Annotated in this window: 51 protein-coding genes (2 of these 51 running past the window's edge); 37 read left to right on the top strand and 14 right to left on the bottom strand. The window is 70.8% G+C overall.

Features of this window, described 5'->3' with window-relative positions:
- Positions 1 to 894 carry the 3' end of a glycoside hydrolase family 27 protein gene (locus ACIA47_RS07525; RefSeq protein ID WP_396706259.1) on the top strand. It extends 1,350 nt beyond the left edge of the window, so only the last 894 of its 2,244 coding nucleotides appear in the window; its start codon lies off the left edge, out of view; the stop codon is at positions 892 to 894.
- A gap of 55 nt (positions 895 to 949) precedes the next feature.
- Here ACIA47_RS07525 and ACIA47_RS07520 read toward each other — a convergent pair whose 3' ends face one another.
- The 4 genes from ACIA47_RS07520 to ACIA47_RS07505 form a co-directional block, all read right to left on the bottom strand.
- A complete protein-coding gene (locus tag ACIA47_RS07520; protein ID WP_396706257.1) occupies positions 950 to 3,388 on the bottom strand; it encodes an ATP-binding protein in 2,439 nt (812 codons plus the stop codon).
- A 97-nt stretch (positions 3,389 to 3,485) separates the two neighbouring features.
- Positions 3,486 to 6,512, bottom strand: coding sequence for a S8 family serine peptidase (locus ACIA47_RS07515; protein WP_396706255.1), 3,027 nt, complete (start codon positions 6,510 to 6,512; stop codon positions 3,486 to 3,488).
- 889 nt (positions 6,513 to 7,401) lie between these two features.
- Positions 7,402 to 7,833, bottom strand: a complete 432-nt coding sequence (locus tag ACIA47_RS07510) for a hypothetical protein (protein WP_396706253.1) — start codon at positions 7,831 to 7,833, stop codon at positions 7,402 to 7,404.
- Positions 7,834 to 7,977: 144 nt separating this feature from the next.
- On the bottom strand, positions 7,978 to 8,457 hold the full coding sequence (locus ACIA47_RS07505; protein WP_396706251.1) for a winged helix-turn-helix transcriptional regulator: 480 nt from the start codon (positions 8,455 to 8,457) through the stop codon (positions 7,978 to 7,980).
- Positions 8,458 to 8,560: 103 nt separating this feature from the next.
- Between ACIA47_RS07505 and ACIA47_RS07500 the strand changes: the two genes are divergently transcribed.
- Complete coding sequence (locus ACIA47_RS07500) at positions 8,561 to 10,123, top strand: MFS transporter (protein WP_396706249.1); 1,563 nt, start codon at positions 8,561 to 8,563, stop codon at positions 10,121 to 10,123.
- Here the strand turns inward: ACIA47_RS07500 and ACIA47_RS07495 are convergent, their stop codons facing one another.
- Positions 10,124 to 10,990, bottom strand: coding sequence for an oxidoreductase (locus tag ACIA47_RS07495; RefSeq protein WP_396706247.1), 867 nt, complete (start codon positions 10,988 to 10,990; stop codon positions 10,124 to 10,126). It lies immediately after the preceding gene.
- 154 nt (positions 10,991 to 11,144) lie between these two features.
- Here ACIA47_RS07495 and ACIA47_RS07490 point away from each other — a divergent pair, with 154 nt between their 5' ends.
- On the top strand, positions 11,145 to 12,026 hold the full coding sequence (locus tag ACIA47_RS07490; RefSeq protein WP_396706245.1) for a helix-turn-helix domain-containing protein: 882 nt from the start codon (positions 11,145 to 11,147) through the stop codon (positions 12,024 to 12,026).
- Positions 12,027 to 12,031: 5 nt separating this feature from the next.
- Here ACIA47_RS07490 and ACIA47_RS07485 read toward each other — a convergent pair whose 3' ends face one another.
- Positions 12,032 to 12,523 carry a helix-turn-helix domain-containing protein gene (locus tag ACIA47_RS07485; RefSeq protein WP_238671282.1) on the bottom strand — a complete coding sequence of 164 codons (492 nt, stop codon included), beginning with the start codon at positions 12,521 to 12,523 and terminating at the stop codon, positions 12,032 to 12,034.
- Positions 12,524 to 12,667: 144 nt separating this feature from the next.
- Between ACIA47_RS07485 and ACIA47_RS07480 the strand changes: the two genes are divergently transcribed.
- The 5 genes from ACIA47_RS07480 (at position 12,668) to ACIA47_RS07460 (ending at position 16,653) form a co-directional block, all read left to right on the top strand.
- On the top strand, positions 12,668 to 13,000 hold the full coding sequence (locus ACIA47_RS07480; RefSeq protein ID WP_203122769.1) for a nuclear transport factor 2 family protein: 333 nt from the start codon (positions 12,668 to 12,670) through the stop codon (positions 12,998 to 13,000).
- Positions 13,001 to 13,092: 92 nt separating this feature from the next.
- Positions 13,093 to 13,545, top strand: coding sequence for a zinc-binding dehydrogenase (locus tag ACIA47_RS07475; protein ID WP_396706242.1), 453 nt, complete (start codon positions 13,093 to 13,095; stop codon positions 13,543 to 13,545).
- 395 nt (positions 13,546 to 13,940) lie between these two features.
- On the top strand, positions 13,941 to 14,114 hold the full coding sequence (locus ACIA47_RS07470; RefSeq protein ID WP_203122767.1) for a hypothetical protein: 174 nt from the start codon (positions 13,941 to 13,943) through the stop codon (positions 14,112 to 14,114).
- A gap of 158 nt (positions 14,115 to 14,272) precedes the next feature.
- On the top strand, positions 14,273 to 15,487 hold the full coding sequence (locus ACIA47_RS07465) for a PP2C family protein-serine/threonine phosphatase (RefSeq protein WP_203122765.1): 1,215 nt from the start codon (positions 14,273 to 14,275) through the stop codon (positions 15,485 to 15,487).
- A gap of 98 nt (positions 15,488 to 15,585) precedes the next feature.
- Positions 15,586 to 16,653 carry a DUF2855 family protein gene (locus ACIA47_RS07460; RefSeq protein ID WP_396706240.1) on the top strand — a complete coding sequence of 356 codons (1,068 nt, stop codon included), beginning with the start codon at positions 15,586 to 15,588 and terminating at the stop codon, positions 16,651 to 16,653.
- A 6-nt stretch (positions 16,654 to 16,659) separates the two neighbouring features.
- Here ACIA47_RS07460 and ACIA47_RS07455 read toward each other — a convergent pair whose 3' ends face one another.
- Positions 16,660 to 17,466: an RNA polymerase sigma factor SigF gene (locus ACIA47_RS07455; RefSeq protein WP_396706238.1), complete on the bottom strand. Its 807-nt coding sequence runs from the start codon at positions 17,464 to 17,466 to the stop codon at positions 16,660 to 16,662.
- 229 nt (positions 17,467 to 17,695) lie between these two features.
- The gene (locus ACIA47_RS07450) at positions 17,696 to 17,881 is read right to left on the bottom strand and encodes a hypothetical protein (RefSeq protein WP_203122759.1); all 186 of its coding nucleotides are present in this window, start codon (positions 17,879 to 17,881) and stop codon (positions 17,696 to 17,698) included.
- Positions 17,882 to 18,204: 323 nt separating this feature from the next.
- On the opposite strand from ACIA47_RS07450, the gene ACIA47_RS07445 reads away from it, so the two are divergent.
- Positions 18,205 to 20,088 carry a sigma-70 family RNA polymerase sigma factor gene (locus ACIA47_RS07445; RefSeq protein WP_396706235.1) on the top strand — a complete coding sequence of 628 codons (1,884 nt, stop codon included), beginning with the start codon at positions 18,205 to 18,207 and terminating at the stop codon, positions 20,086 to 20,088.
- 14 nt (positions 20,089 to 20,102) lie between these two features.
- Entirely contained in the window at positions 20,103 to 20,765 is a 663-nt protein-coding gene (locus ACIA47_RS07440; RefSeq protein ID WP_396706233.1) for a DUF305 domain-containing protein, read from the top strand.
- A 46-nt stretch (positions 20,766 to 20,811) separates the two neighbouring features.
- Here the strand turns inward: ACIA47_RS07440 and ACIA47_RS07435 are convergent, their stop codons facing one another.
- Positions 20,812 to 21,372: a GNAT family N-acetyltransferase gene (locus ACIA47_RS07435; protein ID WP_203126282.1), complete on the bottom strand. Its 561-nt coding sequence runs from the start codon at positions 21,370 to 21,372 to the stop codon at positions 20,812 to 20,814.
- Between the two features lie 81 nt (positions 21,373 to 21,453).
- On the opposite strand from ACIA47_RS07435, the gene ACIA47_RS07430 reads away from it, so the two are divergent.
- From ACIA47_RS07430 to ACIA47_RS07395, 8 genes are all read left to right on the top strand, one after another.
- Complete coding sequence (locus ACIA47_RS07430) at positions 21,454 to 22,164, top strand: siderophore-interacting protein (RefSeq protein WP_396706231.1); 711 nt, start codon at positions 21,454 to 21,456, stop codon at positions 22,162 to 22,164.
- Positions 22,161 to 23,474: an MFS transporter gene (locus tag ACIA47_RS07425; RefSeq protein WP_396706229.1), complete on the top strand. Its 1,314-nt coding sequence runs from the start codon at positions 22,161 to 22,163 to the stop codon at positions 23,472 to 23,474. Before ACIA47_RS07430 ends, ACIA47_RS07425 begins: the two co-directional genes overlap by 4 nt.
- Positions 23,471 to 24,973, top strand: a complete 1,503-nt coding sequence (locus ACIA47_RS07420) for an MFS transporter (RefSeq protein ID WP_396706227.1) — start codon at positions 23,471 to 23,473, stop codon at positions 24,971 to 24,973. Before ACIA47_RS07425 ends, ACIA47_RS07420 begins: the two co-directional genes overlap by 4 nt.
- 47 nt (positions 24,974 to 25,020) lie before the next feature.
- Positions 25,021 to 26,190, top strand: coding sequence for a siderophore biosynthesis protein (locus ACIA47_RS07415; RefSeq protein WP_203126285.1), 1,170 nt, complete (start codon positions 25,021 to 25,023; stop codon positions 26,188 to 26,190).
- Complete coding sequence (locus ACIA47_RS07410) at positions 26,187 to 27,815, top strand: IucA/IucC family protein (RefSeq protein ID WP_396706224.1); 1,629 nt, start codon at positions 26,187 to 26,189, stop codon at positions 27,813 to 27,815. The genes ACIA47_RS07415 and ACIA47_RS07410 overlap by 4 nt, the downstream gene beginning before the upstream one ends.
- On the top strand, positions 27,812 to 29,410 hold the full coding sequence (locus ACIA47_RS07405) for an IucA/IucC family protein (RefSeq protein ID WP_396706222.1): 1,599 nt from the start codon (positions 27,812 to 27,814) through the stop codon (positions 29,408 to 29,410). Before ACIA47_RS07410 ends, ACIA47_RS07405 begins: the two co-directional genes overlap by 4 nt.
- Complete coding sequence (locus ACIA47_RS07400) at positions 29,407 to 30,552, top strand: alanine racemase (RefSeq protein WP_203125538.1); 1,146 nt, start codon at positions 29,407 to 29,409, stop codon at positions 30,550 to 30,552. Before ACIA47_RS07405 ends, ACIA47_RS07400 begins: the two co-directional genes overlap by 4 nt.
- A gap of 211 nt (positions 30,553 to 30,763) precedes the next feature.
- Complete coding sequence (locus ACIA47_RS07395; RefSeq protein WP_203125536.1) at positions 30,764 to 32,053, top strand: cellulose binding domain-containing protein; 1,290 nt, start codon at positions 30,764 to 30,766, stop codon at positions 32,051 to 32,053.
- A 100-nt stretch (positions 32,054 to 32,153) separates the two neighbouring features.
- Here ACIA47_RS07395 and ACIA47_RS07390 read toward each other — a convergent pair whose 3' ends face one another.
- Positions 32,154 to 32,588 carry an SRPBCC family protein gene (locus ACIA47_RS07390; RefSeq protein ID WP_396706220.1) on the bottom strand — a complete coding sequence of 145 codons (435 nt, stop codon included), beginning with the start codon at positions 32,586 to 32,588 and terminating at the stop codon, positions 32,154 to 32,156.
- 19 nt (positions 32,589 to 32,607) lie between these two features.
- Positions 32,608 to 34,071, bottom strand: coding sequence for a multicopper oxidase family protein (locus ACIA47_RS07385; RefSeq protein ID WP_396706217.1), 1,464 nt, complete (start codon positions 34,069 to 34,071; stop codon positions 32,608 to 32,610).
- Between the two features lie 332 nt (positions 34,072 to 34,403).
- On the opposite strand from ACIA47_RS07385, the gene ACIA47_RS07380 reads away from it, so the two are divergent.
- The 3 genes from ACIA47_RS07380 to ACIA47_RS07370 all read left to right on the top strand — a co-directional run bounded on the left by ACIA47_RS07380 (position 34,404) and on the right by ACIA47_RS07370 (position 36,786).
- Entirely contained in the window at positions 34,404 to 35,480 is a 1,077-nt protein-coding gene (locus ACIA47_RS07380; protein ID WP_396706215.1) for a sensor histidine kinase, read from the top strand.
- Positions 35,477 to 36,154 carry a response regulator gene (locus ACIA47_RS07375; RefSeq protein WP_396706213.1) on the top strand — a complete coding sequence of 226 codons (678 nt, stop codon included), beginning with the start codon at positions 35,477 to 35,479 and terminating at the stop codon, positions 36,152 to 36,154. The genes ACIA47_RS07380 and ACIA47_RS07375 overlap by 4 nt, the downstream gene beginning before the upstream one ends.
- A gap of 65 nt (positions 36,155 to 36,219) precedes the next feature.
- Positions 36,220 to 36,786, top strand: coding sequence for a PadR family transcriptional regulator (locus tag ACIA47_RS07370; RefSeq protein WP_112581719.1), 567 nt, complete (start codon positions 36,220 to 36,222; stop codon positions 36,784 to 36,786).
- 52 nt (positions 36,787 to 36,838) lie between these two features.
- Here the strand turns inward: ACIA47_RS07370 and ACIA47_RS07365 are convergent, their stop codons facing one another.
- The gene (locus ACIA47_RS07365) at positions 36,839 to 38,536 is read right to left on the bottom strand and encodes an MFS transporter (protein ID WP_203125517.1); all 1,698 of its coding nucleotides are present in this window, start codon (positions 38,534 to 38,536) and stop codon (positions 36,839 to 36,841) included.
- A gap of 162 nt (positions 38,537 to 38,698) precedes the next feature.
- The gene (locus ACIA47_RS07360) at positions 38,699 to 40,243 is read right to left on the bottom strand and encodes an aminotransferase class III-fold pyridoxal phosphate-dependent enzyme (protein ID WP_396706210.1); all 1,545 of its coding nucleotides are present in this window, start codon (positions 40,241 to 40,243) and stop codon (positions 38,699 to 38,701) included.
- 127 nt (positions 40,244 to 40,370) lie between these two features.
- Between ACIA47_RS07360 and ACIA47_RS07355 the strand changes: the two genes are divergently transcribed.
- The 6 genes from ACIA47_RS07355 (at position 40,371) to ACIA47_RS07330 (ending at position 47,472) form a co-directional block, all read left to right on the top strand.
- Positions 40,371 to 41,396: a methyltransferase gene (locus tag ACIA47_RS07355; RefSeq protein WP_112603705.1), complete on the top strand. Its 1,026-nt coding sequence runs from the start codon at positions 40,371 to 40,373 to the stop codon at positions 41,394 to 41,396.
- A gap of 82 nt (positions 41,397 to 41,478) precedes the next feature.
- Positions 41,479 to 42,597, top strand: coding sequence for a sensor histidine kinase (locus ACIA47_RS07350; protein ID WP_396706207.1), 1,119 nt, complete (start codon positions 41,479 to 41,481; stop codon positions 42,595 to 42,597).
- Complete coding sequence (locus tag ACIA47_RS07345) at positions 42,594 to 43,253, top strand: response regulator transcription factor (protein WP_112581714.1); 660 nt, start codon at positions 42,594 to 42,596, stop codon at positions 43,251 to 43,253. Before ACIA47_RS07350 ends, ACIA47_RS07345 begins: the two co-directional genes overlap by 4 nt.
- 69 nt (positions 43,254 to 43,322) lie before the next feature.
- The gene (locus ACIA47_RS07340; protein ID WP_396706205.1) at positions 43,323 to 45,434 is read left to right on the top strand and encodes a multicopper oxidase family protein; all 2,112 of its coding nucleotides are present in this window, start codon (positions 43,323 to 43,325) and stop codon (positions 45,432 to 45,434) included.
- Positions 45,435 to 45,522: 88 nt separating this feature from the next.
- The gene (locus ACIA47_RS07335; protein ID WP_396706203.1) at positions 45,523 to 46,644 is read left to right on the top strand and encodes a ScyD/ScyE family protein; all 1,122 of its coding nucleotides are present in this window, start codon (positions 45,523 to 45,525) and stop codon (positions 46,642 to 46,644) included.
- A 129-nt stretch (positions 46,645 to 46,773) separates the two neighbouring features.
- Positions 46,774 to 47,472, top strand: a complete 699-nt coding sequence (locus ACIA47_RS07330) for a response regulator (RefSeq protein ID WP_396706201.1) — start codon at positions 46,774 to 46,776, stop codon at positions 47,470 to 47,472.
- A gap of 16 nt (positions 47,473 to 47,488) precedes the next feature.
- Here ACIA47_RS07330 and metK read toward each other — a convergent pair whose 3' ends face one another.
- Positions 47,489 to 48,676 (bottom strand): methionine adenosyltransferase, encoded by a 1,188-nt coding sequence (metK, locus tag ACIA47_RS07325; RefSeq protein WP_396706199.1) that lies wholly within the window; start codon positions 48,674 to 48,676, stop codon positions 47,489 to 47,491.
- A gap of 211 nt (positions 48,677 to 48,887) precedes the next feature.
- Between metK and ACIA47_RS07320 the strand changes: the two genes are divergently transcribed.
- The 10 genes from ACIA47_RS07320 to ACIA47_RS07275 form a co-directional block, all read left to right on the top strand.
- Positions 48,888 to 49,697, top strand: coding sequence for an AfsR/SARP family transcriptional regulator (locus tag ACIA47_RS07320; protein WP_196920881.1), 810 nt, complete (start codon positions 48,888 to 48,890; stop codon positions 49,695 to 49,697).
- A gap of 81 nt (positions 49,698 to 49,778) precedes the next feature.
- Entirely contained in the window at positions 49,779 to 51,041 is a 1,263-nt protein-coding gene (locus ACIA47_RS07315; RefSeq protein ID WP_124861448.1) for a beta-ketoacyl synthase, read from the top strand.
- Positions 51,038 to 52,258: a ketosynthase chain-length factor gene (locus ACIA47_RS07310; RefSeq protein WP_396706196.1), complete on the top strand. Its 1,221-nt coding sequence runs from the start codon at positions 51,038 to 51,040 to the stop codon at positions 52,256 to 52,258. Before ACIA47_RS07315 ends, ACIA47_RS07310 begins: the two co-directional genes overlap by 4 nt.
- Positions 52,255 to 53,313 (top strand): methyltransferase, encoded by a 1,059-nt coding sequence (locus ACIA47_RS07305; RefSeq protein ID WP_396706194.1) that lies wholly within the window; start codon positions 52,255 to 52,257, stop codon positions 53,311 to 53,313. The genes ACIA47_RS07310 and ACIA47_RS07305 overlap by 4 nt, the downstream gene beginning before the upstream one ends.
- 15 nt (positions 53,314 to 53,328) lie before the next feature.
- Positions 53,329 to 53,655 (top strand): antibiotic biosynthesis monooxygenase, encoded by a 327-nt coding sequence (locus tag ACIA47_RS07300; RefSeq protein ID WP_091394929.1) that lies wholly within the window; start codon positions 53,329 to 53,331, stop codon positions 53,653 to 53,655.
- A complete protein-coding gene (locus tag ACIA47_RS07295; RefSeq protein WP_396706192.1) occupies positions 53,648 to 55,270 on the top strand; it encodes an FAD-dependent oxidoreductase in 1,623 nt (540 codons plus the stop codon). Before ACIA47_RS07300 ends, ACIA47_RS07295 begins: the two co-directional genes overlap by 8 nt.
- Positions 55,271 to 55,274: 4 nt before the next feature.
- Positions 55,275 to 55,616, top strand: coding sequence for a TcmI family type II polyketide cyclase (locus ACIA47_RS07290; protein WP_396706190.1), 342 nt, complete (start codon positions 55,275 to 55,277; stop codon positions 55,614 to 55,616).
- Positions 55,613 to 56,620, top strand: coding sequence for a methyltransferase (locus ACIA47_RS07285; protein ID WP_396706188.1), 1,008 nt, complete (start codon positions 55,613 to 55,615; stop codon positions 56,618 to 56,620). Before ACIA47_RS07290 ends, ACIA47_RS07285 begins: the two co-directional genes overlap by 4 nt.
- A 2-nt stretch (positions 56,621 to 56,622) precedes the next feature.
- A complete protein-coding gene (locus ACIA47_RS07280; RefSeq protein ID WP_203121591.1) occupies positions 56,623 to 57,084 on the top strand; it encodes a cupin domain-containing protein in 462 nt (153 codons plus the stop codon).
- On the top strand, positions 57,081 to 57,154 hold the 5' end (the start) of the coding sequence (locus ACIA47_RS07275; RefSeq protein WP_130406896.1) for an acyl carrier protein. 184 nt of this gene lie beyond the right edge of the window; only the first 74 of its 258 coding nucleotides appear in the window; its start codon is at positions 57,081 to 57,083; the stop codon falls past the right edge of the window. Before ACIA47_RS07280 ends, ACIA47_RS07275 begins: the two co-directional genes overlap by 4 nt.

Below are 57,154 nucleotides of genomic sequence, written 5' to 3'. Positions count from 1 at the left end.
TTCACCGGCTCGTACACCGTCCAGGTGCCGGCGCACGGGGTGGCCATGCTCGGCCTGACCGGCACCGACCAGGTCGCCGGCGCCGACCTCGGTGGCACCGCCAGCGCCAGCCCGACCCTGGTCCGGGTGGACGACACGCACGCCACCGCGTTCGTCCGCGACGCTTCCGGTGCGCTGGCCGTCAACACCCGCACCGGTACGACGTGGGGCACGCACTGGACCTCGCTCGGCGGCCCGGTCGGCGGCCGGATCCTCGGCCAGCCGGCGGCGTACGGCTCCGCCGACGGGCGGCTCGACGTCTTCGTCCGCGGCACCGACAACGCCGCCTGGCAGCGCAGCTACGTCGCCGGCAGGTGGGGACCGTGGCGCAGCCTCGGTGGCACGCTGACCGACGCGCCGACGGTGGCCTGGACCAACCCGACGCAGTGGACGCTTGTCGCCCGCGGTGCCGACGGCAAGCTCTGGTCGCGTACGCCGAACGCCGGCTGGACCGGCGTCGGGGCTCCTGAGAACCGGCCGTTCTACGGTCGGCCGAGCGCTGTCGTCGACGACGCCGGCGTGCTGCACGTGGCGGTCCGTAGCCGCACCGACGAGGTGTGGTGGAGCAGCCGGACCGGCACCACCTGGTCGGCTTGGACCAACCTGGGCGGCACCACCAGCGGCAGCCCGACCCTGCTCGCCACCTCCGGCCGGGTCTACCTGTTCGCGCTGGCCGCCGACAACAGGCTCTGGCAGCGCAACCTGGCCGACGGCGCCTGGGGTGGCTGGTTCCGGCGCGGTGAGTTCGCGACCGACGCGTTCCGGGGTGCGCCCGGAGCCGCCGCCGGTGCCAACGGCAGCGCCTGGCTGGCGGTACGCGGCGTCGATGACCGGGTGCACCAGGTCACCCTCTGATCCACTGTGGCGGGCCGTCGACCTGACGGCCCGCCACCCCGCCAGCGAGCCTGGCTCAGGCCGCGACGAGCTCCCGGCATCGGCGCAGGGTGGCCTGGGCCAGCGGCGCGTCCCGGCCCGCGAGCCCGGCCTCCAGCTCGGCCACCGCTCCTGCGGCCCGACCCGGATCACCGGCTGCGGATGCCGCCTCGGCCAGCACCAACACGGCCTCGGCGGCCCATGCCAGGATGCCCTTTCCGCGTACCAGCGACAGCGCCTCCGCCGCGTGCCGGACGGCCTCGTCCGGACGCCCGGCCACTGTGAGCCGGGCCAGCGCCGAGAGCGCCTGCACCAGTGGCCAGATCGCACCGACCCGCCGGGCGTCGGCCACCACCTCCCGCAGCGCCCGTTCGGCCGATTCCACCTGGTCGTGCCTGGCGCCTGCGGTGCCGGCGGTACGGGCCAGCACGGTCGCCAGTTCGACCCGCGCGTCCAGCAGGGTGACCGGCATCCGCTCGGCGTTGGCGACCAGCCGGCCGAGCCGCTCGGCGAGCCCGTCCAGTCGGCCGGCGGCCCGGTCCAGCGACAGTTCGGTCGCCTCCACCAGGGACGTCAGCCGCTCGTACCCGGTCTCGTCGACCAGGGCCCGACCGGCCGCCAGCAACGCTTCGGCCTGCTCCGGGTGACCGGCGTGCAGCGCGCCCTGCGCCCAGTTCAGGCAGGCTCGCGCGTGTTCGCGGGGCCGGTCGGCCAGTTCGGCGGACGCGCGCAGCTCGGAGATGATCGCCCAGGCCGCGGGGTCGCCCAGCTCCAGCAGCAGCGAGGCTCGGGCGATGCGGACCGCGAGGTGCGCCGCCGGATCCCCGCTGGCCGCGGCGGCGGTCTCCGCCTCCGCGCAGCGGGCGAGGTGGTCGTCGACGTGCCGGCCGACGACGGTGTCTGGGGCCGCCAGCACCGCGAGCGCCGGGGCCTTGCGGCGCGGCGCGCGCAGGTACGGCACGGCACGCTCGATCTCGGTGTACCCGCGCAGCGCCTCGCCCTGCTGGCGCAGCATCCGCCCGAGCACCAGACCCAGCTCACCTCGGGCGCCCGGCGGCAACCGTCGGTCGGCGAGCAGCCGTTCCAGCACCGGGATCGCCTCGGCCTGGCTGAGTCCGTCGATGGCCGACCGGCCCAACTTGGCGGCGAGCCGAACCCGTACCGGCCGGGGCAGCTCGGCGATGTCCATCGTCTGGAGCAGGAAACTGGCGGCGGTCGCGTCGTCGCCGCGCTCGGTGGCCAGGTCGGCGGCCGCCTCGGCGTTACGGACGAAGTCGGCCCCGCTGCCGGCCCGACGGTAGTGGTGCGCCAGTTGGGCCACCGGCCTCGGCAGCTCCTGCTCCAACACCCGTGCCACCCGCAGGTGCAGCCACTCCCGGCTCTCCCGGGGCACCAGGTCGTACACCACCTGTCGGGCCAGGTCGTGCCGGAACCGCAGGCCGTCCCCGGCGTCGTGCAGCAGGCCCGCCCGGTGCGCGGCGGTCAACGCCGCGCCGATCGCCACCCGGTCCAGGCTGAGCACCGAGGCGAGGATGCGCTGATCGGGTGTCATCCCCAGTACGGCCGCCGCGCCGAGCACCTCCCGGATGGCCTCATCGAGCGGGCGCAGCCGCCAGAGCAGCACGTCACGCAGGACGAACGGGACACTGTCGTCGGCCAACGGGTCGCCGCCCCGCTCGGCGAGCGTCCGCAGCACCTCCTCGACCACGAACGGGATGCCGGCGGTGCGGTCGAGCAGGGTGGCGGTCAGCTGCTGCGGCGGATCATCGAGGCGCAGGGTGCGGGCCGCCAGCCGGCGTACGTCGTCGGCGTCCAGCGGGCTGAGCGCAACGCGCGTGACGCTCCACGGGGGAGTCCGCGCCAGGGCGTCGTGGATCGGCGTACTGCTCCCCGGCGTCGCCGTACGCGCGGTCAGCACCACGGCCAGCCCTTCCACCGGGTGGGTGCTCAGGTAGGCGAGGAGTTCGCAGGTCGCCGGGTCCGCCCAGTGCAGATCCTCCAGCAGCAGCGTGGCCGGACTCAGCGCGGCGAGCACCGCCGCGACGGCGCGGAGCAGGCGATGTCGCTCGGCCGCCGGGTCGGTCAACGGGGGCGGCGCGTCCGGCAGTACGTCGGCCAGTTCGGGCAGCAGTGGCGCGAGGGCGCCCGCCACCGGGTTGAGCGGACCGAGTCGGTCGGCTCCGCCCCGGATCGCGTCCAGCAGCACGCCGAGTGGGAAGGGCTCGGGCACGTCGTCGCACTCGCCGATGAGGTGCTGCCCGGGGAGTTCGGCGAGCAGTTCGGCGACGAGTCGGCTCTTGCCGATCCCGGGCTCACCCTCCAGCAGGATCAGGCAGGGCGGGGTTGCGACGAGCTGGCGTAACTGGGCCAGCTCCGTCGCCCGGCCGACGAACTCGACGGGCCCGCGCAGACGTTCGGGGCGGACGGGAGTTGGGCTCCCGCCGCCCCGTGTCTTGTCCTCGCCGCCGTCGATCACCGTGGGCCGAGCAGATCACCTCTGCCCGGCGCGACGGCGGGCCGGCGGACCGGCGGTGACCTGGGTCACATGCCGGCCTGCCGGCCCGTCGCCACGGTCAGGACTGGACGGTGACCGGCACGGTCTTCAGCGAGCCGTCACCGTTGCGGAACTCCAGCACCCCGAGGTAGCGCTGGCCGGGGGCGAGACCGAACCAGCGCACCGTCAGGTTCGCCGTCGCGCCCGGCCGCACGCTGCGCTGCTTCGGGTCGATGGTGAACCGGCCGGTGGAGGTACCCGCCGCGCCCGGCAGGTAGCTGGTCACTGTGTACGCGTTCGCGCCGTCCTTGATGTTCTCGGTGAACTCCTGCTCGACGACCACGATGTAGTCACCGGCACCCTCCGGCAGAGTCACCTTGGCGCCGTCCCGGCCGCTGGCCGTGGCGGTGACGAACTTGCCGAACTTGTCATAGACGTTGAGGCTGAACTCGGTGCACTCCATCACCCCCTCTTCGTCGTCCCAGTCGATGTGGGAGCAGGTGGGCCGCTCCGACGTCACCTGGACGAGCGGGCTGCGGGTCCCGGCCGGCACGTGCAGGGTGGTCCTGCTGATCGACGCCGGCAGTGGCACCGGCAGGTTGTTCGACGTGCTCCAGTCCCAGCTCGGCCCGTCGCCCTTGAGGGTGACCACGTTGCTGGTGCCCGAGGTGAGGCCGGAGAGCTGGGAGATCAGCTGACCCTGGTAGCCGACCTCGGCGGCGATCCGCACGCTGCCGAAGGTGCCCTTGCCGGTGATGGTGTCGGGGGCGACCAACCCGGAGTTGCGCACGACCAGCGGGCTGCGTACCGCGTGCTTGTGCTGGTCGCGCCAGGTCAACGAGCCGTCGGCCCAGGTGTCGAACGCACCACCGGTGTTGGTGATCTCAACGGTGAAGCGGGCGCTCCTGCCCGGACGGATCTGCAGCTTCTTCGGGGTGACTTTGACCTGGTAGCCCGGCGGGGCCTGCACCGACGAGGAGTAGGTGCTGGTCTTGTCGCTGACGTTGGTGACCGTGCGGGTCACGCTCTGCTTGCCCACCATCCGGCCCAGCGAGATGGACGGGTAGTTGAGCTGTGCCGTCTCGATCGCGCCGATCGTGGCGCAGCCGTCCAGGTCGCCGAGCCCGTAGTCGCCGCCACGGTCGGCGGAAACCCCGCACAGGTACTGGATCCAGTCCTGCTGGTTGGAGTCGTAGACCAGGCCCGGGTCGAAGGCGCTGCCCGGCTCGACCTGGCCGGCGCCGTAGTTCAGCGGAGTCGCGTCGTACGTGCCGATCTTGATCGGGTTGCCCTTGTCGGTCTTGTCCACCGCGCTGGTCATCAGCGCCGAGCGGACCGCCGCCGGCGACCAGCCGGGGTGCTTGGCCAGCAGCAGGGCGGCGATACCGGCGATGTGCGGCGCCGCCATTGAGGTGCCCGACTCCAGTGCGAAGTCGTTGCCGCCGATGGACGGGGAGAACGCGGCGACGATGTCCTGGCCGGGCGCGCTGATGTCCGGCTTGAGCAGCTCACCGGCGTTCAGGTTCGACGGGCCCGCCGAGGAGAACGCGGCGACCGTCGGCGCCTCGACCGTCTCCAGCTTGCTCGGCGAGATGGTCGCCGTGGCGTTGCCAGTGGCGACGTACGCGGTGACCGTGGCCAGGTCGACCTCGTTGATGTGCACGGTCGGCACAGCCTGCACGTCGGCGTTCAGGGAGTTCAGCTCGTCGTTGTACAGCACCATGCCGACGCCGCCGGCCCGCGCCACCTCGATGCTCTTGTCGGTACGCGGGATCTCGCCCCGCAGGCACAGCACGATAGCGCCCTTGACCTTGGCCGGATTCAACGTGTCGTCGGCGCAGAGGCCGGCGCCATACGCGCCGTCCGGGTCGATCGCGCTGTCCTTCGCGAAGACCAGTCGGGCCGGCCCGACACCGGTCTCGCCCATGCCCACGCCGGCGATGGTGGTGCCGTTGCCGAGGCTGAGCTTCCGGGTGTTCTGCCGGTCGGTAGTGCTCGCGGCCACAGTGGTCAGCCAGGGCGTCGAGTTGTCGACGGTGTTGGCGAACGGGCCGGAGTTGCCGGCGGCGGCGGCGACGAACACCCCGGCGGCGGCAGCGTTGAAGAACGTCGCGTCGACCGCCCCGAACCGCTCGGTGTCGTCACCGATCGAGTAGTTGATCACGTCGACGCCGTCCGCGACCGCGTCGTCGATGGCGTGCACGATGTCGATGTCGGTACCGGTCGCGCCGCCCGCACCGTTGTCGTACAGCGCCTTGTAGATCGCCAACCGCGCGGCCGGCGCCATGCCGGAGATCATGCCCAGATCCTGGGTGCCCGACGTGGCCCGCACGCCGTGGATGCCGGCCGCGGTGCTGGCCGTGTGGGTGCCGTGGCCGTTGCGGTCGCGCGGCGAGGAGTAGTCGTCCGGGAACGCGTCGGCGATCCCGCTGTCGTTGTACCAGCGCGCCCCGATCACCTTGTTGTTGCAGGTGACCGGCGCCTCGACGCCGACGTCGCAGGTGCCCTTCCACTTGGCGTCGATGATGGCCTGGTCGGGGCGCGGACTGGGCAGCGGCGCGAAGCTCGCGCTCTCCGGCCAGTAACCGCTGTCGATGACCCCGATGATCACGCCCTCACCCGCGTGGGAGTCTCCGCCGAACTCCTTGTCCCACACCCCGCCCTTGCCGGTCAGGCCCAGGTAGTCGGGGGTGTGTGAGGTGGCGGCGTGCACCTTCTGGCTCTCGTACACCGCTCGGACACCCTTGGTGGCGCGCAGCCGGGCGGCCTGCGGCCCGGTCAGGTCGGCGGCGAAGCCGTTGAACGCGGTCTCCATGGTCACGCGGGTGCGGTCGGCTGACACGCCGACGTGGTCCAGCACCGACTTGCGCTGCTGGCGCAGGTGATCCCGGTACGCGTTGGCGTTCCCGGACGTGCGGTTCAGCTTGGCCCCGTCGGCCGGCTTGGTCGCCGCGATCCCGGGAACGCCGCCGGTGTAGGTGGCCAGCGGCTCCTCGGCGAGCTGGACGAGGTAGCGGGCGGTTGGCCCACTACCGGCCGGCGCGGCGGTGGCGCTGGCGGGCAGGCTGGTCAGGCCGGCCGCGGTCAGCGCCACGGCGGCCAGCATGCTGACCCCGTACCTGGCCCGTCCGGTCCGATGTGTGTTCGGTTGTGGCACGTCGTTGCCTCCACGTTCGGTGCCGGCCGCCACGACTGATGACGGTGGCCGAAACCTAGGATCGGTACGGATCATCGAGAAGCACCCGTAACCCGGCTGTCATCTTGGAAACAAGCTCGTAACACAACGGGTACTTTGCGCGTCATTTAGGAGCGCCGACTTGGGGGATCCATGCCATTTGGTCGGTTGCCCGTGCCATCGGTCGAGTCGGCCTTCGTGGTCATCGACGCCCAGGGCTCCGGCTGCCTGTCCTATGCGGTCGGAGAGGCGGGCCACCGCTGGCTCGTCAAGACCGCTACCACCGTCGAGGGCCGAGCATCCCTCGACCGGGCCTGCGCGGTGCACGCGGCAGTCCGCCATCCGGCCATCGTCCGTCCGACCTGGACGATCCACAGCGCGGCTGGTCCAACCCTCGTCTACCCCTGGTACGACGGCACCGTCTTGAACCACGCCACTGTGCACGGCGCGGACCGCGGCGCGCTGACCAGATTCCAGCGCCTGCCGGTCCCGCAGGTCGAGGTGGCGCTCGACGCGATCCTCGACGCCCACCTGGCTGTCCGCGCCGCCGGCCTGGTCGCGGTCGACCTCTACGACGGCTGCTTCCTGTACGACTTTGCCGCCAGCCGGATGCGGCTGATCGATCTCGACGAGTACCGACGCAGTCCGTTCGTGCTTGCGACAGATCGGCTGCCAGGTTCACGCCGCTACATGGCCCCGGAGGAGTTCGCCCGCGGTGCCGTCATCGACGAGCGGGCCACCGTGCAATCTCGGCCGCACCCTGCACCACCTACTCGACTCGCCAGCGAGCCGGCGGGGTCCTCCGGACGACCGGCGGAACTCACCACAGGCTTGGCGGCGAAACGGCGACCAGCGCCGGGTCCTGGAACGAGCGACGAGGCAGCCGCCGGCCGCCCGGTACCCCAACGTGCCAGCACTGGTCCGCGCCTGGCGGCTGGCGACACCCTGAACCGGGCAGTGGCGCGTCCTCGCAGACATGGGCCAGGCAAGCAGTCACGTCGGGGTTTGCGGGCATACGACCGGCGCCTCCCGGCGTCGCCGAGCAGCGCTGCGTGCCGTCGGCGCCTTGCGCGCGGGCTGTGCCGCGGCCGTCGATCTCGCGGACCAGGGTCAGCTTCACGGCGGCGAGGCGTTGCTCGAGGCGGTGCGCGGCGTCGAGCGCGGCGATCAGGTCGTGCTCCGAAAGGGCCCAGGCGGCGGCGTCGACGCAGGCGGCGATCGCGTCGTCTGCCTGCGTCAACTCCTCGACCACGACCCGAGACTAGAACACGTGTACGACATCTTCAGTCGTCATGATCGATTGACTAGGCGCGGTCGACGGTGAGCTGGAATGCCGCGCTGCGGCCGGAGGGGCTGCTGGCGGTGTCGCCCCGAAGCGTGGTCGTGATCCGGGGTGTCAGTCGCGGCGGATGAGGCCCGGGCCGGCGGTGATGTCGATGTCGCCGTCCGCGATTTCGTGGCCGGCGGCGCAGCGGAGCACCGCGCGGATGGGCTCGCCGCAGTCGTGGTGGGTGGCGACGACGGAGGGGCCGGTGTCGGTGGCGGCCCAGGTGTCGCCCCAGTTGCGTAGTGCGGTGATGACGGGCAGGAGTTCGCGGCCCTTGCGGGTGAGTTGGTACTCGTGGCGGGTGCGCTGCCCGGGCTCCCGGTAGGGGATTCGTTCGAGCAGCCCGGCGGCGACCATCTCCTTGAGGCGGGCGGCCATGGCGGGCTCGCCGACGCCTACCCGGCGGACGAAGTCGTCGAAGCGGCGCGTGCCGAGCAGGGCCTCGCGCATGATCAGGACCGTCGACCTGCTGCCCACGATGTCCATCGCCCGGGCCACCGAGCAGTTTTCGCTCGTCCAGGAATCGCGGTCGTCTCGTAGGTCCTCCATGCCGTCCAGCGTACCTGACTTGCGTGAAGGCTAGCCAGGTGCTTCACTGGGTCGAGCTGACTTCAGCATACGCAAGTCAGACCACCAGCCTGAAGGATCTTCAGTGACCACCAGCGCCGCAACACCGACCCCACCCGAGGCAGCAGCACCCGGACCGGCCGCCGCCGGCCGCTCGTCCTTGCGCGGCTCCCGCCCGGTGACCCTGATCGCCATGTGCCTGGGCGCGATGATCACGTTCCTGCAGATCACCGCGACGGTCTCCGCGTTGACCACGATCCAGCAGGACCTGCGGGTCGACCCCACCACTCTGGTCTGGATCCCCAGCGCCTACACCCTGATGGTGGCCAGCGTCGTGCTCTCTGCGGCCACCCTGGGCACCCGTTACGGGCGCAAGCGCATGTTCGCCGCCGGGGTCATCGCGATGATCGTCGGCGCAGCCGTCGTGGCCAGCGCTCCGACGGTCGGCTGGGTGATCGTCGGGCAGTTGGTCGCCGGCCTCGGCGGGGCCCTGATCCTGCCGAACAGCCTGGCGATCCTCGGCGCGACCTTCACCGATCCGCACCGCCGGACCGAGGTCATCACAGCGTGGTCGGCGGCCTCCGGCATCGGCCTCGCGATCGGCCCGCTCATCGCCGGCACCCTGCTGCGGCACCACCAGTGGCACAGCGTCTACCTGTCGACGATCGCGCTGGGTCTGGTCACCCTCGTCGTCGCCACCGTCGGGGTGGCCGAGTCCCGGCCGAGCGCCGCCCGACTCGACGTGCCCGGCCTGCTACTGGGCACCGTCGCCATCGCGGCGGCCGTCTACGCGCTGATCCAGGGTGGCAAGGTCGGCTACACCAACCCGGTGGTGTCGACGGCCTGGGTCGTCGCGGTCGTCGCACTTGTCGCGTTCGTGCTGGTCGAGCTGCGGGCCAGCGCGCCAATGCTCGACGTGCGGCTGTTCCGGTCCGCGTCGTTCAGCGCCGTCATGGTCGTCGGCGCGGTGTCGCTGTTCGGTTTCACCGGCGTGGCGATCCTGCTGGTCCTCTTCCACGAACGTGCCCAGGCGCTCAGCCCGCTGGACACCGGCTGGCGCATGCTGGTGCTCTTCGGCGCGTACGTACTGGTCGCCTTCGGTGCCGGGCGCGCGATTCGTCGTACCGGATTCAAGGCGCCGCTGACCCTCGGCCTGGTCCTCGGTGCGATGGCCAGCTTCGCGCTGGCGAACCAGGGGCCGACCACGTCGTTCGGTCACCGCTGGGCGCTGTTCGCGCTGTTCGGCGCGGCCAGCGGTTTGGTGGTGGCCCCGGCGACGGCCGCCGCGTTGGCCAGCGTCGTGCCCGCCCAGGCCGGGATGGCCTCCGGGGCGGTCAACGCCGCCCGCCAGGTCGGCTCGGTGCTCGGCTCGTCAGTGCTCGGCACGCTCCTCACCACCACGATGGTCGCCGACCTGCCGGGCCGGCTCGCCGCGCACCAGATCGGCGAACCCACCCGTACCGCCGTGCAGGCGGCGGTGGCCTCCGGCGCCAACGGCGGCCAACCGCTGCCCGACCCGGTCCGGGCGGCGATCGCGGAGGCACTGACCTCCGGTGTCCAGGCCGGGTTGCGGGTCAACGGCGTCGTCTTCCTCGTCACCGCCGTGCTGGCGCTCACCCTGATCCGCAACCGGCCGCACCAGCACTAGCTACGAAGCCAGCGCGTCCAGTTCCTCGATGGCGTCGGTCGGCAGTTTCAGGTCGGCCGCCGCCGTGTTCTCCCGCAGGTGCGCCACGCTGGAGGTGCCGGGGATCAGCACGGTGGTGGGGGAGCGCTGGAGCAGCCAGGCGAGGGCGACCTGCTGCGGTGAGGCACCCAGTCGGGCGGCCACGCCGTCGAGCGTGTCGGACTGCAACGGCGTGAACCCGCCGAGCGGGAAGAACGCCGCGAACGCGATGTTCTCCTCCGCGCACCGGTCGACCAGGGCGTCGTCCTGCCGGTTGGCGACGTTGTAGAGGTTCTGCACGGTGACCACCGGTGCAATGGCCTGGGCCTCGGTGAGCTGGTCGAGTGTGACGTTGCTGAGCCCGAGGTGCCGGATCAGACCCTCCTGGCGCAGCTCCGCCAGGGCGGCGAACTGTGCACCGAGCGGCTCGCCGCTGGTGCCCTCCGCGACGCCTACCCGCAGGTTGACCACGTCGAGCACGTCCAGGCCGAGGTGTTCCAGGTTCTCCCGGACCTGGGCCTTGAGGTCGTCCGGCTCCTGAGCCGGGATCCAGGAGCGGTCGGCGCCGCGGCGCGCGCCGACCTTGGTGACCAGGTGCAAACCCTGGGGGTACGGGTGGAGCGCCTCGCGGATCAGTTCGTTGACCACGACGGGCCCGTAGAAGTCGCTGGTGTCGATGTGCCGGACGCCCAGGTCGACGGCCTCGCGGAGTACGGCGAGCGCCTGCTCGCGGTCGCGGGGCGGGCCGAAGACACCCGGGCCGGCCAACTGCATCGCCCCGTAGCCCATTCGGCTCAGGGTGAGGCCGTCGGCGGGGGTGAAGGCGCCGCCGGGAAGGTTCTCGCTCATCTCATCCTCTGCTCGTTGTCGTCGTGACATCTGGGCCGCTTGGAACCGGCCCTTCGACGACTGTCCGCCGACATTCGCCGGGGCGGCAGGGCGAGCTGTTCCTGGTAGTGACACAGCCAGTCACCGGGCCGCCCGGCGATCTACCGTCGGTGGCATGGACGCAACGAACCCGCTCGGCGAATTCCTGCGCGCCCGCCGGGAGCAGACCCGGCCCGAGGACGTCGGGCTCGGCCCGGGCGTTGGCCTGCGCCGGGTGCCGGGGCTGCGGCGTGAGGAGGTGGCGATGCTGGCCGGTATCAGCGCCGACTACTACCTCCGATTGGAGCAGGGGCGCGAGCGGCACCCTTCGGTGCAGGTTCTCGATGCCCTCGCCGGGGTGCTGCGGCTGGACCCGGAGGCGACCGCGTACATGATCGGGTTGAGCCGCGCGCGGTCGCGCCGGGCGGCCCGGCCGGCCGCCGAGCGGGTCCCGGCCAGCATCCTGCACCTGCTGCGGCAGCTCTCCATGCCGGCCTTCGTGCAGAATCGCTACCTCGACATTTTGGCGTCGAACCCGATGGCGAGGACCCTGTCGCCGAATCTCGCCCCGGGCGCCAACCGACTCCGCGCGGTGTTCCTGGACCCGGCCGAGCGGGAGCTGTTCCGCGACTGGCGGCAGGCGATGCAGAGCGTGGTGGGGCAGATGCGTGCCGACTCGGGCGGTGCCACCGACGACCCACGGTTGACGGCACTGGTGGGGGAGTTGTCACTCAAGAGCGACTGCTTTCGGCAACTGTGGGCGCGCCACGAGGTGCGTCGACGGGAGGGCGTGGTCAGCCGGCTGCACTACCCCGAGGTGGGCGACCTGGACCTGTACTGCGACAAGCTCGCGGTGGCGGGCGCCGACGGGCAGCTGCTGGTGATCTACCACGCCGAGCCCGGTACGGAGTCCGCCCGCTCCTTGGCGTTGCTCGGCTCGATCGCCGCCAGCAGTGCCGACGACGTGCCGGACAGCCTCCGACCCGGCGACCCGGCCCGCCTCCATCCGCTGGAGTGACCAGGTCAGGGCCGTTGCGGGGTCGCCTGGGTGGGGATGTGCTCGTAGCGTTTGCGCATGGTCTCGCTGGCGGCCGGGCCGGCGGCGAACACGAAGTCGGCGTCGTCGAGCGGGCGCCCGCTGTTGCGGTCCACGATCACCGGGTCGGCCTCCAGTCCGGTGGTCCGGTCGACGAGGATCATGCTGCGCTCGCTCGGATCGAGGCGTGAGTTACCCCAGGCGGCGAGGGCGACGACGACGGGACGCAGGCTGCGGCCGAGGTCGGTGAGGACGTACTCGTAGCGGTCGGGCCTGGTCTGGTAACGGCGACGTTCGAGCAACCCCTGACCGGTGAGGGTCTTGAGTCGGCTGGTCAGGATGCTGGACGAGACGCCCAGGTTGGCCTGGAACTGGTCGAACCGGGTGTAGCCGTCGAACGCGTCGTGCAGGATCAACAGCGTCCACCACTCGCCCACATGGCCCAGCGCGCTGGACAGCGGGCATTCGCGGTCCTCCAAGCGGATCTTCCCGGCCACAACTGTGCCCTCTCCCGAGTAGGTGCTAGTGTCGAAGTTAGTAGGTGCTATTTCAAAAGTAACTGTACGACGTCCTGGTGGCGTGCGCCTCCTGCTGCCCAGCGACGTCCGGAAGGGGCTCCAGCCGTGACCGTCACCCAGGCCGCACCGGCCATCATCCGCCGCTACTTCGAGCTCGCCGGCCGGCCCGACTCCGAGGACTACTTCGCCCTCTTCGCCGAGGACGCCGTGGTCGAGGACGAGTCGACCGAGCACCGGGGCATCGAGGCCATCCGCGCGTGGCGTCGCGCCGTGCCGCTGGTGTCGTACGAGATCACCGACGTCGAGGACACTCCCGCCGGCACCGTCGTGACCGCGACGATCACGGGCGACTTTCCCGGCAGCCCGTTCGCCGGCCTCCGTTACCGCTTCAGCGACTACGACGACACCGCTATCCGGCAGCTGCGAATCGCGCCCTGACGGCCCGCATCGCCCCCTGACGGCCCGCATCGCCCCCCTGGCGACCGCATAGCCCCCGGCCGACCGCGTCGCGCGCTGGCGGCAGGGCGCGCTTGTCGACATCCACGCCCTGGCCCCGCCTTGGCCTGCGGGTCATCGGCACCGCCGCCGAACGGCACCACGCCGGGCTGCGCGAACTCGGCGTCGAACCGCTCGACCACCGCGACCCGGACATGGCCGCGCGGGTCCGCGAGCTGTCGCCGGGTGGCGTCGACGCCGTCTTCGACCCGGTCGCCGGCCCGGGCGTACGCACCTCGTACGCCCTGCTCGGCTCCGGCGGCAAGCTGGTCGTCTACGGCAACGCCGCCGCCGTGGGCACTGGGCGGTCGGTCGTGTGGGTCTTCGTGAAGCTGCTGACCCGCCTCTACGCCTGGAACGCGCTGCCCAACGCCACCGGGCCGGCTTCTACAACTTCTGGGCCGGCCAGCTCACCCGCCGCGCCGCGTTCCGCCGTCGCCTGCGTACCGACCTCGGCATCGTCCTCGACCTGCTGCGGCAGGGAGTGATCGTGCCGCAGATCGCCGCCCGCTACCCGCTCAGCGGGGTCTCCGCGGCACTGGTGTTCGCCGAGAACCGCAGCCGGGCGGGCAAGGTGGTGCTGGAGCCCTGACCTCCGGCCGGTCCAGGGCGCTGGTGCGGCGGGCCGCCGCGAGGGCGTACGGTGAACATGTCGCCCGGGGGACCCCGGTGGCCGCCAGATGCCGTCGCCACCAGCCCGCCAGGGCGTTACCGCTCATCTTCTGCATCGCCTCGACGTACCGGTCGTGTCGGCTGATCGCGGACCGCGTCCCGACCGACCGGCCGCCGCGTCGCCAACCTCCGGCGATCGGTTGCCCGACGCGCGCACTCGGGTTCACCCTCCGTGCAAATTGTTCCGAACGTTTAATTAGGGGAGTACCAGATGAGGATCGCCAGGGACCGGATCGTCGCCGCACTTCGCGACCGGGGTCAGTTGGCCCGGGCCGCCTGGGTCGAGCGCGAACTGCCCGAGCAGGTGGACCCGGCCAAGCACTCTGGGCTGCTCGCCACCCTGGATCTCAACCCAGCGGATCTCGTCGACGCGCCATCCCAGTGAGGGTGGCGCTGCTCGGGCCGGTCGCCAGCGGCTCGTGATCACGACGCGCCGTTACGGCGCGGAGGCGACTCGGTGGACGCCGGGTGCGCGGCGGGCGAGGTAGCCTCACCGCTCGCACTACGTGCTCCTGCGATTGGGTAGGACAGGGGAGGTGGAGCATGGCCGACATCGGCGAGGTGGTGCGTTGGTTGCAGCTCAACGCACCCCGGGGTGGCCCGGACGAGGTGTCGCAACTGGTCGCCCGTGCGGCGCCCACGATCGATGCCAGCGAGATCGTGATCTATCTGGCCGACTACACGCAGACCCTCCTCGTGCCGCTGCTCGGTGCGGGTCTCGACCGGGACCAGTTGCCGATCGAGACGACGCTCGCCGGCCGGGCCTTCACCACCCTCGACATCCAGCGCGCGCCCGACAACCCGGACCGGGTGTGGGTGCCACTGCTACTCGGGTGTGAGCGGATGGGCGTGCTGGAGATCGTCTCCCCGGCCGCCGCCGACGAGACGATGGACGCTCCGGCCTGGGAGGTGGCGGTCAACGTCGCCCAGATCCTGGTCAACCGCCGGCTCTACGGTGACGTGGTCGAGCGGATGCGGCGGCGGATGCCGATGCAGGTCGCGGCCGAGATCGTTTGGGGCCTGCTTCCGCCGCTGACCTTCGCCACCGACGACCTGGTGGTCACCGCCATCCTCGAACCGTGCTACGACGTCGGCGGCGACATCTTCGACTACGCGTTGAACGACGACGTGCTCAGCGTCGGTCTCTTCGACACCTGCGGTCACGGCATCAAGGCGAGCACCCTGGCCTCGCTGGTGGTCAGCGCGTACCGCAATGCCCGTCGGTGTGGCCTCGACCTGGTCGACACCGCGATCAGCATCGACCGGTGGGTTCGGTCCGAGCACCCGAACTTCTTCGCGACCGGGTTGCTCATCGAGTTGGACCGCCAGACCGGCCGGCTCAGCATGATCAACGCGGGGCATCCAGGTGCGATGTTGCTGCGCGACGGCAAGGCCATCCGAGAGCTCCCCGGGCCGACCGCGTTGCCCCTCGGCCTGGGCCACCTGACTCCCCGTCGACCGCGGGTACACGTCGAGGACCTGCACCCGGGCGACCGAATCCTCGCCTACACCGACGGCATCACCGACGCCCGTAGCGCCGAGGGGGAGCAGTTCGGGCTGGACCGGCTCGTCGACTTCGTCAACCGCGCCCTGAACGACGGGTTGCCCAGCCCGGAGACGATGCGTCGCCTGGTTCGCGCGGTCGTCGGCTACCAGGACGACCAGCTCGACGACGACGCGACGGCCCTCTTCGTGGAGTGGCGGCCTCCGCATCTGCCGCTCGCGCACCTCCGCGACCTCGCCGCGCTCCGACAGTGACCGCGCGCAGCCGCGCCTCGGGCCCCCGAGCGCGCGCAGTGGGATTTTGCACTCACAGTGCACTTGTCTCCGATTGCGAGGCTGTCTAGCGTCACCTCATGGCTGACTCATGGACCTTCGCCGTGGCGCGTGACGACCTCGGGCGGACCACGCTCGTCGATGGCTCCACCCCCGCCCTGGCCGACGGCGAGGCGTTGCTGCGCGTGGACCGCGTCGGCGTCACCGCCAACAACGTGACCTACGCGGTGCTCGGCGACTCGATGCGGTACTGGCAGTTCTTTCCGCCGGCGGCCCAGGGGCTCGGGCCGCAGTGGGGGCTGCCGCCGCTCTGGGGTTTCGCCGAGGTGGTCGCCTCGGCGGCGGCCGGTGTCGAGGTGGGGCAACGAATCTACGGCTACCTCCCGCCCGCCGGTCACCTCGTGGTGCGGCCGGACCGGGTGGACGCGGCCGGGTTCCGCGAGGCGAGCCCGCACCGGGCCGAGCTGCCGTCGCCGTACAACGCGTACCGGTCGACCACCGGCGACCCGGCGTACCAGCGCGACCAGGAGGATCTGCTGATCCTGTTCCGGCCGCTGTTCTTCACCTCGTTCATGCTGGCCGACCAGGTTGTCGACAACGACTTCCACGGTGCCGAGGCGTTGCTGGTGTCGTCGGCGTCGAGCAAGACCGCGTACGCCGCCGCGTTCGAGCTGCACCGGCGCGGGCCGCGCCTGGTCGGTCTCACCTCACCTGGCAACCTGGCGTTCACCCGGTCGCTCGGCTGCTACGACGAGGTCGTGTCGTACGACGACATCGACACCCTCGACGTGGTCCCGACCGTCTACCTCGACCTGTCCGGCGCGCCCACGACCCGTGCCGCCCTGCGTCGGCGTCTCGGCGACCGGCTGGTCCGGGACGTCGCGGTCGGGCTCACCAACCAGACGCCGAACGCCGACGCCGCCGAGGAGGTGTTCTTCGCGCCGGTGCAGATGCGCAAGCGCAGCCACGACTGGGGCCGCGACGGCCTCGACCAGCGGTTCACCGAGGCCTGGCAACGCTTCGCCGCTGTGGTGAGCGGGTGGCTGGACGTTCGGGTGGGTGCCGGGCCGGCGGCGCTGCAACACGCGTGGTTGGACGTTCTCGCCGGTCGTACGCCGCCACGGGTGGGCCACGTCATCCAACTCTGATCGGGCTCAGGCGGCGATGTCTGGGTTGAGCTGGTGACGCAGCGCGGCCAGCGAGCGGGTGATCAGCCGGGAAACGTGCATCTGTGAGACGCCGATCCGGTCGGCGATCTGGGCCTGGGTCAGGTTGCCGTGGAAGCGCAGGCTCAGGATCTGGCGCTCGCGTTCCGGCAGCGTGGCGAGGGCGGGGTCGAGGGCGACGCGGATCTCGACGAGGTCGATCTCATGGTCGTCGTCGCCGAGAGTGTCGCCGAGTTCCCGGTTGCCGTCGGCCCCGATGGGGGTGGACAGTGAGGTGGCCCGGTAGGCGCGGGCGCCCTCCAGTCCTTCCAGCACGGTTTCCTCGGACAGGTCGAGGTGGGAGGCGATGTCGGCCACCGTGGGCAGCCGGCCGAGGGTCTGGGTCAGGACGCTGTTGGCGGCGCTGATCGACAGGCGCAGTTCCTGGAGGCGGCGAGGCACGCGCACCGCCCAGGTGCGATCCCGGAAGTATCGCTTGATCTCGCCGATGATTGTGGGAATGGCGTAGCCGCTGAAGTCGACACCTCGGTCGTGGTCGAAGTTGTCCACGGCCTTGATCAGCCCGACGAAGGCGGTCTGGGCCAGGTCGTCGTCGGGTGCGCCACGTCCGCCGTAGCGGCGCGCCAGGTGCCGAGCGAGCGGCATCCACGCCTCGATGGCGCGGTCCCGTAGTGCTGGACGGCGAGGGTCGTCCACCTGCGTTGCCGCCAGCGCGACCAGGAGGTCATCCGGGCTCTGGCCGCTGCTCTGATGGCCGATGAGGGTGCTGGTTGCTGGTCCGACGACGCTGAACATGGAGGATTCCTCTCGCACGTGCCCGTCGATCGAATCGACCGGAAAGGATCTCCGAACCGGCTGTCGCCGGGGCGCACGAACGGGCGAGAGTGCGCTGTCGCAAGGCCACGATCACGGGCCTCGCCACCGCGTCATGTCGTTCACTTGATGACCCGGACACTACCCGAAAGGCCGACTATTTTCTAGCCGAAAGTATGAGGCTAGAGGTCTAGAGGGGGGCGGGCGGGGATCAGCCGCGCTGGTCCGAGGCGTCGACAGCGGTCGCGGCCGGCTGGGCCGGCTTCACCGCGAACGGGTGGCGCAGTCGCCGCATGGCCTCCTCGCTGCTGTCGAAGGTCACCGCCGGTCCGTCCAGCACGTCACCGTGCGACGTGGCGAGGAACAGGGCGGGTCGACCGTTGTCGTTCGATGTCATGCAGGGATCCTGTCTCTAGGAAAGAGGTGCGTCTGGGGCCTCGGCAACGTCGGCCGTGCGACCTGGTGACGCTTCGGCGCACACGTTGGCGCCCGAATGTTGGTGTCCTGTGCACGGGCGAGCGCCCGGCGACACCGACACCCCGCACCATACCCGGCGCCGCCGCCACATATGCGCCGCCGACGGACCCGCCTCGCTTGTGGCGAACCGGCCGCCCGGGAAATTCTGTAATCCCACCCGCTGCCGCGAGTCTCCGATCTTGAGGGCGGTCAGCACACCCAGCGTGGGGGGCCGCGCGGATGAGCACCCAAGGAGTGAGACCCATGTCGTCAGCCGGTCGAGCACTGCCCGATGTCGGGTTGGTCGTCGCGGCCCGGCAGGGCGATCAGCGCGCTCTCGACGACGTCGTCGCGGCCTCGCTCCCGCTGGTCTACAACATCGTCGGGCGTGCGCTGCGCGGGCACGCCGACGTCGACGACGTGGTCCAGGAGACGTTGGTACGGGTGATCCGGTACCTGCCCGCGCTCAACGACCCGGCGGCATACCGGTCCTGGCTGGTGGCGATCGCGATCCGCCAGGTGCGTGACTGGGAGACGCGCCGCCGCGTCGCGCTCAACCGCGATGCCGGGCTGGACGCGATCCACAACGTGCCCGACCCGGCCTCCGACTTCGCGGGGATGACCATCCTCCGGCTCGGCCTCACCGACCAGCGACGCGAGGTCGCCGAGGCGACCCGCTGGCTCGACCCGGACGACCAGGAACTGCTCTCCCTGTGGTGGCTGGAGGAGACCGGCGAGATCACCCGCAACGAGGTCGCCGACGCGCTCGGGTTGTCACCGGGGCACGTCGCGGTGCGGATCCATCGGATGAAGGAGCAGATCCAGGGCGCCCGTGGCGTCGTACGCGCGCTCCGCGCCCGCCCCGGCTGCCCGGACCTGGGCGCCGTGACCGCCGAGTGGGACGGCACGCCCAGCTCGCTGTGGCGCAAGCGACTGGCTCGACACGTCCGCGACTGCGCGTTCTGTGGACGGCTGGGCACCACCCTCCTGCCGATCGATCGGCTGCTCGCCGGTATGCCGTTGCTGCCGCTGCCGGCGGGTCTCGGCGCCCACCTGCCGAACGCGTCCGCCCCGGCAGCCGCCGCGCAGGCCGTCGCGCCGCCTGGCCCGACGGCCGGACCCACCGCCGGGTCGACCCCACCCGGCGCGGTGCCCACCGATGCGGGCGGCGGCCCGAGCGTCGTCGACCTCGCGGTGAACCGGCCCCGTGGCCTCGTGCCGTCCCTCGTCGCCGGTGTGGCGGCCGCCGTCCTGGCCATCACCATGGCGGTGGTGATCCTGCCGGACGATCCGTCCGCGCCCTCGTGGGCGGCGCCGCCGTCTGCCGCGCCCACCGCTGTCGCCACCCCGAGCGTCGCGCACTCGCCGAGCGCACGCCCCTCGTCGAAAGCTCCGGTCGCGCCGGCGGTCAGCTCCGCCCGCAAGGGCGTCGGGGTGTGGAACTTCGCCGGGGCGAGTCAGGCGTTGGCCAACTCCAAGGCCAGCTGGTACTACACCTGGGGCACCCAGCACCCGGGGATCAGCACGCCGCGCGGTGCGACGTTCGTGCCGATGATCCGCAGCGCGGAGAACGTCACCGCCGCGGAGCTGGCTCGGGCCAAAGCCGCCGGGCCGTACCTGCTCACCTTCAACGAGCCGGACCTGCCCGAGCAGGCGAACATGACCGTCGAGCAGGCGTTGGACCTGTGGCCGCAGCTGATGGCGACGGGCAGCAAACTGGGTAGCCCGGCGGTGGCCTGGGGCGGGCCGGACCCGCAGGGTTGGCTGGACAGGTTCATGACCGGCGCCCAGGCCCGCGGCCACCGGGTGGACTTCATCACGCTGCACTGGTTCGGTGCAGACTTCACGACCGCCACCGCGGTGGCTCAACTCCGGCAGTACCTCCAGGCCGTCCACCAGCGGTACCGCAAGCCGATCTGGCTGACCGAGTTCGCGCTGATCCGCTTCGCCGGGGGCGGCGCGCAGTTTCCCGGTCAGCAGCAGCAGGCGGCCTTCCTCACGGCGGCCACCGCCATGCTCGGCCAACTCCCCTACCTGCAGCGCTACGCCTGGTTCGGGCTACCGGCCACGGACAAGGATCGGTCCGGGTTGTTCAGCGACGGGACCGAGGCGACAGTGGTCGGCCGCGCGTTCCAAGCCGCCCGCTGAGCACTGGCGAACGGATGGACGAGCAGATCATGCTGGAGCGCCGAGGGCTTCGCGTACGGGCCGGGCGGCTGGTCGGCGTCGTCGCGACACTGGTCGCCACGGCGATGGCCGTCGGGCTCAGCCAGGGCTGGGGCCGCACCAACCAGGCACCAGCAGCGTCGTCGGTAGCAGCGTCGTCGGCCGCTGCGGTGCCGACCGCGCCGGTGGTGTTCAACGGCACCGACGACGCCTTCATCCAACTGCTGATCCCGATGAACGAGGGTGCGCTCGCGCTGATCGACCAGCTCGACACCCGCCCGGCGGATCCGTCGCTGCGGGCCCTCCTCGGCGAGGTCCGAAAATCCCATCAGGCGGAGTTGCGGGACCTGCGTGGGCTCCTGGCCGCTGGCAACGTGCCGGAGCTGAACATCCACGAGGGGCATCAGATGCCCGGCATGGTCACCGAGGCCAGCCTCGCCGAGCTACGTGCCGCGTCCGACGCGGAGGTGTCGTACCGGGCGGCTGGCCTGATCCGGGCGCACCTCGCGCAGACCGTGGTGCTGTGCAGGGGCGAGCAGACCGCCGGGGGTAGCCCGGAGCTGAAGGTGCTCGCCGGCCGGATCCAGCAGGCGCGGGCTGCCGAGCTGAACACGCTGGACAACCGGCCCGGCGGGCCCACCGACGCCCCGGGCGGCTGAGTATGCGGCCCAGAGGGCCGGCCGATGTGGCCGGCCGCGTTGGTGGTCAGGCCGGCGTCGGGTGCCTCTCCGCGAACCGGGCGCGGGTCAGGAACGCGAGCTGGGCCCGCTTGTCCGGCATCTCGATCTCGGAGTCGAAGGTGAAGCCCTCGATCTCCAGTCGGCGTAGGGCGAGGTGGTTGCGGACGTCCGGCTCCACCACGATCCGCTGCGCGGTCGGGTCGCGGAACAGGAAGCGGGCGACGGCCGGGCCGGCCGCGTTGGTGAGGCTGCGGGCGAGGCGTCGGTCGGGGCTGAGCAGCAGGTGCATCCCCACGTCGCCGGGCTGGACAGGATAGCGCTCGCCGACCGGGTCCGCCTCGGGCTGATAGCTCTGGAAGAGGCCGACCGGCTCCCCGTCGACCATGATCAGGTACGCGTGGTGCGTGGGCAGACTGTCCACAAAGGCGTAGATCTCACGTACCTCTTCGAGGGTGTGCGAACCCATGCCCCAGAAGGAGTTGCGGGGCAGGGTCACCCAACCGTGCAGGAGTGCGGCGTCCCGGTCCGGGTCCACGGTCACCAACGACAGCTCGCCGAGACCGGCGATCTTCTCCTGGTACGTCATCGGGCGCTGTCCTCTGTTCCATCCGGGGCGCAACTTAGGTTAACCTCCCCTAACCAAGGATGACCTTACCTGGAGGGGTGCGTGAAACGGAACTGGGAGGCCCTGGTCCTCAAGGCCATGGGAGGGCGGGACTTTCGGTTGACCGTCCTGAGCACCGAGTCGATCGACGGGCACTACCAGCGGCTCCTCCTGGACGGGGGCGGCCTGCTGGAGACGTGCGGGGTGCACCCCACGATGTGGATCCGGCTCTGGTTCGACAACGACGGCCGGGCCCACCAGCGCGCGTACACGCTGGTGGACCCCGATCCGACCACCGGCCGATTCACCCTCGAATTCGCCATCCACGACGGGTGTGCGGCCCGCTGGGCCACAACGGCCACTGTCGGCGACACCATCAGCGCGACAGTGCAGGGCAGCGCGTTCGAGCTGCCCGACCCTGCGCCCGAGCACCTCTACCTGGTCGGCGACGCGGCCTCCCTGCCCGCGGTGAACAGCCTGCTCGACGCCGGTGCCGACATCCCGGCGACGGTCTGGCTGGAGTACGCCCACGAGGGCGAGAAGGCGCTCGCGCTGCGGGCCCGCGCGCACCACGACGTCACCTGGGTGCCGCGGCGCGACGAGGGCCAGCACCTCGTCGACACGGTCTGTGCGGCCCTGCCGACCACCGGCGCGGGCCACTACTGGGTGGCCTGCGAGGCGGCCACCACCCGGGGCATCACCCGACACCTCCGCAAGACGCTGGGCGTCGACAAGGACCGGTTGACCTCCCTCGGCTACTGGAAAGCGGCATGAAGGGCCGGCTCGGCACCCTCACCGCGCTGTACGTCACCCAGTACCTCGGCGTCGGCTTCATCACCGTCGGGCTCACCGCCATCCTGCGCGACGGTGGCACCTCGCTGGACACGCTGGCGCTGTTGCAGATCGTCGGCCTGATCTGGCCCGTCAAGTTCCTCTGGGCGCCGATCCTCGACCGGTACGGCTCACGGCACCGCGGCCACTACCGCTCCTGGTTGCTCGTGCTCCAGACCGCTCTGGTGCTCGCCCTGCTGGCGCTGCTGCCGTTCGCCAGCCCGGCCGACGCGCTCGGCCCGATCATCGCGATCTGCGCCGCGTACGTGTTCTTCTCGGCCACCCAGGACATCGCCGTGGACGCCGTCGCGGTCCGGATGCTGGCCGACTCGGCCCGGGGCACCGGCAACGGCATCCAGGTCGCCGCGAGCTACCTCGGCAACCTGCTCGGCGGTGGAGCCTGCGTTCTGGTCTACGACCAGTTCGGCTGGGTGCCGGCGATCGGCCTGCTGGCCGCGATGACGGCGGTCGGCCTGCTGGTGGTGTGGCGGTTCCGGGAGCCTCCCCGTACCGATCGGGTGGAACGGGTCGGCGCGGCATACCGGGCGTTGCTGTCGGTGTTCGGCCAGCCGGGCTGCCGGTGGTGGACCTTCGGCGTGGTGCCGCTGGTCTACGTCGGCGCGGGCATGGCGTACGCCCTGGTCACTCCGGCGCTGGTCGACGCCGGGTGGTCGTTGGGTCGGATCGGCGTCGTCACCGGCGTGGTGACCAGCGCCCCGGCCATCGTGGCGGGTCTGGTCGCGGGGCTCGGGATCGGGCGGTTCGGGCGCGGTGGCGTGCTCGTGGTCGGTGGCGTGGCGCTCACGGTGTCGACGTTGCTGCTGTTGCCGCTGATGAACGGCAGCGCTCCGCTGGGCGGGACGGTCGTCGCGCTCTGCTGCTTCATGGTGGCCTACACCATCGCCAACGTCGTGCTCTACACGGTCAACATGGACTACTCCCGGCCCGACACCGGCGGCACCGACTTCACAGTGCTGTCGTCGTTCGGCCTGGTCTGCTCGTTCGTGGCGGCGTCCATCGGTCTCGCGGCGGCCGACCGGGTCGGCTATCCGGCGGTAGCGGTCGCGGCCATCGTGCTGGTGGCCGCCGGGGTCGTCCTCGGCCTCTCCCACCAGCGGCGATTCCCGCACCGGCCCGGCCCCGTCGTCGACCCGACGGCCGAGCAGCCCACCGTCGACCCGACGGCCGAGCAGCCCACCGTCGACCCGACGGCCGAGCAGCCCGCAGTGGACGGCGTCAAGGCGGTGGCGTGACCACCGTCCAGCCGGCCACCGACACCGCGACATCAGCACGACTGCCACAGCGATGGCTCATCCTGGCCGTGCTGTGCGTCGCGCAACTGGTAGTGGTGTTGGACAACACGGTGCTGACCGTGGCGGTGCCGGTGCTCACCACCGAGTTGGGTGCCAGCACCGCCGAGGTGCAGTGGATGATCAACGCTTATGCGTTGGTGCTGTCCGGGCTGCTGCTCACCGCCGGTAGCGCCGCCGACCGGTACGGCCGCCGCCGGATGCTGCTCGCCGGCCTGGTCCTGTTCGGGGTCGGCTCGCTGGCCGCCGGTCTGGCCAGCACCAGCGGGCAGTTGATCGCCGCGCGGGCTGGGATGGGCGTCGGTGGCGCGCTGCTGGTCACCGCGACGCTCGCGGTGGCGATGCAGGTGTTCGACGCCGCCGAGCGATCCCGGGCGATCGGCATCTGGGCCGCCACCAGCGCGTTGGGCTTCGCCATCGGGCCACCGATCGGCGGCACGATCCTCGCGCATCTGCCCTGGGGCGCGATCTTCCTGATGAACGTGCCGATCGTGCTGGTCTGCCTGCTCGTCGGTCGCGCGCTGGTCCCCGAGTCCCGCGGACCGGCCGGCGGCCGACTCGACGTGCCCGGCGCCGTGCTCTCCACCGCCGGCCTGACCGCTGTCGTCTGGGCGATCATCTCCGGTCCGGAGCGCGGGTGGGCGTCGACCGAGGTGATCGGCGCTGCCAGCGTCGGCGTACTCCTGCTCGGGATCTTCGTGCGGTGGGAGCGACGGATCGCGCACCCGATGCTGGACATGCGCTTCTTCCGGGACCGGCGCTTCGTCGGTGCGATCTCCGGCGTCGTGCTGATCACGTTCGGCGCCACCGGCGCGCTGTTCCTGCTCACCCAGCATCTCCAATTCGTCAGGGGTTATCCCGCCTGGGAGGCCGGTCTGCGGATGGCGCCCTTCGCGCTGTCCATCGTGCTGCTCAACGTCAGCGGCGTCGTCGCGAGTGTGATCCGTCGGCTCGGCCTGGCGGTCGCGATCGCCGTTGGCATGACGCTGCTCGCGGCTGGACTTGCGCTGGTCACCCTCCTCCCGTCCGACGGGTACGAAGTGCTGCTGGTCGGGTTGCTCGTCATGGGTGTCGGTTGCGCGTTGGCCAATCCGGCCATCGTCGAGGCGGTGATGAGCGCGATCCCGGCGGCGAAGGCCGGCGCGGGCGCGGGTGTCGACGGCACCATGACCGAGGTCGGCAGCAGCCTCGGCATCGCGGTGCTGGGTGCCGTGCTGAACGCCCGGTTCGCGGCGCTGCTGCCGGCGGCCCTGGCCGGTGCCGGGTCGTTTCCCGCGGCTCTCGCCGCCGCCGACGGAGGTGCCGAACGGGAGGCCGTGACTGTCGCCTTCGCCTCTGCGCTGGAGACGGGGCAGTTGGTGGGTGCGGCTGCGGTGTTGATCGGTGGCCTGGTGGCCGCCGGCTTGCTACACCGGGCAGATCGCACCAAAACCGCGCAATAAGGTTAGGCTACCCTAATAGTCACATCGTGGTAGTCGACGGAGGCGGTATGCGGCTCTACCTGACCGCGCTCAACCCCACCGACGCCGTCCTGGACGGGTTCCTCCCGGCGGCGGCGTCGCTCGGGCTGTCGGCGACCGTCCTGACCGACCGGCCGGGCGAATGGCCGGCCGGCGTGCGGGTGGCGCGGTGCGAGGTCCGCGATTCGGCCGCTGTGGTAGCGGCGGCGGCAGCGACCCGACCGGTGGCGTTACTGTCCAACAGCGACCATCTCCAGGAGGCCACCGCGATCGCCGCCCGAAAGCTCGGCCTGCCCGGCAAGGACCCGGACGCCGCCCGTCTCTGCAAGGACAAGGCCGCGGCCCGCCGGGCGATCGCCGCTGTGGGCCTCGATCTGGTACGCACCGTCACCATCGACCCCGGCGCCACGCCGGAGGTGCCGACCGGGATGTTCCCGGCGGTGGTCAAACCCCGCGAGGGGGTGGCCAGTGAGGACGCGTACCTGGTGGCCGACCACGCCGAGCTGGTCGCCCGGGTGACCGAGATCCGTGGTCGGCGACCGGACGTGGCACTGGTGGTCGAGGAGTACCTCGACGGCGAGCTGCGGACCTTCGAGACCCTCGGCGACGGCACCGAGTTGGCCTCCCTCGGCGGGTGGCGCACCGGCCTCGGTCCGCCACCGACCTTCACCGAGGAGAGCCTCGCCTGGTCGCCCCCGTCGGAGCAGGCCGGCACGCAACTGCGGGCGCGGCTCGACGCGCTCGGGGTCGGCTTCGGCGCCTGCCACACCGAGTACGTCGTCTCCGACGGCCGGGTCCGGCTGATCGAGGTGAATTACCGACTCATCGGCGACCGGATGGACCTGATCCTCGCCGAGCTGCTCGGTGTGCCGCTGTTCGAGTACGTCATCCGGCTGCATCTCGGCGAGCCGCTGACCGCCCTCGGCCTGCCCGACACGGTCGACCGCTACGCCCAGGTCGAGTACGTCTGCGCAGACCGGTCCGGTTGTCTCGTCGCCGCACCGGGCCCCCTCGACACCGTCCACGGCGACGTCCGGCTGGGCTGCCGTCCGCTGCGCGAGGTGGGCCGCACCGCCGAGCACACCGGCACGAACCGCGACTACCTTGCCGTGTTGCACGGGATCGGCCCCGACGAGGGCGCCGTGCGGCAGTCGCTGGCCGCCCTCCGCAGCGACCTCCAGTGGACGATCGTCGAGTGAGCGACGACTGCGAGCGGGAGGTCTTCGCCCGGGTGCTCGACGCTCTGCTGCGCGAGGATCACCTCGGTCTGCTCAGCGCCGGCCGAGCGGACGGACCCGACTGGTGGCAGGTGCCACGCCCCGCTGGCCTGCTGCGGATACCGGTCCGCGCGGACGGGTTCCAGCAGGCCCTGCGCAGTGCCGCGCCGATGGTGCTGCTGGTGAGCCGTGCCGGCGACGTGCGGCGTACGGAGACGCTGGACGGACTGTTGACGCTGCTCGCCCCGCACGACAACGCCGAGGCCCAGGCCGGCTGGCGGGACTTCGGCGTCGAGTGCCGTGCCGACCTACGGGCCCGGCGGCTCGCCGCCAGCAACCGGGCACTGGTGCTCACCGAGGTGGCGGCCGAACGCGCGCTCGCCCCGACCGGCCTGCCGGCGGCGCTCCTGGACGATGTGCTCGCCGCCCACCACGGCCACCCCGTCTACCCCACCGACCGGTGCCGGCACGGTCTGCGCGACGACGAACTGCTCCGGTACGCCCCGGAGCACGCCCCACGTTTCACGCTGCGCTGGTACGCCGCCCCGGCCGACGACGTCCGACTCGCGGGCGAGCTGCCAGCGTGGTGGCCGCGCGCACCGCGACCGGATCAGCTGCTGCTGCCAGCGCATCCGATCACAGTGGCCCGCGACGCGCTCCCGGTGGTCGACCTGCCGGTGACCCCGGTGCGCCCCACCCTCTCCATGCGGACGGTGGCGCTCGACCACGACCCGTACCTGCATCTCAAACTGCCGCTGCCGACCGCGAGTCTCGGCGCGCGCAACCGTCGCACGCTGCAACCGGGCTCGCTCGCCGACGGCGCGGCCGTCGCCGCACTGCTCGACCGGATCGCCGCAGCCGAACCCGGCTTCGCCGGTCGGATCCGGCACACCGACGAGAGCACCTGGGCGCACGTCGACGGCGACGAGCGGCGCGGTTTCCTGCTGCGCCGATTTCCGCGCGACCTGGCCGGCGTCCAGGTGGTGCCGGTCGCGGCCCTCGCCGCCGCCGACCCGGTGGCGGGCACGGTCCTCGAACGGATCAGCCCGCAGCGGCCTGTCGCGCTGCTGGAGTCCTACCTGGACCTGCTGCTCGACTGGCACGTCTTCCTCTGGCTACGCCACGGGATCGCACTGGAGGCGCATCCCCAGAACATCCACCTGCTGGCGCACCCGGACGGCACGGTCGGCCTGCTCTACAAGGACAACGACGGCGCCCGGCTCGACAGGCGACACGACGGCCCGAGCGGGCTCGCCCTGCACGACGACCGGATGTGGGCGCGCGACCCGCACGAGCTGGCCGACGTGTTCATCACCATCACCCTGCACCTGGCCGCGGCCGCGCCCCTGATCGCCCTGGCAGCCCGGGGGCTGCCCGTGCCGACACCCGCCGAGGCGCTGGTGCCCCGGCTCGACGCCGCCCGCGACCGGTGGAGCGACGGACCGGCGGCGCTGACCTTCACCGAACGGGTCCTGCACGCCACCCAGCTGCCCATCAAGGCGATGCTCACCGCCGGCACCCTGCTGCCCAAACAGCGGTTGGGCTGCGCCGACATCAACAAGTACTACCTGCGTACCGGCCCGAACTACCTGCGGGAGACACGATGACGAGCGCGCAGTTGCGCTCCCGGCCGGCCACCGACACCGGTCAGCGCGCCGACCTGGCCGCCGCCCACGCCGTCTTCGGCTGCCTGCTGCGCGAGCTGGCCGCGTCGGACGGCACCCCGACCGTGGTCGACGGCGTCGTCCGGCTGCTGCTGCGGCACCTCGACGTCACAGTGCGCTGCGAGGTCGCGCGAACCTCGCCGCTCGGCGCGCACCGCTACACCGGCCCGGTCCAACGCAGGACCGGCGGCGGACAGTGGGAAGACCTGGACGCGGACGGGTTGGCCGCCCTGGTCGCGGCGGAGCTCACCACCCGTACCGGCCTGGTCAACGACGAGTTCGTCGAGCAGGTCCGGGCCAGCCGGGACACCGTGGCCCGGCTGCTGGCCGACCGACCGGCCGACGACCCGACCCCCACCGGTGAACCCGCCATCGACGCGTACGTCGACTCCGAGCAGTCGCTGGTCTTCGGCCACCCGCACCACCCCACCCCGAAGTGGCGCAGCGGTGACCCGGACAGCTGGCGGGCGTACGCGCCCGAGCTGCGCACCGCGTTCCGGCTGCACTGGCTGGCCGTACCGGACGATCTGATCGCCGACGCCGGGCCGTTCGATCCGCTGGTGGCCGCGCTCGACCCGCCACGGCCCCCGCGCGGGCACCGCGTCCTGCCGGTGCACCCCTGGCAGCTGTCGCTGATCCCGCCCACCCACCCGGGGCTGCGCGACCTGGGTGCGGCCGGTGTGCCGGTACGACCCACGGCGAGCGTCCGCACCCTCTACGCCCCTGAGGCCGACCTGTTCGTGAAGACCAGCCTGCACGTGCGGATCACCAACTGCCTGCGCAAGAACGCCCGCTACGAGCTCACCGGCGCGGTGGCGCTGACCGACCTGCTGGCCCGGGTGCCGCTGCCGGACGGGGTGGGGCTGCTCGCCGAGCCCGCCTACCGCACGGTTGACGTCCCCGGCCCGGACGAGGCGTACGGAACGATCCTGCGCGGCGGTCTGCGCCCGCACCTGCGTCAGGGCGACACCCCGGTGCTGGCGGCGGCGCTGGCCGCAACGCCGCTGGTGACACCGGATCCGGTGGCCTGGTGGCGCGCGTACGTCGGTCTGCTGGTGCCGGCCGTGCTGCGCAGCTGGCTCAGCCACGGCGTCGTGCACGAGGCGCACCTGCAGAACGTGGTCGTCGTGCTCGACCGGGAACGCCACCCGGTACGCATGCTGCTGCGCGACCTGGAGGGAGTGAAGCTGGACGCCGAGCGGTGGGGCGCCTGGCCGGACGGCGTCCCGGCGCAGGTCCGCTACGGTCCCCGGGCCGCCCACCGTCGGATCGTCTACTGCCTGTTCGTCAACCACCTCGGTGGGATCAGCGGGGCCCTCGCCGACGCGCGGCCGGGAATCGAACGGCGGCTGTGGCAGGAGTTGCGCGCCGTCGTCGAGGCGGTGGCCGCCGACCTCGGTGAGCCAGCGGAGCTGCGCGCGCTGCTGACCGGGGAGCCGCTGGTGGCCAAGGCGAACCTGCTGGTCCGGTGGCGGCGTGACGCCGACCGGGCCGCACCGTTCGTGCCGGTGCCGAACCCGATGGGTGGGCCACGATGACCCGACCGGTCTACGTCCACGACCTCGACGCGCTGGCCGGGCAGGCCCGGGCCATCCGGGCGGCGCTGCCCCGGCCGGTCGAGCTGCTCTACGCGGTCAAGGCCAACCCGGATGCCGGTGTGCTGCGAACCCTCGCCCCGATCGTCGACGGGTTCGAGGCCGCCAGCCGGGGCGAGCTGCGCAGGCTGGCCGAGGTGCTGCCGGGACGGGCGCCGGCCGCGTACGCCGGGCCGGGCAAGACCGACGCTGACCTCGCCGCCGCTCTCGCCGCCGGGGTGCACCGCGTCCACGTCGAGTCACCCAGCGAGCTGGCGCGACTCGGTGCGCTGGCCACCGCGGCGGGCCGGACGGCCCAGGTGCTGCTGCGGGTGAACCTGCCGGTCGACGCGCCGGGCGCGAGCCTGGTCATGGGCGGTGGACCCAGCCCGTTCGGCATGGACCCGGCCGACGCGGTCGCGTGCGCCCGCCGGCCGCCCGCCGGCATCGACGTACGCGGAATCCACGCCCACCTGGCCAGCGGGTTGGACGCACCGCTTGCCGCGACGGTCGCCGCCGCCGTTGTCGGCTGGGCTGCGGCCGAGGTCGACGCGGCTGAGGTCGACGTCGGCGGCGGCATGACGGTCGACTACACCAACCCGGACGCGCGGTTCGACTGGGAGGGCTACGGCCACGCCCTGGAGGACGTCCTCGACAGGCACCCGGGCGTGCGGCTGCGCGTGGAGCCGGGCCGGTCGGTCACCGCCTACTGCGGGGCGTACCTCACCGAGGTCGTCGACGTGAAGCGCTCCTACGGCGAGTGGTTCGTGGTGGTGGCCGGTGGGACGCACCACCTGCGGACCCCCGCGGCGAAGGGGCACGCGCAGCCGTTCACGGTGCACCCGCGACAGGGTGCCGGCGGCCCCCGCACCGATGGCGGGCCGGTCACAGTGGTCGGGCAGCTCTGCACCCCGAAGGACGTGCTGTCCCGGTCGGCCACCGCGGGGCCGATCGGCGTGGGTGACGTGCTGGCCTTCGCCATGGCCGGGGCGTACGCCTGGAACATCAGCCACCGTGACTTCCTGCTGCACGAGCCCCCGCACTTTCGCACCGGTGACCTGCACGAAGTGGCCGCCGAGTGGGCAGCCCGACCGCTCGCGACGTGAGCCCGAGAGGCTCGATCGGCTCGGCATGTTATCGATAACATGCTATCTTTCCCCCGGGAGTGAAGGGCACGCTCCCGGTCACCCGAGCCAGCCGGCGAAGACGCGCCGAGGGGCCCGCCCCTCCCGCCACCTTGCCGGTCGGTGACCAGTCCGGGCCCCAGTCGATGCCAGGCGACCATGGTTGGTCGTCGAACGGCAAGGAGCCCCAGCAATGCTGAGACGTAGGTTCTTCCTCCCATCCATCGCGGCCGCGGCGCTTCTCCTCGCGGCCACCACCGGCGGCGCGTTGAGCGGCGGCTTCGGTGCGACGGCGGTGGCCGCCACCAACGGCACCCTCGCGGCGACCGCCGGCTGCGGCAAGGCCCCCACGCTCGCCAGCGGGACGCGCACGATTCAGAGCAGCGGCCAGAGCCGTACGTACAACCTGCGGATCCCGGACGGGTACGACCGGAACCGCCCCTACCGGCTGATTTTCGGCTTCCACTGGTTGAACGGCTCGGCCAACAACGTCACCTCGGCCGGTTACTACGGGCTCCAGCCGCTGTCGAACAACAGCACGATCTTCGTTGCTCCGCAGGGCCTCAACGCCGGCTGGGCCAACACCAACGGTCGGGACCTGACCCTCTTCGACGACATCTCCCGGCAGATCGAGAACGACCTGTGCGTGGACACCACGCAGCGCTTCGCCCTGGGCTGGAGCTACGGCGGTGCGATGAGCTACGCGGTGGCCTGTGCCCGGCCCACGGTCATCCGCGCGGTCACCGTCATATCCGGTGCGAACCTCAGCGGATGCAACGGGGGCACCCAGCCGGTCGCCTACTTCGGCATCCACGGCATCTACGACAGCGTGCTGAACATCTCCCAGGGTCGGCAACTGCGCGACACGTTCGTGCGAAACAACGGCTGCACCGCGCAGAGTCCGCGTGAGCCGAGCCGGGGCAGTCTCACCCACATCACCACCGCCTACTCGGGTTGCCGGGCCGGCTACCCGGTCCAGTGGGCGGCGTTCGACGGGGACCACACCCCCAGTCCGGTGGACGGGTCGGGCAGCCCCAACGACTCGCGGACCTGGACCTCGGCTGAGATCTGGAGGTTCTTCAGCCAGTTCGAGTCGACCACGCCTCCGACGACCCCGCCTCCGACGACCCCGCCGCCCACCGATCCGCCGCCGACCACCCCGCCGCCGACCGGGGAGCCCGGCACCTGCGCTGCGACCTACCGGACGATCAACACCTGGCCGGGCGGCTTCCAGGCTGAGGTGACAGTGGCCAACAACTCCACCGCGCCTCTGAACGGCTGGACGGTGGGCCTGACGCTGGCCAGTGGTCAGGCCATCAGCAGTCTCTGGAGCGGCACCAACACGGGCACCACCGGCAGCGTCACCGTCAGGAACGCCGCCTACAACGGCACGGTCGGCCCGAACGCCTCGACCAACTTTGGTTTCACCGCCACGGGCAACGGTGCCACCGCACCCAGCAACGTCACCTGCACCAGCCCCTGACCGGGGGCGGAATGAGGGCCCGGAGCCAACTGGCTCCGGGCCCGCGGGTGACATCCACCGGCGGCGGTTTGCCGCCGGCGCCACCGGCTGCACCCTGCGCTCAGGCTTCGCTCTCCAGCAGATCGCGAAGGGTGTCGAGGGCGGCGATCTCCTCCTCGAACGTCTTGCCGACGACCGGGCCGAGGAAGCGCGACAGCCCGCTCGGCTGCCACGCCAGCTTCAGCGTGAGCCGGGTCCCGCCGCCGTCGGCCGGGGTGAGCGTGTATTCGCCCTGGGTGCGTACCACGCTGCCGGTTGCCTGGAACGCCAGACGTCGACCCGGCTCGAACCCGGTCACCTCGTAATCGGCCGGGATGCGGCTCCCACCGGGGCCCTTGAGTCCCTGTCTGTAGCGAGCGCCGACCCCCTCGCCGGAGACGCGCGCGACGTCGAGCACGTTGGGACGCCAGCGCGCGTCGTTCTCGCCACGGGCGAGAAAGGCGAAGACGACGTCAGGAGTCCGTCCGATCTGCACAGTCTTCTCTGCCGAGGGCACAAGAAACCTTTCTCAGGGGTCAGGGAACGATCTTCATCTGTGCCATCATCCCACTCGCGGAATGGTCAATCATGTGGCAATGGTAGACATATCGGCCAAGATACGGCCCGAATGTCGCCTGGAGTCGGACCGTCTCGCCCGGTCCCACCGCGATGGTGTCCTTCATCCCGGCCTCGCCCGGCGCTGGCGGCTGACCGTTGCGGGCCAGCACCCGGAACTGGACCAGGTGGGGGTGGAAGTTGTGCGGGATGCCGAAGAGCGTGTCGCCGTTCGTCACCGTCCACACCTCGGTCGTGTTGCGTTTGATCTCGGTGTCGACCCGTTCGGCGTCGAACTGCTGCCCGTTGATGAGGAACTGGCCGGTCGACGGGTTGAAGTTGAGCGTGAACGCCCGCTCCTTCGTGGCCGCCGGCAGCGCGGGAATGGTGCTCAGCCGGTCGGGCACCCGACTGGTGTCGGCGGCGGCTCGGTTGACGTCGAAGCGCAGCACCGGCCCGGCCACGGCGTCGTCGAGGAAGACCTGGCTGCCGACCGGGAACGCGCCGAAGTCGACGACGATCTCGATCCGCTCACCGGGCGTCAGGCTCCACGAGCGGATCGGCGTCGGCTTGGCCAGCAGCCCGCCGTCACTCGCGATCTGGGCGACCTCGGCGTCGTTGCCGAGCCGCAGGGTGAACGTGCGGAGGTTAGACGCGTTGACGAAGCGCAGCCGGTACTTGCGGGCGGCCACCGGGAAGTAGGGCTGCGGCTTGCCGTTGACGAGGATCGTGTTGCGGAACTGGAAGTCGTCGTGTTCGAAGATCAGGCTCGCGTCGTCGGCGAACCGCGCGTCGCGCAACATGATCGGGATGTCATAGCTGCCGGACGGCAACCGGAGTTCGGCCTGGGCCGGGTCGTCGATCAGGAAGAAGCCGGCGAGCCCGCGGAACACGTGCTCGGCCTCCATGTGATGGGCATGGTCGTGGTACCAGAGCGTGGCCGCCCGCTGCTTGTTGGGATAGCTGTAGATCCGGCTCTTTCCCGGGTCCAGCACGTCGGTCGGGAACCCGTCGCTGCTCGACGGCGTGTGGCCTCCATGCACGTGCACAGCGGTCGGCATGTCGAGGTGGTTGCTGTGGGCGATGACCGCGAGCCGGCCCGTCTTGACCCGGAACGTCGGGCCGGGAAACAGCCCGTCATAGGTCAACACTTCGGTACGCGTCCCGGGCAGGATCTCCACTTGAGCCTTACGGGTGGAAACGACGTAGAAGTCGGTGTTGGCTACCGAGGCGATCGGCTGCTGTACGGGAGGTATCGGCATCCGGACAGCGAACGGGGCGGTGGCGGCCGCGACGTGTGCCGTCTTCCCGTGGCCGGTGTGGGTGCCGTGGGCCGGCGTCGCGGACGGGGTGGAACCGCGTGCCGCTGCCGCCGCGGTGGTCGTGACCAGCGCGGCTGCTCCCGCGGTGGCACCGGCCTTCATGACGTTGCGTCTGCTCACCATTGGTCGCTCCACTCCTGGTGGTCGAGGTCTCGGGTGAACTGTCAGGGAGGTCCCTCGACGCGCCGTCGAAAACTGGTCGCGGCCAAATGTGGATTTCACCTTAAGTTTTGGAGTGACTACCAAAAGCTAAGCTTCGATTCTTCCAACGACGAGCGGTGAGACCGTAGACTCGTGCGAGTAGTCGGCCGTGACAACTCATAGAAGGCCGATCCGATCTGAGTGCTTTGTCGCCCACGACGGGGGGAGTCGGCGACACGGCGGGCAGCGGCGCTGGGGAGAGCCGTTCGTGCCCGCACCTGGGGAGCAATAGGGCACACACCGGGGGATCCGCAATGGTTGTTGGAAACAATGCGCTGCGGAGGACCGCTGCCGAGGTTCTCGAACGCAGGCATCAACCGATTCTTGCCGCCTATCGTCAGCGTCTTGCCGCTGCGACTGACGACTTCGAAGGGGCCGCTGACCTGATCGACAGCTACACCGCGCAGGCCGATGTCCTGCTCCGGGAGACGATGGCCGAGATTCGTCGTGAGGCGACCGACCCGCTGTCGGCACCGCCGCCGGCGGTGTCCAAGGAGGACGTCGAGCTTCACCCACGCGAGTGCTTTCGCGCGGTCGTCGCGCTGGCCGACATCGTGTTGGTCGATGCGCTGGAGCAGTTGGTCGGCCAGCCCGACCAGGGCGCGATCCTGGCGTTGGTCGCCGACGCGCTCACCCGTACGACACTGACCCGGCTGGTCGACGCGAGTTCGCGCTATGCCGCCGGCCTGATGAACGAGGTCCACCAGGCGCAGATCGCCGAGCGTTCGTTGATCGCGCGCGAGCTGCACGACCGGCTGGGCCACAGCCTCAGCGCGGCGTACCGCAACCTGGAGGCCCACGAGCTCGCCCAGGAACGACGCCACGACGACGTGGACCGCCGGGTGGTCATCGCCCGGGAGTCGCTCCACGACGCGGTCGGCTATCTGCGTGTGCTCATCGCCGACCTTCGGCTCTCTCAGCCGCTCGGGTCACTCGACGAGGCGCTGGCCAACTTCCTGTCGACTGTCGAGACGGGCGAGACACGTCTGCACACCGAGATCAACGGCGACGAGTCGTGGGTGCCACCCGAGGTGCTCGACGAGGTGTTCCTGGTCGTCCGCGAAGCGCTGCGCAACGCGGTGGCCCACGCCGGCGCTCGGGTGATCCATGCGGTCATCGACATCACCCCGCACGAGCTGCGGGCCACCGTCGCCGACGACGGGGTGGGCTTCGACCTCGCGACGGTGCGCGACGGCTCCGGCCTGCGCGCGATGGCTGAGCGCGCGGCCGTCGTCGGCGGTCGCCTCGCGGTGCGCGCAGCGGGCCACCAGGGCGCTTCGGTCGAGCTCGTCGTGCCGCTGCTCGCCGTCGGGGCGGGGGCCGGCCGGTGACCGTCACGATGATCGAGCCGACCCGCATCGTGCTGGTCGACGACCACGTCGTGGTGCGCGACGGCCTCCGGGAGATCCTCGACGCCCAGCGCGACCTCGTGGTCGTCGGTGAGGCCGGCGACAGCGGCGCCGCTATCGACGAGATCCGAATCCGCCAGCCCGACATCGTGCTGCTCGACGTGCAGATCCCCGGCGACGGGGTGACCACGACGGTCCGCCGGATCCGTGACGTCGCGCCGGCGAGCCGGGTCATCATCCTCAGCATGTTCGACGGCCCGACGCTGTTGCGTGAGTTGTTGACCCTTGGCATCTGCGGCTACCTGCTGAAGAACTCGACGCGCCAGGAGTTGGTGGCGGCGATCCGCAGCGCCCGCGCCGATGACGCGCCGGTGATGCTGGCGGTGTCGCGGGAGAGCCTGACCCAGGTGCAGGGGCCGGTGCACAGCACGCTGTCGGACCGTGAGCGCGAGGTCCTGCAGTTGGTCGGTCAGGCGATGAGCAACGCTCAGATCGCCGGTCGACTCTGCCTGTCGGAGGCGACGGTCAAGCGCCACCTGCGCAACATCTTCGCCAAACTCGGTGCGGTGTCCCGGATCGACGCGGTCAACAGGGCCATCGCGGCTTCGCTGATCGTCCTGCCGAGGCTCTGCGTCGACCCTACGTTTCACGGATAGCAGGCCGCTCAAGGATTGCTCTGGGTAACTTGCCCGCAAACGGGCACTCGTGTTGGACTAATGCCGTGAATAGCACTCGCCTGTTCGTACTCGGAGCGCTCGCGCGCGGGGGCCCCATGCATGGGCACCAGATCCGCCGGGCGGCCCAGGTCGACCGTACCGAGCTGTGGAGCGACGTCAAGCCGGGGTCGCTCTACGGCGCGCTGCACCGGATGCAGGTCGAGGGCGTCATTGAGGCGGTCCGGACCGAGCAGGAGGGCAACCGGCCCGCCCGCACGATCTACGCGCTCACCTCGGCCGGCGCGGCGGAGCTGATCGACCACCGCGACGAGGCGTTGCGCGACACCAAGCTCCGTCACGACCCGGTCGACCTGGCCCTGCAGAACGTGATCGACCTCGGAGAGGACGCGCTGCGCGCGATCATCGTGGCGCGCCGGAAGGCCCTCGCCGAGCAGCTCGACTCGTGGCTCGCGCTCCGAGAGTTGGCGGCGCCGCACATCCGTGGTCTGGAGTGGACGACCTTCCGTCATACCGAGCTCCGACTCCGTACCGAGCTCGCCTGGCACGACGAGCTGCTCGACCAGTTGCCCAAGCTGATGGCCAACCAACCGACCTCGATGACGACCTCGTGACGGTGCCGGCCCAGGCCCCGGTGGCATCTCCGGGGCCGGGGCCGGCGGCTTGTCACTGAGCGGGCTCGGGCTGGGTGGTCACGTTCCAATCGGGCTTGCTCGCCTCCGCCCAGGGCTCTTCGGGCCGACGGGGCAGCAGGTAGACGAGAAGGAACGTGAGGATCACGCCGACCAGGACGGCGCCGACGGTCCACTGGACCGCCCGGTTGAAGTTGGTCTCCAGCGCCGACGTGGCCGCGCTGTCGAAGGCCGCGCCGACCGGACCCGGCGCCGAGTCCGCGCAGCCGGACGGCGTGGCCGTCGGATCCGACGCGCGTGACTGGCGGATGAAACAGTCGGCGAAGGTGGTCGTCGCCGCGCTCGCCTCGGCCGGCGGCAGGCCCGCCGCCACGAGCGATGCCTGGAGCTCCGGGCTCGCCTTCTCCGCGGCCGTCCCCGAGTAGGAGCCGAGCGTCCCGAAGAGGACCACGCCGGCCACCGCGACGCCGATCGCCTGGCCGAGACGCTGGGCGGTGCCGAGCACACCGCTCGCCGCGCCCGCGTCCTGCCAGGGCACACCGGCCAGCACGATCTCCACGCTCGGCGCGATCACCAGGCCCGAGCCGAAGCCGGCGAAGAGTAGGGCCGGCAGTAGCTCCAGGCCGGAGCCCCACCAGTGGATCGTGGCGATGATGCCCACCATGCCGACGATCACGATGCCCGCGCCGAGCATCAGGACGCCACGACCGAGCGCTCGGGCGACGTTGTCGGAGATGGCCGCGCCGACCAGTGTGCCGAACGAGAACGGCAGCAGGATCAGGCCCGTCGTCAGGGCGGACTTCTCCAGGCCGATCTGCAGGTGCAGCGAGAGCGCGAAGAGCAGGCCGATGAAGCCCGCGAAGTAGCAGAGGCTGATGCCGACGCCGGCGGAGAACGAGCGGTGCGCAAACAGGCGCATGCTCACCAGCGGGACCTGGGCGCGTCGGGCGCGACGCAACTCCCACACCGCGAAGACGGCCAACGCGGGCAGCGCCGCTGCCATCGAGACGAACGTCCAGGCCGGCCAACCCAGGCGCTGGCCCTCGACCAGAGGGACGGCCAGCAGCAGGACCGCGGCCGAGACGAGCAGCATGCCGATCACGTCGAGACCACCGCGGCGGCCTCGCGACTCGGGCACCAGGATCAGCGCGGCGACGAACGTGGCCAGGCCGATCGGCACGTTGAGCAGGAACACCGGCCGCCAGTCCCAGCCGTTGAGGTCCCACGCGATCAGCAGGCCGCCGAGGAGCGGGCCGCTGGCGGTCGCGATGCCGCCGATCGCGCCGTAGATCCCGTACGCCTTGCCGGTCTCCTTCGCCGGGAACGTGGTCTGGATCAGCGCCAGCACCGGCGGGTTGAGGATGCCGGCCATCATGCCCTGGACCACCTGGAACGCGATCAGCTGGCCGGGTGTGGCCGCGAGCGCCGACGCCGCCGACGCGAGCGTGAACCCCGCGACGCCGATGAGGAACAGCTTGCGGTGGCCGAAGCGGTCGCCGATCCGTCCGGCGGGGATGAGCAACAGGCCGTAGCCGAGAGCGTAACCGGCGATGACCCACTCCATGGCCGTGTACGTCGACCGGAGGTCGCGCTGGATCGGCGCGACCGCCACATTGACGATCGTCGTGGCCAGCAGAATCATGAATGCCCCGGCCAGAATGACGGCCAGGATCAGCCATCGGCGCGGATTGGGTGGGGCGGCGCTGCGTTCGTCGGTCCAGCTCTCCGTCATCGCGTTCCTCCTGAAGTCGGACGGGGGTCGACAGCGGACCCACCCTTCGACTACACGCTTTCGCGTACGATTAGTCAAGTACGGCTATTTGCGTATGACCAGTACGGCACATGAGGAGGGCCCGGGTCAGGAGCTGACCCGGGCCCGGTGACGCAGAGGTGACTACGACCAGTCGGAGGAACCCGAACCCGAACCCCACTCGGACGAACCGGAGCCCCACGCGGACGTCGCCGGCCACGCCAGGTCGAAGGGGAAGTCGTTGGCGCGAAGCTCCAGCGTGCTCTCCAGCACGGCGTCGGTCAGCCGGTCGACGTCGGCGTCGCTGTGAGCGCCGCCAGCGAAGAACATCGGCATGCCGAGCGTGTAGATGCCGCGCTTGCGCAGCAGCAGCGTGAGGATGAACGTCGCCGGGTTGAGCGCCCGCGAGTAGTCCCGGTAGTCGGTGTAGGAGTCTTCCGGAAGGAACTGGAAGCACCCGATGTAGTCGCCGAACCCCACCATGCGCAGCGGGATCCCCTCGGCCGCCCGGAACGCGGCCAGCCGCGCCTGGACCCGGTCGACCTTGGCCCGCAGGTCGGTGTAATAGGCGGGCCCCTTGTCGCGAAGCAGCCGGAGCGTGGCCAGCGACGCCGCCACCGACAGGTAATTTCCGGTGTGGCTGCCCTGCAGGCCGGTCTTCTGGCCGAAGTCGGTCCAGGACTGCCCACTGGTCTGCGAGATGTCGAGGATGTCGGCCCGACCACCGATCGCCGACAGCGGCAGCCCGAGCCCGCTGATCACCTTGCCGTAGGTGACGAGGTCGGTCGGGATGTCGAACTTCTGCGCGGCGCCGCCGAGCCCCGAACGGAAGCCCGTCAGCACCTCGTCGAGGATGAACGGCACCCCGAGCCGCTGGGCGGCCACCGCCACCTCGCGGATCATCGGGATCGTCGTCTCCTCGAACGGGAACGACGAGGCGGCCGGCTCGGCCAGGATGCAGGCCAACTCGCCGGCGTGGCGCTCGATCAACTCGACCGCGAGCGCTGTGTCGTTGGGCAGGATCAGCAGGTCGCGCGGCTCGGCCGGAGTGACGCCGGCGAACGCCGAGACCAGCGGAATGCCGTCCTTGCCGATCTCCGGGAACGGCACCGCGGGATGCCCGTGATACCAGGGCGCGGTGTTGTGGACGGCCAGGTCGTGGGACCCGTGCAGGGTGCCCTCGAACTTGGCGACCATCCGCCGCCCGGTGTGCGCACGGCAGAGCCGGATCGCCGACTGGGTGGCGCCCGTACCCGAGTGTTGGAAGGCGAACTTCTCGTTGTGCGGGAGAATCTCCCGCAGCAGCGTCGCCAGCTCCAGCTCCAACGCGTTGGTGTAGCCGTTGCCGGTGCCCTTGCCGAGGTGCTCGCGGACGAAGTCGACGACCGGCGCAGGGTTGTGCCCGTGCAGCGCCTGAGCGCCGTATCCCATGTGGCAGTCGAGGTAGTCGTTGCCGTCGATGTCGGTCAACGTCGATCCGCTCGCGGTGGCCGCGATGACCGGAAACGGCGGTGCCTGGAACGGCCAGAACACGTGCGCGGCGGCGTCGACCGCCCTCAGTTGCTCGACGTGCGCGGCCGAGGCACCCTGGCGCGCGCCGATCTCGCCGAACAGCTCGTAGACCCACTTCTGCTGCATGAGGTCCTGAATGACCTCGATCGCTCCGCGCTCCTGGTGGCTGGCGCCCATCGTGTCCCCTTCGCATGGCGGCCGTGACAGGCGCAGCCTGCGCGCGCCCACTCGAACCCGGCTGGAGAACCGGTCGATCGACGCGGCTTCGAGCCGGTCTCGAGCGCCGTCGTCGAAGCTCGCCGCCATGACGGAAAATCGGGTCAATCTCTACTCGCTGACCGACACGATCACGCCGTGGGCAGTGCGGGCCGCGGCGACGCTCGGCCTTGCCGACCTGATCGCCGCGGGCACCACCACGCTCGACGAGCTCGCCGCGGCGACGAAGGCCAATCCCGACGCGCTGCACCGGCTGCTGCGCTACCTCTCGGTCCGCGGCGTCTTCAAGGAGACCGAGCCGCGGGTGTACGCCCTGACGGAAGCCGCCGAGTTCCTCAAGACCGACCACCCCGCCGCCCAGCGTCCCTGGCTCGACGTCGACTCGATGGCCGGCCGGATCGAGGGCACGTTCAGCTCGCTGACCCACTCGATCCGCACCGGCGACGCGGCGTACCCCGTGCGTTACGGCATCGAGTTCTGGGACGACCTGGCCACCAACCCCGACCGGGCCACGTCGTTCGGCGCGCTGATGGCCACCCACGCGAGCTACTTCGACCAGGTCGTCCAGGGCTACGACTGGAGCACCGTCAACCACGTCGTCGACGTCGGCGGCGGCACCGGTGCCCTGCTCACCGAGATCCTCAAGGCCCAGCCGCACCTGCGCGGCACCGTGGTCGACCTGCCGGGCGTCGTCGAGCAGGGCCGGGCCCGGTTCGAGGCGGCGGGGATCGCCGACCGCGCCGAGGTTGTCAGCGGGAGCATCTTCGATCCGCTCCCGGCCGGCGCCGATGTCTACATCCTGTCGAACGTTCTGCATGACTGGAACGACAGTGCCGCCGAGAAGATCCTTCAGCGGGCGGCGGACGCGATCGGCACGACCGGAAAGGTGCTGATCGTGCAGATCCTCGTGAAGGACGAGAACGACAACTTCCCCGATGACCCGGCCCGGCTGATGTTCATCACCCAGATGGACCTGCGCCTCCTCTCGCTCATGGCGGGCAAGGCGAGGACCTGGCGCGAGTACGCCGAACTGGGCGAGAAGGCCGGGCTCCAGGTGGCGGGCAGCACGGTGATCCCCACCGGGCAGACCCTGCTCTCGCTCCGCCGCGGCTGAGCCGACGGGCCCCTTGCTGACGGTTTCCGGTTGGGAAGGGGCCCTCGCTAACGGACCGTGCGCGCGTCGTACCGTTGCGGGCATGAACCCGGCCATCCGACGAATCGCGATCGATGCCCTCATCGCTGTCGTCGTCGCGGCCGTGGTGGCGGTGGCGATCCGGGTCGCCGACGAGCCCGGTGCCCGGCCGCCGGATGCACGCGCCTACGCGATCGGCGCGGTGATCGGGCTGCTACTGGTCTTCCGGCGCGGCTGGCCGCTGCTGGTGCTGGTCGGCTCGGTCACCGCGCTGATGATCTACTACGCGCTCGAGTACCCGGGCATCCCGCCCGCCCTCCCGCTGGCCGCCGCCCTCTTCTCCGTGGCGGCCGCCGGCCGGTTCACCTGGGCGCTCGTCGTCGCCGGGTTCTTCGTCGTCCTTGAGCTGATCATGCGGTACACGCTGCTCGGCGAGGGTTTCTTTCCCGCCCTCTCGGCCACCCTCGAAGAGGGCTCGCTGCTCGCGGCCGTGGTGCTGCTCGCCGAGACGATCCGCACCCGCCGGGTCCGGCTGGCCGAGGCACAGCAGCGTCTCGCCGTGATGCGCCAGGAGCGTCAGCACGAGGTCGCTCAGGAGCGACTCCGCATCGCCCGTGAGGTCCACGACGTACTCGGTCACACGATCGCCGCCATCAGTGTGCAGGCGAGCCTCGCCGACGACGTCTTCGACAGCAAGCCGGCCGAGGCGCGGGCCGCGCTGCGGAGCATCCGGGGCGCGGCACGCGACGCCATGCACGAGGTCCGCTCGGCGATCGGCATGCTCCGCGACGCCGGGGAGGTGCCCGATCTGGCCCGAGTCTTCGCGGTCGCCGAACAGGCCGGCGTGAAGGTGCGGTCGGGGATCGCCGGCACCCCGCGCCCGATCCCGCCGGAGGTGGCGCTCTCGGTCTACCGGATCGTGCAGGAGTCGATCACCAACACGGTCAAACACGCCGAAGCGACGACCGTCGACGTCACCATCGCCTACGCGGGTGACGCCGTCACTGTGGAGATCGTCGACGACGGGGTCGGACCCGGGGCGAGCCAGCGGGGGCACGGGGTGGCCGGCATGCGGGAACGGGCCATGGCCGCCGGTGGGTCGCTCGAGGCCGGGCCCCGGCCGCAGGGCGGGGGGTTCCGAGTGGCCGCGCGGCTGCCGGTCGAGGTGGAGGAGACAGCGTGACGATCCGGATGGTGCTGGCGGACGACCAGACACTCGTGCGGGCCGGCTTCCGGGGCCTGCTCGACCACAGCGACGACCTGGAGGTGGTCGGTGAGGCATCCAACGGCGCCCAGGCTGTCGAGATGGTCGCCGCGACCCGGCCGGACATCGTGCTGATGGACGTGCGAATGCCGGTGCTCGACGGCGTGCGGGCCACGGCCGCGATCGTCGAGCGGTTCCCGGCCGTGCGGGTCATCGTCCTGACCACCTTCGAGCTCGACGAGTACGTCTTCGAGGCACTGCGCGCCGGCGCGAGCGGGTTCCTGCTCAAGGACATCGAGCCCGACGAACTGCGCCAGGCGGTGCGGGTGGTGGCCGGCGGCGACATGTTGATCTCGCCGCGGGTGACCAGCCGGCTGGTGAGCGCGTTCGTCAGCAAGGTCGCGCCGACGCCGGTCGACGGCGGCCGGCTGGCAGTGTTGACCGACCGCGAGCGCGAGGTGATGAGCCTGGTGGCCAGCGGGCTGACGAACGAGGAGATCGGGCGCCGGCTGTCGATGAGCCCGGCCACGGCCCGTACCCACGTCCACCGAGCCATGGTCAAGCTCCGCGTCCGCGACCGCGCGCAACTCGTTGTCCTCGCCTACCAGACGGGGCTCGTCGCGCCGGGCAGCTAACTACGGCACTTGTTTCGCAGGCGGTGCCGGCTACGGCGATCGCCGTACGCACCGGCCGTTCCTCAACGGATGCCGCGTGGTGCGCATCCTTCGTATGTTGGCGTCATGTTTGAGGTCGGAGAGAACGCCGATGGGATCCTGGCCGGGGTCCTGTTCCTGATCTGGCTGTCCGCGGCGATCCTCGCCACGCGGCTGGCCTGGCGGCCAACGCCCGAGGCGCTGCGCAAGAGCGCCCGTCGGCTGCTGCGTCTGCTCGTCGCCGCGCTGGTGGTGCTGGTCGTCAAGTGCGTCGCGATCGGGCTGATGCTCGCCGTCGACTGGATCTTTGCCGACAACCGCGTCATCGTGCAGATGCCGCTCCTGCTGCTGCCGATGCTGGCCGTCGCCATCTGGACCGTGCCGGGCCTGCGCGCCCTGGCCGACCGCGACGACGCACCGGTGGACGTCGAGACGCGCTCCGCCGCCGCCGATCCCCGTTTCGTCGTGCCGGTCCAGGTGACGGCCGTGGCGACGGTCATTGGCGTCTACTTCGCGTACGTGTCCCGCCCGGTGCCGTCCTACGTCGACGACATCGCGACCCACGCCGCGCCGATCCTGCTGTCGGTGGTGGTGCTGTGGTTCTGGCAGGGGCGTCGCCTGCGGGTCGTCACCGCGACCGACTTCGCGCGCCGGGGCCGGCGTGCGAGGGCCCTGCGCGCCACCGCGCAGGCCGCCGTCGTGGTGCTGGTCGTCGCCGCCGGCATCACCTATGTGGCCCAGAGCAGCAGGCTGCCCGACCGTATGACCATGACGTCCCACGACAACGTCGACTACGGCGGCGGCCCCTCGATCGGTCACGGCGGTCATGGCGGGACCTCCGTCGACGACCTGCGTGGGCCGCAGACCGGCAAGCCCAACAAGGCCTTCACGCTGACCGCGAAGAACGCAACGATACGGCTCTCGTCGGGCACCGAGATCAAGGCGTTGACGTACAACGGACAGTCGCCCGGGCCGGAGCTGCGGGTCCGCGAGGGTGACCTCGTCGAGGTGACGCTGCACAACGAGATTCCCGACGAGAACGTGACCATCCACTGGCACGGCCTCGACGTCCCAAACGGTGAGGACGGCGTGGCCGGCGCGACGCAGAACGCGGTGGAGCCGGGCGGCAGCTTCACCTACCGGTTCATCGCCGAGCAGGTCGGCACGTTCTGGTACCACACACACCAGAACCCGCTCGAGGCGATCCGGCGGGGTCTGTTTGGCGCGCTGATCGTCGAGCCGCGTGACGGCCCACCCCCCGGCGAGCGGGACTTCGTCGTGCAGGCCCACGAGTGGCGTACGCCGGACGACAACATCGTCTCGTTCGGCACCAGCGACACGCTGCAACGCCAGGAGGTCGCCCCGGGCACGCCGGTGCGACTGCGTCTGATCAACACCGACAACAACCCGTCCACCGACAGTCGCCCGCGGGCTCTGACGATCAACGGCACGCCGGTGCGGGTGGCGGCGATTGACGGGGTCGACGTCAACGGCCCGACCCCGCTGACCGACCCGCGGTTCGGGTTGGCGACCGGTGGACGCTACGACGTGACGTTCACGATGCCGGCGGGCCCGGTGCGCCTGACAGACCTCGCCAACCGCGACGGCGGGCTGGTCCTGGCGCCACCGGGTGACACCTCGACGCCGAAGATCGTCGACGACGGGGACCAGTTCGACCCGCTCTCGTACGGTTCTGGCGGATCCCGGCCCTTCGACGCCGGCTCGTCGTACGACCGCTCGTTCACCCAGCTCCTCGACGACCGGCTGTCGTTCTACAACGGGGGACTCCACCTGGTGCCGATCATCAACGGGCACAGCTTCCCCAACACGCCGACGCTCATGGTTCGGATGGACGACGTGGTCAAGGTGCGGATCGTCAACCGCAGCCACCAGAACCACCCGATGCATCTGCACGGCCATCACGCGTTGGTGCTGTCCCGCAACGGGGTCCGCGCGACCGGGTCACCGTGGTGGATCGACAGCCTCGACGTGATCCCCGGTGAGATCTACGAAATCGGCTTCAAGGCGGACAATCCGGGGCTCTGGATGGACCACTGCCACAACCTCGACCACGCGGCCAACGGCATGGTGATGCACCTCGCCTACGAGGGCGTGACATCCCCCTATGAACTGGGGCGCGGCACCCCCAATCAGCCGGAGTAGGCGAACCTGTCGAGCCTTCCTCCACCGGGCCTCGAGGCAACGACGGCAGCGTCGTTCGCATCCGAACCCCGCATGCTGAGGAGAACCCATGCTCGACGCGATGCGACGAACGTTGTCGCTGGCTGTGCCGCTGGTACTGGTGGCCGGCATTGCCGCGCCCGCCACTGCGGCCACCTCGACCACTGGGCGACTGACCGTCGTCGCCCGCAACCTCGACAACCCTCGCGGTGTCGCCATCGACCGGGCCGGCACCGTCTACGTCGCCGAGGCCGGGCTCGGCGGCGACGACGTGTGCATCCCCGGCACGTTCGGCACCAACCTCTGCTACGGCTCGACCGGTGCGATCACGGCGGTCCGTCACGGCTGGCAGAAGCGAGTCGTGACGGGTCTGCCGTCGCTGCGGAGCACCGGCGCCGGCTTCTCCGTCTACGGCGCCCACGACCTGGCCTTCGACCGGCAGGGCAAGCTGCTGGTGGCAATGGGCTACAGCACCGACCCGGTTTCGCGTGACCTGCTCGGTGCGGCCGGGGCCACGATGGGAACCATCCTCCGGGTCGAGGGGAAGCGCCGCTGGTCGGTCGTCGGCGACCTCTCCGCCTACGAGGGGCAGAACAACCCCGACGGGGTCATTCCGGAGAGCCAGCCGTACGCCGTCGTCGCCGACGGGCGTGACGTCTACGCGCTCGACGCGGCCGCCAACGACGTGCTCAAGATCGACCGCCGTGGCGTGGTCACGGCCGAACACGTCTGGCCGCAGGAGCAGGTTCCTGCGCCGCCGGAGTGGGGCCTGCCGCCCGGCTCGACGACGCCGATCCAGTTCGTGCCGGTCACCATCACCCACGGGCCGGACGGCGCCCTCTACATCGGACAGCTGACCGGGCATCCCTTCCCGAACGGCGGCGCCCGGGTGTGGCGGCTGGTGCCCGGGCAGGAGCCGACGATCTTCGCAACCGGCTTCACCAACATCATCGACATCGCGTTCGACAAGCGGGGTCGACTGGTCGTGCTGGAGATCGCGAAGAACGGGCTCAGCTCCGGGGACTCCACCGGTGCGTTGATCCGGGTGGAGCGCGACGGTAGCCACCGGGAGCTGGCGAGCACCGGCCTGGACTCCCCGATGTCGTTCGCCACCGCCTCCGACGGCAGCTTCTACATCGCCAACAAGGGCCTCGGCATCGGCGAGTTGGTCCGTCTGTCCACACGAGACTGACAGGATCGCGCGGCGATCGTGGCGTTCTTCGTGTCGGGAGGACGCCACGATAGCTGTGGTGTCACACGTCCGCGATACGGTGCCAATCGTGTGCACGCTGGCGACGGGGGATGGGGTCTGGGGGTTAGGTTGACGCGGTCCGACGGCAGGCCTCCCGCCGGCGCCACCACCATCCTCATAGTCGACGACCACGCTCTCGTCCGCGAGGGGCTGCGCTGGGTGCTCGAGGTGCACGCCGACCTCGACGTGGTCGACGAGGCGGGCGACTCGGCCACCGCGGTCGCCAAGGCGGCCTCGGAGCGTCCCGACGTGGTGTTGCTCGACGTCGAGATTCCCGGCGACGACCCGGTGGTCACGGTGCGCCGCATCCGTGAGGTGTCGCCCGACAGTGCAGTCGTCATCCTCAGCATGTATGACAGCCCTGACCTGCTGCGCCGTCTGATCGCCGCCGGGGTGCGCGCCTACCTGCTCAAGAGCGTGGGTCGTGAGGAACTGGTCGCCGCGATCCGCAAGGCGCGCGACGGCACGGGCTCGGTGCTGCTCTCGGTTTCCGGTCAGAGCCTGGTGCAGGTGCAGAACGCGGAGTCCGCCATTCTGTCCCACGTCGAGCTGGAGATCCTCCAACTCGCGGCCGAGGCGATGACCAATGCCCAGATCGCACGGCGACTCGACCTGACCGAGGCCACTGTGAAGAGCCACCTGCGTCGCATCTTCGCGAAGCTCGGCGCGGTCTCCCGCATCGACGCGGTCAACAAGGCGGTGGCAGCGTCACTGGTGACGCTGCCACACGATCGGTTGGTGCCACGCCCGCGCCGCCCGCCGTTCTAGCGGTCGGCGACGTTCCTCAACAGGCGGCCTTGAGGTCGGCGGCGCGGTCCGTGCGTTCCCAGGTCAGATCCGGGAGTTCACGGCCGAAGTGGCCGTAGGCGGCCGTCTGCTGGTAGATCGGACGCAGGAGGTCCAGGTCGCGGATGATCGCCGCCGGGCGCAGGTCGAAGACCTCACCGATCGCCTTCTCGATCCGGTGGAGCGGCACCGTCTCCGTTCCGAACGTCTCCACGAACAGGCTCACCGGGTGGGCCTTGCCGATCGCGTAGGCCACCTGCGCCTCACACCGTTCGGCCAGGCCCGCGGCGACCACGTTCTTCGCCACCCACCGCATCGCGTACGCCGCCGAGCGGTCGACCTTCGACGGGTCCTTCCCCGAGAACGCGCCACCACCGTGCCGGGCGTACCCGCCGTAGGTGTCCACGATGATCTTCCGTCCGGTCAGGCCGGCGTCGCCCATCGGGCCACCGATCTCGAACCGCCCCGTCGGGTTGACAAGCAGTCGGTAACCCTCGGTGTCGAGGTCGAGCGCCTCCAGCTCCGGCGTGATCACGTGGTCCCGGATGTCGGGGGCGAGCAGTTCGTCGAGGGAGATGTGGGCGGCGTGCTGCGTGGAGACCACGACGGTGTCGAGCCGGACCGGGCGTAGGCCGTCGTACTCGACGGTGACCTGGGTCTTGCCGTCCGGCCGCAGGTAGGGCACCGTGCCGTCCTTGCGGACGGCGGCCAGCCGACGGGCCAGCCGATGGGCCAACGCGATCGGCAGCGGCATCAGCTCCGGTGTCTCCGAGCAGGCGAAGCCGAACATCATGCCCTGGTCGCCGGCGCCCTGGGCGTCGAGCCCACCACCGGACGAACCGTCGCGCAGCTCGATCGCCGTGTCGACGCCCTGCGCGATGTCGGGCGACTGGGCACCGATCGAGATGCTGACGCCGCAGGAGGCGCCGTCGAAGCCCTTCTTCGACGAGTCGTACCCGATGCCCAGGACCGTTTCCCGCACGATGCGTGGGATGTCGGCGTAGGCCTGCGTGGTGACCTCGCCCGCGACGTGGACCTGGCCGGTGGTGATCAGGCTTTCGACGGCGACCCGGCTGTGCGGGTCCTGCGCCAGTAACGCGTCGAGGATCCCGTCGCTGATCTGATCGGCGATCTTGTCGGGATGACCTTCGGTGACCGATTCGGAGGTGAAGAGGCGGCGCGACATGTGTGACTCCTAACCCGAGGGGCGTGGGGGCCCGGCGAGTCTTCCCGCCCCTGGTGGAGGTTGTCTGGAGGCAGCATCGAGCGATCAAAGGGGTATCCGCCGTACAACTTTCGACACACATCGATCCTCGGAAGAACCCGCGATGTCGCTACCTGCGGTCGTTCCGACACGCCCCGCTCATCCATAGCTTGGGAACGTCTCGACGAGTGCTATGGGGAATGGGGGGACCACTGTGGTCAGGTACGAGATCCTCGGGTCGCTGGAAGTGATCCACGAGGGCCGGATCTGCACGCCGACGCCGCCGAAGGTGCGGACCGTGTTGGCGCTGCTGGTGATGCGGGCCAATCGTGTCGTTCTGGTCGACTCGATAATCCGGGAGCTGTGGGGTGACGATCCGGCGCGCAGCGCCGTCACCACCGTGCAGACCTACATCTACCACCTGCGCAAGCTCTTCGCGAAAGAGGGCATAGAGACGCCGGACCGGACCGTGCTGGAGAGCCGCGCCCGCGGCTACCTGCTCAGGGTGGAGCCGGGCCAGCTCGACGCCGAGGTGTTCGAGACGATGCTCGACCAGGGCCGCTCGCACATCGAGTCCGACCGGCCCGAGGAGGGCGCCGAGGTGCTGCGGCGGGCGCTGGCCATGTGGACGGGGCCGGTGGGCGCCAACGTGACGTTCGGGCCGGCGTTGGAGGCGCACGCGATCCACCTCCAGGAGCAGTGGATCCGCGCGCTGGAGCTGCGCATCCAGGCCGACATCACGCTCGGCCGCCACCGTGAGCTGATCGGCGAGCTGCGCTATCTCGTGGGCACGTACCCGCTCAACGAGTGGTTCCACCGCCAGCTCATCGTGGCGCTCAGCCGCTCGGGACGCCGTGGCGAGGCGTTGCAGGCTTACCACCACCTGCGCCGGGTGCTCAGTGAGGAGTTGGGCCTGGACCCTTCGCCTGACCTCCAGCGGCTCCAGCGGGAGGTGTTGGCCGCCGGCGGGCCATTGCGCCCGGGGCTTGCCAGGGCCTCGTGACAGGCCCTCGACCGACGCTCCAGCGCCGTTCGACCGGCCGTCCCTAGCTTTCACACGGACATCGCGGCCAGGAGGTCTTCCATGACGAGCACATCCGACCGTCGGGTGGTAATCACCGGGATTGGCGTCATCGCCCCCGGTGGACTGGGCACCAAGGCGTTCTGGGAACTGTTGACCGCTGGCCGCACGGCCACCCGTACCCTGTCGTTCTTCGACGCCACCCCCTTCCGGTCGCGGGTGGCCGCAGAGGCCGACTTCGACCCGGTCGCCGAGGGCCTGTCGCCGCAGGAGGTCCGCCGGATGGACCGGGCGGCCCAGATGGCCGTGGTCTGCACCCGGGAGGCGCTGGCCGACAGCGGCTTCGAGGTCGTCGACCCGACCCGGGTCGGCGTCAGCGTCGGCACGGCGGTCGGGGCCACGATGAGCCTCGAAGAGGAGTACGTCGTGGTCAGCGACGGCGGCCGGAAATGGCTGACCGACCACCGGTACGCCACCCCGCACCTCTACGACTATCTGGTGCCGAGCTCGTTCGCCCGTGAGGTGGCGTGGTCGGTCGGGGCGGAAGGTCCGGCGACGGTGGTCTCCACCGGCTGCACGTCGGGCCTCGACTCCGTCGGCCACGCCCGGGAGCTGATCCGGGAGGGCTCGGCCGACGTGATGATCGCCGGCGCGACCGACGCCCCGATCTCGCCGATCACGGTGGCCTGCTTTGACGCGATCAAGGCGACCACGGCCCGCAACGACGACCCGACGCACGCCTCACGGCCGTTCGACAACAGTCGCGACGGGTTCGTTCTCGGCGAGGGTTCGGCGATGTTCGTCCTCGAAGAGCTCGAGCACGCCCGCCGGCGAGGTGCGCAGATCTACGCCGAGCTGGTCGGGTTCGCCTCGCGCTCCAACGCGTTCCACATGACCGGCCTGCGGCCCGACGGGCGGGAGATGGCCGAGGCGATCCGGGTCGCGCTCGCCGACGCCCGGCTGCCCGGCGACGCCGTCGACTACATCAACGCCCACGGCTCGGGTACGAAGCAGAACGACAGGCACGAGACGGCGGCGTTCAAGCGGAGCCTCGGCGACCACGCGTACCGCACCCCGGTCAGCTCGATCAAGTCGATGATCGGCCACTCCCTCGGCGCCATCGGCTCGATCGAGATCGCGGCGTCGGCCCTGGCGATCAAGCACGGGGCGGTGCCGCCGACAGCCAACCTGCACGAACGCGACCCGGAGTGCGATCTCGACTACGTGCCGCTCACCGCGCGTGAGCAGCAGACCGACGTGGTGTTGAGCGTGGGCAGCGGGTTCGGCGGCTTCCAGAGCGCGATGCTCCTGGCGCGTGTGGCATGACCACTGTCGTCACCGGGGTCGGGGTGGCCGCGCCCAACGGGTTGGGCCGCGACGCCTTCTGGAAGGCCACCGTCGCCGGGGTGGGTGGCATCGGGCCGATCAGCCGTTTCGACCCCTCGGGTTACCCCGCCCAGTTGGCCGGCGAGGTTCCCGGATACGCGGCGGCCGATCACATCCCGAGCCGGCTGATGGCGCAGACCGACCACATGACCCGGCTGTCGTTGACGGCGGCGCAATGGGCGCTGGCCGATGCGTCGGTCGACCCGTCGGCGCTGCCCGAGTTCGGCATGGGTGTCGTCACGGCCAGCGCGTCGGGCGGCTTCGAGTTCGGCCACCGTGAGCTGGAGAAGCTCTGGAGCAAGGGCTCCGAGCACGTCAGCGCCTACCAGTCGTTCGCCTGGTTCTACGCTGTCAACACCGGCCAGATCTCGATCCGCCACGGGATGCGTGGGCCGACCGGGGTGCTCGTCACCGAGCAGGCGGGTGGGCTCGACGCGGTAGCGCAGGCCCGGCGCCAGGTGCGCAAGGGCGTGCAGCTCGTGATGACCGGCGGTGTCGACGCGTCGCTCTGCCCGTGGGGCTGGACGGCCCAGCTCGCCAACGGTCTTCTCAGTACGGGGCGCGATCCGGCCACGGCGTTCCTGCCGTTCGACGCCAACGCGTCGGGTTACGTGCCGGGTGAGGGCGGGGCGATCCTCGTGTTGGAGGACGAACACACCGCTGCTCGGCGCGGGGCCGCCGTCTACGGGGTGATCGCCGGCTACGGCGCGACGTTCGACCCACGGCCCGGCACCGGCCGCCCGCCGGGGCTGCGTCGGGCGGCCGAGATGGCAGTGTCCGACGCCGGTCTCACACCGGCCAACATCGACGTCGTCTTCGCCGACGGCGCCGGTGTCGCGGAGCTCGACCGCGTCGAGGCCGAGGCGATCACCGCGGTCTTCGGCCCACGTGGGGTGCCGGTGACCGCGCCCAAGACGATGACCGGCCGGCTCTACTCGGGCGGGGCGGCGCTCGACCTCGTCTCCGCGCTGCTGTCCATCCGGCACGGTGTCATCCCGCCCACCACCAACATCCGCCAGCCGGCCGAGGGCCTGCACCTCGACCTGGTGCGCGACGTCGCGCGGGAGACACCCGTACGCGCGGCGCTCGTCCTCGCCAGGGGCTACGGCGGGTTCAACGCGGCAATGGTCGTGACCGACGAAAGGAATGGACGATGACCGACGCCAGCCTCGCCGCCGTCGCGAACTTCGACGAGCAGCAGGCACTTGACCTGCGTGAACGGCAGATCGCGGTGCTGGGAAGCGCCAAACAGATCGCCCACGTGATCTACGTGGTCACCGAGCTCGGTGTTGCCGACCTGCTCGTCGACGGACCGGTGCCCGTCGCCCAACTGGCGGCGGCGACCGAGTCGCACGAGGACGCGCTGCGGCGGATCCTGCGCGCGGCCTCCGCGGTCGGCATCTTCGACGAGCAGGAGGACGGGTCGTTCGCGCTGACCCCGCTCGGTGAGGGGCTGACGTCGGCCCGGATCGGCGGGCTGCGGCCGATGGTGCAGTTCAGCGGCGCCGACTTCAACCGCCTCCCGTACGCGGAGATCCTGCACAGCGTCCGCACCGGTGAGCCGGCCTTCAACAAGATCTTCGGCATGGGCTTCTACGACTACCTCCAGGCCCACCCGGAGGCCAACCGGTTCTTCGAAGGCTTCATGGCCCACTGGAGCCGGCGGCTCGCCGACCGGTTCGCGGCGGAGTTGGCGCCCGAGCGGTTCGGCCGGATCGCCGACATCGGCGGCAGCAACGGCTACTTCCTGGCCAAGATGCTCCAGCGTCACCCCGAGGGCACCGGTGTCCTCTTCGACCTGCCCGAGGTCGTGGCCGACGCCGAACCGCTGCTCAAGGAGCACGGTGTCACCGAGCGGGTCGAGGTGCGGGGCGGCGACTTCTTCACCGACGAGCTACCGGCGGGCGCCGACGCGTACATCCTGAAGTCGATCGTCCACAACTGGCCGGACGACACCTGCGTCAGGCTGCTGCGTCGGATCCGGGCGGCGATCGGGGACGCCGACTCCCGCCTCATCGCGATCGACCAGATCGTGCCGCCGCGCAACCAGTGGGACCACGCCAAGATCATCGACATCGACATGCTGGTGCTCTTCGGCGGCAAGGAGCGCGACCTCCGCGAATGGCAGGCGCTGTTCACCGCGTCCGGCTTCGAGCTGGTCAACACCCCCGCGTCCCGCGGCTGGGCCCTGCTCGAAGCGCGTCCGATCTAGGGAAGGAAGCCCGCAATGGCACACATCGGCATCGACCAGCCGGTCGTGACGATGGTCAACATCTTCACCGTCGAGCCGGCCAACCAGCAGAAGCTCGTCGACATCCTGATCGAGGCGACCGACGCGGTGATGTCCAAGGTCGACGGGTTCGTGTCGGCGAACATCCACGCCAGCCTCGACGGGACCCGGGTCGTCAACTACGCGCAGTGGAAGAGCGAAGAGCACTTCACAGCGATGCTCCAGAACCCCGAGGTTCACCCCCACTTCGGCGAGGTACGCGCGATCGCCACGCCGGAACGCCACCTCTACAAAGTCGTCTACACGGAGGACGCTCATGTCTGACGGAAGCACCGACGTCCTGATCGTCGGCGGTGGCCCGGTCGGCCTGTCGACCGCGCTCTTCCTGGCCCGCAAAGGGATCAGGCCGATCCTGGTCGAACGGCGGCCCCGGCTGTCGACGATTCCCCGCGCGACCGGTCTGCACGCCCGCACTGTGGAGATCTTCCGCACCGTCGGCCTGGAGCCGGCCGTGCAGGAGGCCGGCATGAAGATCGTCGGGCCGGGCGCGGAACTCGACCTCGTCCGCGCCGGCCGCGCCACGCCACTGGTCATGCTCGGCGCCCAGTCCCTGGCCGCCCTCGACAAGTCGTTCGTGATGGAGGCGCACGACGTCGACTACGACAAGTTCACGCCTAGCTGGCCGATCTGGTGCGGCCAGGACCACTACGAGCCGCTGCTCCACGACGCCGCCGTCGAGGCGGGCGCGGAGATCCGCTTCCAGAACGAGCTGGTCGGGCTGACCCAGGACCAGGACGGGGTGACCGCGACCATCAACGACAACGGCACGACACGCACCATCCGAGCGCGCTACGTCGTCGCGGCCGACGGCGTGAAGAGCCCCGTCCGCGAGATGCTCCAGATCGGCAACCGCAGCAACGGTGTGGCCGGGAACTTCGTCAGCATCATCTTCCGCGCCAAGGTCGACCTGCCCGACACCGCACCGCGGTTCACGCTGATCTACCTGATGAACCAGCTGGCCCAGGGTCTGCTGCTCTTCATCGAGCCGGGGCGGTGGATGTTCGGCGTCAACTACTACCCCGAGCGGGGGCAGTCGCCGGCCGACTTCACCCCGGAACGCTGCGTCGAGCTGGCCCGGATCGCGGCCGGTGACCCCGAGCTGGAGGTCGAGGTCGAGTCGGCCCAGCCCTGGGACGCGCGGCACATGGTCGCCGACGCGTACCAGTCGGCGCGTGTCTTCCTCGCCGGCGACGCCTGTCACGCCCACCCGCCGGCCGGCGGCTTCGGCGTCAACGCCGGCATCCAGGACGCGCACAACCTGGCGTGGAAGCTCGCCGACGTGCTTCAGGGGCGAGCCGACGAGAGCCTGCTCGACTCCTACGAAGCCGAGCGTCGTCCGGTCGGCGCGGCGACCGCCGACCAGGCATGGATGCTCTTCCGCACCCGGGGTCAGCTCGCCGACGAGGACAAGGCCGCTTACCGGGACTTCGTCATCGTGACGATGGGCTACCGCTACACCTCGAACGCGATCGTCGGCGCGCCCGCCGACACCGAGCTGCTGCCCCGCGAGCTGACCTTCACCGGCCAACCCGGATCGCGTGCCCCGCACGGCTGGGTCGACCACGACGGCGCTCGGGTATCCACGATCGACGTGCTGACCGAGGGCTGGACGCTGGCCACGGCCCCCGGCGACGACGCCTGGCTCGCGGCGGCCGAGGCGGTCTCCGCGACGACCGGGCTTCCGATCAAGGCGCTGACCGCCGGTCCCGACGGTGACCTCGCCGACGACGGCTCGTGGCTCGCGAGCTGTGGCGTCGGCCCCGGCGGGGCGCTGCTGGTACGCCCCGACGGCATCGTCGCCTGGCGCAGCGCCGGCCCGGTCGACGACCAGGCGCAGACCCTGACCGCCGCCCTGGCCACGATCCTGCGGGGAGCGTGAACACATGTCCTACCGCGCCCTCATGGTCATGCGGATGGCACCCAGCCACGCCGACGCGGTCGCCGAGCTCTTCGCCGAGCACGACAAGGGCGACATGCCCTACGTCGTCGGCATCTCGCGGCGCACGCTCTTCCGCTACCAGGACCTCTACATGCACCTGCTCGAGGCCGACACCGACGTCTTCGACAAGCTCCTCGCGGCCCGAGCCCGCGCGGACTTCCAGGAGGTCAACCGGCGCCTCTCGGCCCACCTGCAGCGCTACGCGCCGGACAGCATGACCGAGTTGCAGGACTCGTTGGCCACGCCCTTCTACACCTGGAGCCCCGAGACAGGGAGCATCACGTGACGCTGACCCGCCGCGACATCAACGACATGATGCAGGCATACAAGAAGACGAGCCTGCTGCGTACCGGCGTCGAGCTGGGCGTCTTCGACGCGCTCGCCGCAGGCCCGGCCACGGCCAGCGGGCTCGCTCCGAAGCTCGGCATCCACCCGCGGGGCGCACGCATCCTGCTCGACGCGCTCACCGCGATCCGTCTCACCGACCGGACCGGCGAGCACTTCTCGCTCACCCCGGCCGCCGCCGACCACCTGGTCAGCAGCCGTCCGGACTACCTGGGCGGAATGGTCAAGGTGATGTCGAGCGACTGGGAGTGGGACGCGCTGCGCGACCTCAGCGCGGCCGTACGGGCCGGCGGCACCGTGCTCGACGTGCACGCTGAGACCCCGGAGTACACCTACTGGGAGGACTTCGCCGCGTACGCGACGAAGGTCGCCCAGCCGACCGCCGAGGTGATGGCCGAGGCCCTCGCGCCGTGGACGAAGGAGCGCGCCGAGCTCGACATCCTCGACGTCGCCTGCGGGCACGGCGTCTACGGCTACACGCTCGCGCAGCACAACCCGCAGGCGGCGGTGACCTCGCTGGACTGGCCCAACGTGCTCGCCGTGACGGAGAAGCACGCCGAGCGGCTCGGCGTGCGCGACCGGGCGTCGTTCCTGCCGGGTGACATGTTCACCACCGATCTCGGTGGCCCCTACGACGTCGTACTGCTCACCAACGTCACCCACCACTTCTCCGAGGAGCGGGTGCATGAGCTGGTGACCCGGCTCGGTTCCGTGGTCAAGCCGGGTGGACGGCTGGTCATCGTCGGCTTCACCACTGGCGACGAGTCGCCGGCACTGGACCCGGCGCCGTACCTCTTCTCGGTGCTGATGTTGGTCTGGACCTTCGAGGGGGAGTCGCACTCCGTCGCCGCCTACAACCGGGCCCTCGCCGCGGCGGGCTTCGGCCCGGCCACCGTCCACCCGACGGACCTGCCGTTCCGAGTGCTCGTCGCAGAGAAGGGATGACCATGCATCGGCAACCGATCGTGAAGGTCGCCGCCACCGACGTGCCCGGCATCAACCGGATCGGCGGCGAGGTGCGGATCCTGCTCAGCCCGAAGACCGTCGACGCGACGGAGGGCTTCATGGGCACGGTCCGTCTGGAGCCGGGCGAGTTCCTGGCGGAGCAGTACAACCCGTACTCGGACAAGTTCTGTTATCTGGTGCGCGGCGAGGTCGTGATCCGGGTCGACGGCGCGGAGGTCAAGCTCACGGCCGACGAGGCCCTCATGGTCCGTCGCGGCCAGCGGCACCGCATCGTCAACGCCGGTGGCGAGACCGCGCTGATCGTGTTCCAGATCAGCCCGCTCGCGCCGCGTCCCGAGCTGGGCCACGTCGACACCGAGGAGGTCCCGCACCCCGAGTCGCCGGTGCCGCAGGTCGGCGGCGTGCGCGACGGGTGGCAACGACCGACGGGAGGAAACTCATGAGCCAGCTGACCCTCGACGACCTGCGTCGGATCCTGGAGACCAGTTCCGGTGTGGTCGAGCAGACCGACTG

It is taken from the genome of Micromonospora sp. NPDC051227 (genome assembly GCF_044455385.1).
Classification (GTDB): domain Bacteria; phylum Actinomycetota; class Actinomycetes; order Mycobacteriales; family Micromonosporaceae; genus Micromonospora.
This window is presented reverse-complemented; position numbering and strand designations above follow the sequence as displayed.

What these genes read in the sequence shown, in the direction of transcription:
- ACIA47_RS07450 (WP_203122759.1), bottom strand. Translation starts at nt 17,881, where the DNA reads ATGACATCGAACGACAACGGTCGACCCGCCCTGTTCCTCGCCACGTCG.
- ACIA47_RS07340 (WP_396706205.1), top strand. Translation starts at nt 43,323, where the DNA reads ATGCCGCGTGGTGCGCATCCTTCGTATGTTGGCGTCATGTTTGAGGTC.
- ACIA47_RS07280 (WP_203121591.1), top strand. Translation starts at nt 56,623, where the DNA reads ATGCATCGGCAACCGATCGTGAAGGTCGCCGCCACCGACGTGCCCGGC.
- ACIA47_RS07465 (WP_203122765.1), top strand. Translation starts at nt 14,273, where the DNA reads ATGGCCGACATCGGCGAGGTGGTGCGTTGGTTGCAGCTCAACGCACCC.
- ACIA47_RS07290 (WP_396706190.1), top strand. Translation starts at nt 55,275, where the DNA reads ATGTCCTACCGCGCCCTCATGGTCATGCGGATGGCACCCAGCCACGCC.
- ACIA47_RS07505 (WP_396706251.1), bottom strand. Translation starts at nt 8,457, where the DNA reads ATGGAGGACCTACGAGACGACCGCGATTCCTGGACGAGCGAAAACTGC.
- ACIA47_RS07395 (WP_203125536.1), top strand. Translation starts at nt 30,764, where the DNA reads ATGCTGAGACGTAGGTTCTTCCTCCCATCCATCGCGGCCGCGGCGCTT.
- ACIA47_RS07415 (WP_203126285.1), top strand. Translation starts at nt 25,021, where the DNA reads ATGCGGCTCTACCTGACCGCGCTCAACCCCACCGACGCCGTCCTGGAC.
- ACIA47_RS07425 (WP_396706229.1), top strand. Translation starts at nt 22,161, where the DNA reads ATGAAGGGCCGGCTCGGCACCCTCACCGCGCTGTACGTCACCCAGTAC.
- ACIA47_RS07405 (WP_396706222.1), top strand. Translation starts at nt 27,812, where the DNA reads ATGACGAGCGCGCAGTTGCGCTCCCGGCCGGCCACCGACACCGGTCAG.
- ACIA47_RS07400 (WP_203125538.1), top strand. Translation starts at nt 29,407, where the DNA reads ATGACCCGACCGGTCTACGTCCACGACCTCGACGCGCTGGCCGGGCAG.
- ACIA47_RS07455 (WP_396706238.1), bottom strand. Translation starts at nt 17,466, where the DNA reads ATGTTCAGCGTCGTCGGACCAGCAACCAGCACCCTCATCGGCCATCAG.
- ACIA47_RS07460 (WP_396706240.1), top strand. Translation starts at nt 15,586, where the DNA reads ATGGCTGACTCATGGACCTTCGCCGTGGCGCGTGACGACCTCGGGCGG.
- ACIA47_RS07470 (WP_203122767.1), top strand. Translation starts at nt 13,941, where the DNA reads ATGAGGATCGCCAGGGACCGGATCGTCGCCGCACTTCGCGACCGGGGT.
- ACIA47_RS07335 (WP_396706203.1), top strand. Translation starts at nt 45,523, where the DNA reads ATGCTCGACGCGATGCGACGAACGTTGTCGCTGGCTGTGCCGCTGGTA.
- ACIA47_RS07380 (WP_396706215.1), top strand. Translation starts at nt 34,404, where the DNA reads ATGGTTGTTGGAAACAATGCGCTGCGGAGGACCGCTGCCGAGGTTCTC.
- ACIA47_RS07305 (WP_396706194.1), top strand. Translation starts at nt 52,255, where the DNA reads ATGACCGACGCCAGCCTCGCCGCCGTCGCGAACTTCGACGAGCAGCAG.
- ACIA47_RS07490 (WP_396706245.1), top strand. Translation starts at nt 11,145, where the DNA reads ATGGACGCAACGAACCCGCTCGGCGAATTCCTGCGCGCCCGCCGGGAG.
- ACIA47_RS07300 (WP_091394929.1), top strand. Translation starts at nt 53,329, where the DNA reads ATGGCACACATCGGCATCGACCAGCCGGTCGTGACGATGGTCAACATC.
- ACIA47_RS07435 (WP_203126282.1), bottom strand. Translation starts at nt 21,372, where the DNA reads ATGACGTACCAGGAGAAGATCGCCGGTCTCGGCGAGCTGTCGTTGGTG.
- ACIA47_RS07295 (WP_396706192.1), top strand. Translation starts at nt 53,648, where the DNA reads ATGTCTGACGGAAGCACCGACGTCCTGATCGTCGGCGGTGGCCCGGTC.
- ACIA47_RS07315 (WP_124861448.1), top strand. Translation starts at nt 49,779, where the DNA reads ATGACGAGCACATCCGACCGTCGGGTGGTAATCACCGGGATTGGCGTC.
- ACIA47_RS07360 (WP_396706210.1), bottom strand. Translation starts at nt 40,243, where the DNA reads ATGGGCGCCAGCCACCAGGAGCGCGGAGCGATCGAGGTCATTCAGGAC.
- ACIA47_RS07385 (WP_396706217.1), bottom strand. Translation starts at nt 34,071, where the DNA reads ATGGTGAGCAGACGCAACGTCATGAAGGCCGGTGCCACCGCGGGAGCA.
- ACIA47_RS07445 (WP_396706235.1), top strand. Translation starts at nt 18,205, where the DNA reads ATGTCGTCAGCCGGTCGAGCACTGCCCGATGTCGGGTTGGTCGTCGCG.
- ACIA47_RS07350 (WP_396706207.1), top strand. Translation starts at nt 41,479, where the DNA reads ATGAACCCGGCCATCCGACGAATCGCGATCGATGCCCTCATCGCTGTC.
- ACIA47_RS07355 (WP_112603705.1), top strand. Translation starts at nt 40,371, where the DNA reads ATGACGGAAAATCGGGTCAATCTCTACTCGCTGACCGACACGATCACG.
- ACIA47_RS07365 (WP_203125517.1), bottom strand. Translation starts at nt 38,536, where the DNA reads ATGACGGAGAGCTGGACCGACGAACGCAGCGCCGCCCCACCCAATCCG.
- ACIA47_RS07515 (WP_396706255.1), bottom strand. Translation starts at nt 6,512, where the DNA reads ATGCTGGCCGCCGTGGCGCTGACCGCGGCCGGCCTGACCAGCCTGCCC.
- ACIA47_RS07310 (WP_396706196.1), top strand. Translation starts at nt 51,038, where the DNA reads ATGACCACTGTCGTCACCGGGGTCGGGGTGGCCGCGCCCAACGGGTTG.
- ACIA47_RS07495 (WP_396706247.1), bottom strand. Translation starts at nt 10,990, where the DNA reads ATGAGCGAGAACCTTCCCGGCGGCGCCTTCACCCCCGCCGACGGCCTC.
- ACIA47_RS07320 (WP_196920881.1), top strand. Translation starts at nt 48,888, where the DNA reads ATGGGGAATGGGGGGACCACTGTGGTCAGGTACGAGATCCTCGGGTCG.
- metK (WP_396706199.1), bottom strand. Translation starts at nt 48,676, where the DNA reads ATGTCGCGCCGCCTCTTCACCTCCGAATCGGTCACCGAAGGTCATCCC.
- ACIA47_RS07440 (WP_396706233.1), top strand. Translation starts at nt 20,103, where the DNA reads ATGGACGAGCAGATCATGCTGGAGCGCCGAGGGCTTCGCGTACGGGCC.